The organism is Winogradskyella sp. SM1960 (assembly GCF_020179375.1).
Taxonomy (GTDB): Bacteria; Bacteroidota; Bacteroidia; order Flavobacteriales; family Flavobacteriaceae; genus Winogradskyella; species Winogradskyella marina.
Window position 1 is genome coordinate 21,766 of sequence record NZ_JAICBG010000009.1, and the last position, 57,671, is coordinate 79,436.

48 protein-coding genes are annotated in these 57,671 nt (G+C 33.5%); 24 read left to right on the forward strand and 24 right to left on the reverse strand.

Annotated elements, in window-relative coordinates; genetic code table 11:
* The first annotated feature begins 31 nt into the window (after positions 1–31).
* A complete protein-coding gene (locus tag K1X16_RS16460; protein ID WP_195871274.1) occupies positions 32–208 on the forward strand; it encodes a histone H1 in 177 nt (58 codons plus the stop codon).
* Between the two features lie 76 nt (positions 209–284).
* Here K1X16_RS16460 and K1X16_RS16465 read toward each other — a convergent pair whose 3' ends face one another.
* Positions 285–2,786: a hypothetical protein gene (locus tag K1X16_RS16465; protein ID WP_225037189.1), complete on the reverse strand. Its 2,502-nt coding sequence runs from the start codon at positions 2,784–2,786 to the stop codon at positions 285–287.
* Positions 2,787–2,865: 79 nt separating this feature from the next.
* The gene (locus tag K1X16_RS16470; RefSeq protein WP_225037190.1) at positions 2,866–5,379 is read right to left on the reverse strand and encodes a hypothetical protein; all 2,514 of its coding nucleotides are present in this window, start codon (positions 5,377–5,379) and stop codon (positions 2,866–2,868) included.
* A gap of 219 nt (positions 5,380–5,598) precedes the next feature.
* On the opposite strand from K1X16_RS16470, the gene K1X16_RS16475 reads away from it, so the two are divergent.
* From K1X16_RS16475 to K1X16_RS16520, 10 genes are all read left to right on the forward strand, one after another.
* Positions 5,599–10,602 carry a DUF4132 domain-containing protein gene (locus K1X16_RS16475; RefSeq protein ID WP_225037191.1) on the forward strand — a complete coding sequence of 1,668 codons (5,004 nt, stop codon included), beginning with the start codon at positions 5,599–5,601 and terminating at the stop codon, positions 10,600–10,602.
* A 119-nt stretch (positions 10,603–10,721) separates the two neighbouring features.
* The gene (locus K1X16_RS16480; RefSeq protein ID WP_225037192.1) at positions 10,722–11,135 is read left to right on the forward strand and encodes a hypothetical protein; all 414 of its coding nucleotides are present in this window, start codon (positions 10,722–10,724) and stop codon (positions 11,133–11,135) included.
* Positions 11,136–11,144: 9 nt separating this feature from the next.
* Positions 11,145–11,477: a hypothetical protein gene (locus K1X16_RS16485; RefSeq protein ID WP_225037193.1), complete on the forward strand. Its 333-nt coding sequence runs from the start codon at positions 11,145–11,147 to the stop codon at positions 11,475–11,477.
* A 22-nt stretch (positions 11,478–11,499) separates the two neighbouring features.
* The gene (locus K1X16_RS16490) at positions 11,500–12,231 is read left to right on the forward strand and encodes an SIMPL domain-containing protein (RefSeq protein ID WP_225037194.1); all 732 of its coding nucleotides are present in this window, start codon (positions 11,500–11,502) and stop codon (positions 12,229–12,231) included.
* A 118-nt stretch (positions 12,232–12,349) separates the two neighbouring features.
* A complete protein-coding gene (locus K1X16_RS16495; RefSeq protein ID WP_225037195.1) occupies positions 12,350–12,865 on the forward strand; it encodes a GNAT family N-acetyltransferase in 516 nt (171 codons plus the stop codon).
* Positions 12,866–12,869: 4 nt separating this feature from the next.
* The gene (locus K1X16_RS16500; protein ID WP_225037196.1) at positions 12,870–13,571 is read left to right on the forward strand and encodes a hypothetical protein; all 702 of its coding nucleotides are present in this window, start codon (positions 12,870–12,872) and stop codon (positions 13,569–13,571) included.
* 198 nt (positions 13,572–13,769) lie between these two features.
* On the forward strand, positions 13,770–14,384 hold the full coding sequence (locus K1X16_RS16505; RefSeq protein ID WP_225037197.1) for a DUF1444 family protein: 615 nt from the start codon (positions 13,770–13,772) through the stop codon (positions 14,382–14,384).
* A 76-nt stretch (positions 14,385–14,460) separates the two neighbouring features.
* Positions 14,461–14,835, forward strand: coding sequence for a hypothetical protein (locus tag K1X16_RS16510; protein WP_225037198.1), 375 nt, complete (start codon positions 14,461–14,463; stop codon positions 14,833–14,835).
* A 70-nt stretch (positions 14,836–14,905) separates the two neighbouring features.
* On the forward strand, positions 14,906–17,281 hold the full coding sequence (locus K1X16_RS16515) for a hypothetical protein (RefSeq protein ID WP_225037199.1): 2,376 nt from the start codon (positions 14,906–14,908) through the stop codon (positions 17,279–17,281).
* A 33-nt stretch (positions 17,282–17,314) separates the two neighbouring features.
* Positions 17,315–18,085, forward strand: coding sequence for a hypothetical protein (locus tag K1X16_RS16520; protein WP_225037200.1), 771 nt, complete (start codon positions 17,315–17,317; stop codon positions 18,083–18,085).
* A gap of 165 nt (positions 18,086–18,250) precedes the next feature.
* Here K1X16_RS16520 and K1X16_RS16525 read toward each other — a convergent pair whose 3' ends face one another.
* The 16 genes from K1X16_RS16525 to K1X16_RS16600 form a co-directional block, all read right to left on the reverse strand.
* On the reverse strand, positions 18,251–18,715 hold the full coding sequence (locus tag K1X16_RS16525; RefSeq protein ID WP_225037201.1) for a DUF4168 domain-containing protein: 465 nt from the start codon (positions 18,713–18,715) through the stop codon (positions 18,251–18,253).
* 322 nt (positions 18,716–19,037) lie between these two features.
* Positions 19,038–19,472 (reverse strand): hypothetical protein, encoded by a 435-nt coding sequence (locus K1X16_RS16530; RefSeq protein ID WP_225037202.1) that lies wholly within the window; start codon positions 19,470–19,472, stop codon positions 19,038–19,040.
* A 19-nt stretch (positions 19,473–19,491) separates the two neighbouring features.
* Positions 19,492–20,001, reverse strand: a complete 510-nt coding sequence (locus tag K1X16_RS16535) for an endonuclease V (protein ID WP_225037203.1) — start codon at positions 19,999–20,001, stop codon at positions 19,492–19,494.
* Between the two features lie 105 nt (positions 20,002–20,106).
* Complete coding sequence (locus K1X16_RS16540; protein WP_225037204.1) at positions 20,107–20,712, reverse strand: SMI1/KNR4 family protein; 606 nt, start codon at positions 20,710–20,712, stop codon at positions 20,107–20,109.
* Positions 20,709–21,032 carry a hypothetical protein gene (locus K1X16_RS16545; RefSeq protein WP_225037205.1) on the reverse strand — a complete coding sequence of 108 codons (324 nt, stop codon included), beginning with the start codon at positions 21,030–21,032 and terminating at the stop codon, positions 20,709–20,711. The genes K1X16_RS16540 and K1X16_RS16545 overlap by 4 nt, the downstream gene beginning before the upstream one ends.
* A gap of 110 nt (positions 21,033–21,142) precedes the next feature.
* Entirely contained in the window at positions 21,143–21,898 is a 756-nt protein-coding gene (locus tag K1X16_RS16550) for a DUF2314 domain-containing protein (protein ID WP_225037206.1), read from the reverse strand.
* A 33-nt stretch (positions 21,899–21,931) separates the two neighbouring features.
* A complete protein-coding gene (locus K1X16_RS16555; protein ID WP_225037207.1) occupies positions 21,932–22,639 on the reverse strand; it encodes a DUF1963 domain-containing protein in 708 nt (235 codons plus the stop codon).
* A gap of 12 nt (positions 22,640–22,651) precedes the next feature.
* Positions 22,652–23,077, reverse strand: a complete 426-nt coding sequence (locus K1X16_RS16560) for a DUF2262 domain-containing protein (protein WP_225037208.1) — start codon at positions 23,075–23,077, stop codon at positions 22,652–22,654.
* A 115-nt stretch (positions 23,078–23,192) separates the two neighbouring features.
* On the reverse strand, positions 23,193–24,344 hold the full coding sequence (locus tag K1X16_RS16565; protein ID WP_225037209.1) for a hypothetical protein: 1,152 nt from the start codon (positions 24,342–24,344) through the stop codon (positions 23,193–23,195).
* Positions 24,345–24,564: 220 nt separating this feature from the next.
* The gene (locus K1X16_RS16570; RefSeq protein WP_225037210.1) at positions 24,565–25,821 is read right to left on the reverse strand and encodes a hypothetical protein; all 1,257 of its coding nucleotides are present in this window, start codon (positions 25,819–25,821) and stop codon (positions 24,565–24,567) included.
* A 53-nt stretch (positions 25,822–25,874) separates the two neighbouring features.
* Complete coding sequence (locus K1X16_RS16575) at positions 25,875–26,522, reverse strand: hypothetical protein (RefSeq protein WP_225037211.1); 648 nt, start codon at positions 26,520–26,522, stop codon at positions 25,875–25,877.
* A gap of 222 nt (positions 26,523–26,744) precedes the next feature.
* Positions 26,745–27,455 (reverse strand): VWA domain-containing protein, encoded by a 711-nt coding sequence (locus K1X16_RS16580; protein ID WP_225037212.1) that lies wholly within the window; start codon positions 27,453–27,455, stop codon positions 26,745–26,747.
* Positions 27,456–27,567: 112 nt separating this feature from the next.
* Positions 27,568–28,320 (reverse strand): LytR/AlgR family response regulator transcription factor, encoded by a 753-nt coding sequence (locus K1X16_RS16585; RefSeq protein WP_225037213.1) that lies wholly within the window; start codon positions 28,318–28,320, stop codon positions 27,568–27,570.
* Positions 28,321–28,335: 15 nt separating this feature from the next.
* Positions 28,336–30,246 carry a tetratricopeptide repeat protein gene (locus K1X16_RS16590; protein ID WP_225037214.1) on the reverse strand — a complete coding sequence of 637 codons (1,911 nt, stop codon included), beginning with the start codon at positions 30,244–30,246 and terminating at the stop codon, positions 28,336–28,338.
* 85 nt (positions 30,247–30,331) lie between these two features.
* Positions 30,332–30,868 carry an HD domain-containing protein gene (locus K1X16_RS16595; RefSeq protein WP_225037215.1) on the reverse strand — a complete coding sequence of 179 codons (537 nt, stop codon included), beginning with the start codon at positions 30,866–30,868 and terminating at the stop codon, positions 30,332–30,334.
* A 15-nt stretch (positions 30,869–30,883) separates the two neighbouring features.
* On the reverse strand, positions 30,884–31,789 hold the full coding sequence (locus K1X16_RS16600; RefSeq protein ID WP_225037216.1) for a DUF6892 domain-containing protein: 906 nt from the start codon (positions 31,787–31,789) through the stop codon (positions 30,884–30,886).
* 184 nt (positions 31,790–31,973) lie between these two features.
* Here K1X16_RS16600 and K1X16_RS16605 point away from each other — a divergent pair, with 184 nt between their 5' ends.
* The 9 genes from K1X16_RS16605 to K1X16_RS16645 all read left to right on the forward strand — a co-directional run bounded on the left by K1X16_RS16605 (position 31,974) and on the right by K1X16_RS16645 (position 43,573).
* Entirely contained in the window at positions 31,974–32,324 is a 351-nt protein-coding gene (locus K1X16_RS16605; RefSeq protein WP_225037217.1) for a hypothetical protein, read from the forward strand.
* Between the two features lie 2 nt (positions 32,325–32,326).
* Positions 32,327–33,190: a hypothetical protein gene (locus tag K1X16_RS16610; RefSeq protein WP_225037218.1), complete on the forward strand. Its 864-nt coding sequence runs from the start codon at positions 32,327–32,329 to the stop codon at positions 33,188–33,190.
* Positions 33,190–34,326, forward strand: a complete 1,137-nt coding sequence (locus K1X16_RS16615; RefSeq protein WP_225037219.1) for an adenylosuccinate synthetase — start codon at positions 33,190–33,192, stop codon at positions 34,324–34,326. The genes K1X16_RS16610 and K1X16_RS16615 overlap by 1 nt, the downstream gene beginning before the upstream one ends.
* A gap of 90 nt (positions 34,327–34,416) precedes the next feature.
* On the forward strand, positions 34,417–35,460 hold the full coding sequence (locus K1X16_RS16620; RefSeq protein WP_225037220.1) for an SMI1/KNR4 family protein: 1,044 nt from the start codon (positions 34,417–34,419) through the stop codon (positions 35,458–35,460).
* A gap of 25 nt (positions 35,461–35,485) precedes the next feature.
* Entirely contained in the window at positions 35,486–38,038 is a 2,553-nt protein-coding gene (locus K1X16_RS16625; protein WP_225037221.1) for a hypothetical protein, read from the forward strand.
* Between the two features lie 4 nt (positions 38,039–38,042).
* Complete coding sequence (locus K1X16_RS16630; protein WP_225037222.1) at positions 38,043–38,702, forward strand: DUF1266 domain-containing protein; 660 nt, start codon at positions 38,043–38,045, stop codon at positions 38,700–38,702.
* Complete coding sequence (locus tag K1X16_RS16635) at positions 38,699–40,891, forward strand: hypothetical protein (protein WP_225037223.1); 2,193 nt, start codon at positions 38,699–38,701, stop codon at positions 40,889–40,891. Before K1X16_RS16630 ends, K1X16_RS16635 begins: the two co-directional genes overlap by 4 nt.
* Positions 40,892–41,023: 132 nt before the next feature.
* Positions 41,024–42,931, forward strand: a complete 1,908-nt coding sequence (locus tag K1X16_RS16640) for a tetratricopeptide repeat protein (protein ID WP_225037224.1) — start codon at positions 41,024–41,026, stop codon at positions 42,929–42,931.
* 6 nt (positions 42,932–42,937) lie between these two features.
* Positions 42,938–43,573 carry a response regulator transcription factor gene (locus tag K1X16_RS16645; RefSeq protein ID WP_195871308.1) on the forward strand — a complete coding sequence of 212 codons (636 nt, stop codon included), beginning with the start codon at positions 42,938–42,940 and terminating at the stop codon, positions 43,571–43,573.
* 12 nt (positions 43,574–43,585) lie between these two features.
* On the opposite strand, the gene K1X16_RS16650 is transcribed toward K1X16_RS16645, so the two are convergent.
* Positions 43,586–44,578, reverse strand: a complete 993-nt coding sequence (locus K1X16_RS16650; protein ID WP_225037225.1) for a hypothetical protein — start codon at positions 44,576–44,578, stop codon at positions 43,586–43,588.
* Positions 44,579–44,727: 149 nt separating this feature from the next.
* Between K1X16_RS16650 and K1X16_RS16655 the strand changes: the two genes are divergently transcribed.
* The gene (locus K1X16_RS16655; RefSeq protein ID WP_225037226.1) at positions 44,728–45,123 is read left to right on the forward strand and encodes a hypothetical protein; all 396 of its coding nucleotides are present in this window, start codon (positions 44,728–44,730) and stop codon (positions 45,121–45,123) included.
* A 152-nt stretch (positions 45,124–45,275) separates the two neighbouring features.
* Here the strand turns inward: K1X16_RS16655 and tssD are convergent, their stop codons facing one another.
* The 3 genes from tssD to K1X16_RS16670 all read right to left on the reverse strand — a co-directional run bounded on the left by tssD (position 45,276) and on the right by K1X16_RS16670 (position 48,716).
* Positions 45,276–45,668: a type VI secretion system tube protein TssD gene (gene tssD, locus K1X16_RS16660; protein ID WP_195871311.1), complete on the reverse strand. Its 393-nt coding sequence runs from the start codon at positions 45,666–45,668 to the stop codon at positions 45,276–45,278.
* 17 nt (positions 45,669–45,685) lie between these two features.
* On the reverse strand, positions 45,686–46,375 hold the full coding sequence (locus K1X16_RS16665; protein ID WP_225037227.1) for a hypothetical protein: 690 nt from the start codon (positions 46,373–46,375) through the stop codon (positions 45,686–45,688).
* Between the two features lie 289 nt (positions 46,376–46,664).
* Positions 46,665–48,716 (reverse strand): HD family phosphohydrolase, encoded by a 2,052-nt coding sequence (locus tag K1X16_RS16670; RefSeq protein ID WP_225037228.1) that lies wholly within the window; start codon positions 48,714–48,716, stop codon positions 46,665–46,667.
* 223 nt (positions 48,717–48,939) lie between these two features.
* On the opposite strand from K1X16_RS16670, the gene K1X16_RS16675 reads away from it, so the two are divergent.
* Positions 48,940–50,118, forward strand: coding sequence for an acetyl-CoA C-acyltransferase (locus K1X16_RS16675; protein ID WP_225037229.1), 1,179 nt, complete (start codon positions 48,940–48,942; stop codon positions 50,116–50,118).
* Between the two features lie 9 nt (positions 50,119–50,127).
* Entirely contained in the window at positions 50,128–50,877 is a 750-nt protein-coding gene (locus K1X16_RS16680; protein WP_225037230.1) for an NlpC/P60 family protein, read from the forward strand.
* A gap of 52 nt (positions 50,878–50,929) precedes the next feature.
* On the opposite strand, the gene K1X16_RS16685 is transcribed toward K1X16_RS16680, so the two are convergent.
* Positions 50,930–52,216 (reverse strand): tetratricopeptide repeat protein, encoded by a 1,287-nt coding sequence (locus tag K1X16_RS16685; protein WP_225037231.1) that lies wholly within the window; start codon positions 52,214–52,216, stop codon positions 50,930–50,932.
* Positions 52,217–52,242: 26 nt separating this feature from the next.
* On the reverse strand, positions 52,243–54,780 hold the full coding sequence (gene gyrA / locus K1X16_RS16690; protein ID WP_225037232.1) for a DNA gyrase subunit A: 2,538 nt from the start codon (positions 54,778–54,780) through the stop codon (positions 52,243–52,245).
* Between the two features lie 262 nt (positions 54,781–55,042).
* Here gyrA and K1X16_RS16695 point away from each other — a divergent pair, with 262 nt between their 5' ends.
* Complete coding sequence (locus tag K1X16_RS16695; RefSeq protein ID WP_195871318.1) at positions 55,043–57,592, forward strand: ATP-dependent Clp protease ATP-binding subunit; 2,550 nt, start codon at positions 55,043–55,045, stop codon at positions 57,590–57,592.
* Positions 57,593–57,671: the final 79 nt, after the last annotated feature.

Genomic DNA, 57,671 nt, shown 5'->3' on the forward strand with positions numbered 1-57,671 from the left:
GCTCTCCCCACTATAATTTAAAACAAAACTTATGAAAGAACTTATTGAAAATATCCAAAGTACTTACGAATCTTTTAACTCTGATGCAGATTCACAATTAGAAAGTGGAAATAAAGCTGCAGGTACACGAGCTAGAAAAGCTTCTTTAGCTTTAGAAAAGCTTTTAAAAGAATTCCGTAAGGTTTCTGTAGCGGAATCTAAAAAATAATTACTAAAAACTCCTCTTTAAAAATAAAGAGGAGTTTTTTTTTACAAAGTAATTACTTATTAATTTCTATTCCCGTTTATACCCTAAAAGGTACTTCACTATCTATATCATCAAAATTACGTTGAGACACTAATTTATGTTCTAAAGGTTCATAGAGTTCAGATTTCATATTGCTACCATTAAATTTAGAGGTCCAATACACTAATTTTTGTAGGTTAAGGTTTCTAAAGTCTTCGGATACCTTTTCAGAAAATTCACAACCGCTAATACTTAACACTTCAAGTTGTGTTAATGATGCTAGTTCTACCGGTAAAACAACTTGTTTAAAATTGTTTATTCCTAAAACACGTAGATTTTTTAGATTGGCAATCCAAGTTGGTATTTTTTCCTCTTTATGATGTGCTCTGATAAAAAGCGTTTCTAAATTTAACTCAGAAATCGATTCAGGGTATATAGCTCCATTTTCATCTAAGCCTTCTAACCAAAGGTGTTTTAAAGTTTTCCAACGCGATATTGCTTCAATACTTTCATCACTGATGTTATTACAATGTATCAGTTTCACTGCTTCAATAGTATCAACATTTAGATTGTCTATGGTTTTAAGCGCGACACTTTGCATTCTTATTTTTTTAAGCTTCGGTAAAGTTACCGTAGGAAAAGCATCAAAGCCTTTGGCTTCAAATATCCCTAAAAATTCAAGGTTTGGCGTGTGTGTTAATAAACGTTCTAAGGCTTCAGTAGTTCCGTTATAATCATCAATTCGTAATACTTTTAAATTGGTGTGTTTAAAAGCGGTTAATGCATTGTTATGTTCTGGATTGTCTTTCTTAAACGTAATCGTGAGCGTTTTTAAATTCACGAAGTTTTTAAGTAAACTTCCTAATTGACTCACATCACTGGTAAAATCAAACGATTCAATTTTTTCTGGATGCCTGACGGTTTCAAAATCCAACACATTATTTACATCATCATTTCTATGTCCTAAATCAAATTTAGCAGCACTAACAACCGTATAAAATTCCTGTAAATTAAGAATTGGTGTTGCTTTAATTTCCAATTGAAACACATCCAACTGTTCTGTTCCTGCTTTTATGCCTTTAATTTCAGAAATCGTTAAATTGGTAATTTGTTTAGGTAAATGGTCGGTGTCAACAACTAATGCACTCGCATTTTTAATGGTCAGGTTTTCTAACTGCGCTATTTTTGAAAACAGATTAGGAAAAATTCTAACAGCTAATTTTATATCTTTAGTATGCCACTCTTTAAATCTGTACAATACTACATTTTTTAGCTTTGTGCATTGCTCAATCCCTTCAAAAAGCCAATCTAGTTTATGTTCTAGTTTGTAATGAAGCGTTGTTAAATTTTTAAATACAGCTAATGCTGTTTTATGCGGAACTTCTGGTGCTTCACAATCTACTGTTATCGTCTTTAAATTAGGGAAAAACGACGCATTATCTAACATAAAATTAAGTAGTTTGGGCGAATCTATTTCTATAGATTCTCGCAGACTTACTTCTGTCATTGGCGCAATATTAATTTCGCTATTACCAATTTTAGTGACCAATTTAGGTTTGGACGCATCTCCAAAAAACAATGCCGCTGATATGGTATCTATCTGAGGTGCTATAAGCTCAAAATGTTCTAATTGGGGTAAATCTTCAAAACCATTTGATAATCTCATTATACTTTTAGATAGCAACATAAACCGTTTTAGTTGCTTTAAATGACTAACATCTTTAGGCAAGGCTGTTAATTCATTTAAGCCAAACAATTCTATACGTTTTAAAGATGCAGGAAACACGACTTGAGACAGGTCTTGCACGCCTACATAACGTAGTTTGAATACTTTTAATTCAGTAAGGTTTGTAAGCCAATTAAAATCGGTTAGATTCATATTAGGAATAATTTTTCCTATCCAATAATCACCTTCTATACGTACTTTTTTTAAGGCTGTTAACTGAGACATTGTGCTTGGAAACTTTTTTAAAGAAGGCGCAACAAGCTTTAGTTTTTTTAAATTTGATAAATTACCAAAATCTTCTGGTAGCTGTTCATAATCACCTTCTAGATCTATTTCTTCTAAAGACGTTAATTTTGATATCTCTTTAATAATACTATCATATTTATTGCCTTGTCGTTTTAAATGGATTTCTAAACTTTTTACGCCGTTAAATCGTCTTAATATATGTGGATGTTCTAACAAGCGATCTAAAAAATCTATCGAAGAATGAAAAAACCATAGTTTTGTTCCTCCACCAATTAGGTTATATAGTTTAAGAAGGTCTAAGTCTTCAGATAGCAATCCATATTCTAAAATAGAAATCATTCTAGCGACGCGCTTTCCTTTTTGTGTTATTTTTTTTCGACTTTTAAAAGCTAATTGCAAAGCTTTTGGGGCTTGTTTTTTTATGATGTTAGCACACTCTGTTCTATTTTTTTTATCTGAGGTTGCTTTTGCAATCACAAAAATTTCATAATAAAAATCCTCTGGAAAGTTTTTACACTTTTTAATGTCTTCATAATATTCATCCATTGTATAAAACTTGAAAACAGGTGTTTCTACTGGTTTTGTCATAGTAATCGTTAATTTTTAAAGTATAAATTTCTTTTTGAAACAGTTTTTTTGAATTGCGGTAGGTTGTGCTTTAATTTCTTTAACAGTACAGATTATATTTTTCATCTCTGTTATCAAAATCCTCTTTTAATATTTTATTTCCAGCTAATGCGTAAAATTTAGAGGATTTCATATTGTTTCCATTAAATTTTGAATACCTGTAAATTAAATCCTCTAAATTCAGATTCTTAAATTTATCAGATACTTGTTCTGTAAAATCACAGCCTCTGATACTCATTATTTTTAATTGGGTTAATTCGGCTAATTCTTCCGGTAATGGACAATAATAAAACTGTTCTATTCCTAAAACTCGTAAGGATTTCATTCTGCCTATCCATTTTGGTATTTGTCTTTTAGTTAAAAATCCATCAATAAAAAAGGTGTCTAAATTTAAGTCTGCAATGGTCTCTGGGTAGGTTTCAAGATCTTTACTAATGTGTTCTAACCAAAGAAACTTAAGCGTTTTCCAATGCGATGCCGTAACCATAGCATCGTAACCAAAATTGTCACACGATAAAACTTTAAAAAGTTCTATGTTGGGCACTGTTAAGTTTTCTATAGACTGTATATCATCGCTATAAAATAATTTCAGTGTTTTTAGTTTGTTTAAAGTAACTTTAGGTAAGTCGGCAAGTCCTACACAATCGTAAATTTCTAAAAATTCTAGATGAGGCGTATGCTCTAATAATAATTTAATAACACTAGTGTTACCATTAAAATTTTTAATGGTTAAGTTTTTTAAATTATGGTGCGTATAGGCGGTTAAACCATTGTTTTGTTCGGCATTATCTTTATTAAAATCAATGGTTAGTGATTGTAAATTACAAAGTGCTTTTAATGCCTTATCTAAGCCTTTTACATTACTATTAAATATGAAATTTTTAATGTTTTCAGGGGCTTTGAAATTATCAAAATCTAGAATCTCATTTTTAACTCTATTTTCATCGCCTAACTTCATTTTTTTAGCACGTATTACCGAGTAAAATTTTTGCAATGCGGTAATAGGTGTATCTATTACTTTTATATGATTTACCTCAAAATCTTCAACACCTGGCTCAATGACTTTTATATCTGTAATGGTAAGACTATCTGTCTTTATAGGTAAATAATCTGTATTTAAAACTAGTGCTTTTGCACGGTGCACTCTTAAGGTTTGCAAATGCTTTATTCTAGAAAATGCTTGAGGGAAATTAGCAACATCAGCATTTGTCATTTTGGCATTAGTCGCATCGTATATTCCGAGAATAAGAACGTCTTCTAGCTTTTTACATTCGTGAACACCCTCTAAAACCCATTCTAAATGATGTGCTAATCTATACTTAAGATTTTTAAGTTTTTTAAATGCAGAAAGCGTATGTGCACTTCTTCTTTTTGGTGCATCACAATTAATTTCTATCTCTTTTAAATTAGTAAAAGACAAGGCATTATCTAATACAAAACTAAGAAGCTCTGGATGAGTGAAATCGATTCTTTTTAGCTTAGTTACAGGTGTTTCACCGTAAGGCATAAACTCTGTATGGAAACCTAGTAAACGTTTAATATTTGGTCCAAAAATAAAAGATGCAGGAACTTTTTTTAATTTAGATAAATGAATAACTTCTAAAACCTCTAAGGTTTTAAATTCACTAACAGATGCAGGAAAGTGTTCTAGCTCCCTCATACCACTTAGCCTTATTTTTTTTAGTTTGGGTAAGTGACCAAGTGTTTCTGGTAAAGCGGTTAGATTTTTTAACCTAAAAAGCTCTAATTCTTTTAAACTTGCCGGAAGCTCTACACCAGAGAGGTCTTGTACTGCAAAAGAACCTATTTTTAAATGCTTTAAACTTGTCAATTCTTTAAGCCAAGTAAAGTTAACTATGTTAGGATTAGGCTCGTCATTACCAAAAGAAAAACTCCCCCTAAACTCCAACTTTTTAAGTGTTTTTAACTTGGTTATTCCTACGGGAATCCATACCAAATTAGGTGCTGCTAGTATAAACTCTTTTAAGTTAACTAACCGTTCCAGTTCTTCTGGTATGTATTTATAATCAATCTCTAGTTCAAGTTTCTCTAATGACGAAAGTTGCGTTATGTTGTTTACAACGTTACTAAAACCTTCTTTCTGTCTAGAAGTGCTAATTGTTAATTCTTTAATGCCATTAAACTGACTTAAAAGCCTTGGTGTTTCTATGAAAAGTTCAATAACTTCTTTACTTCTATATTCAAGCGAAAGCGTTAAACGTTTACAAACAAGTGTGTATAGTTTACAAAGGTCTAAGTCTTCTGAAAGTACGCCGTACTCTAATATAGCAATCAGTTTTTTATTAAAAGATTGAGAATCTTGTATTGTCGTTATTTTTTTTCGACTCTTAAAGGCGAGTTGTAAAGCTTCTGGTGCTTGTTTTTTTATGATATTGGCACATTCGGTTCTAATCTGTTTATTTTTAGTAGATTTTGCAAGTACAAAAATCTCGTAATAAAAATCTTCTGGGTAATTGTCACATCCTTTAATTTTTTCAAAAGATGTTTCGTCTTTATAAAGGTTGAAACCAAATTCGTGTTTAGCAAGTATCATAAGGCCGTTTAATTTTATGTTACAAACCTATTTTAAATGTAGCTGTGTTTTGTCACTGTATTCTGTGATATTTGAAACCTAAAAAAAAGCCTTTATAAAAATCACTAAATACCGTGAGTTTAAACAAACAGATTTCTTTTACCTTGCCAACAGTAATTCGGTTTGTTTAGAAAAAGACAAATCATTGTTAATGACCATAGTTAAAAATATTTAAGAGATATGATCCCTATAGAAGATGCTAGAAAACACTTGGAGCAACACGCAAAACCAGCCGTAGACCGGTTTGAATTTCGTGCGTATTCTGAGCCTTATCGTGTTTTAGCAAAAGTGCTCGCTGGTATAGAAAAAGAGAAACACGTCTATTATAATCAGCACGATTTTATTGCCGCCTTTGAAGATCCTTTTAATATAAATCCTTGGACCACACCAGAAGGAATGCGTTTAGGAATGCAATTATACGGTGTTATTCAAGCGCCATATTTAGCAGCAATGTGGGATTTTATAAACACCTTACCGTATCAAGATTCTTATAACAGGCAAGCCTTTAGATCGCGAGATGGCGAAGATGTTATACACAAAAAAATAGTCAGTTTTAGAGCATTTCTGAATTCCAGCAGAATGGGATTTGGTGGCTTATCTTTAGTAGAACAATTTCAATACAACACGTATTTTTCTGGTAACCAAGACCTTTTTCTAGCCATTGTTTTACACAATGCCGAAGGCGCATTTGACGCCTTACTAGATGATATTATTCAAGGAGAAGACGAGATTGGTGGCGTAAGTTCAGATATTATCAAGGCCTTGTTGTATTCTGAAGAGGAGAAACATTGGGAAATGGTTGCCAAATTACTACTTGCAGCGCAACGTCAAGAAGGTTTACGCCAAACCATAATAGAAGCTTTAGATAGCTGTAGCCTTGCTGCGTTTAAATATATGTTACAGGTTATTATAGATAATGATCTAGCCCGTTTTAGTAGTGTGAATAGAGCGGTTTGTACCTGGTTTAATTTGAATTGGGAAACGCCTAAAAAAGCGCTTATCAATCGCATATTAACCCTTGCGCAATCTTTAATTTTTAACTTAAAAGAAGTAGATACTTATTTAAAAAGTAAAGATAATATTGAAGTGCTTGTTGGGCTTTGGGCCATTGGTATTTTAGATGTAGATACAGCCAATAGAAAAGCATTAGACATTGTATTTGACAACGACGACCGAAATAAAAAGATACTCGCGTTGTATTTTATGAGTCAAACTGATAAAACAAACGATGCGCTAGTACCTTATTTTATAGAGAATATTGGAAAAGATTACGCCTTAGACCATTGGATGGCGGTAAACTTACCAGAAACGTCTTTAGATGATACTACGTTTGAAAAATTACTTACTGTCGCTAAAAATGCTTCAGATAAAGGAAAGGTTTACGAAAGTAAAATATTCTCGTGGTGGAGTTTTATCCCAAGGTCAGACTATTTCTTCAATTTTATAATGAATAGTGCTACAGAAGCACAATTAGAATTAATGGCACCTGATTTTGAAGACTTTCCTTCAGAATTTAGAGAGGCTTATTTTAGAAAGGTATTTCCTAAAAACTACAGCTATTCGTTATACTACAACAAAGAACAAATAAAGCACAAAGTAGAATTAAATTACGATAAGAATTCTTGGAAACGTGCTTTAGCAAGACGTGCCATTTACAACAGGAACGAACTGGTAATGGCTACGGGATTAAGCCTGTTCTTTAAAATGCACTTGTACGATACCGAGTTAGAGATTATTGAAGATTTATTAAGGCGAAAAAGTAAAATGTTACGGACTTCGCTAATACAGTTATTAATAAACTTACCTGTAGATACTTTACGTCATAGCACCACTAATTTAGTTCAGGCTAAAAACATAGAACAACGTATAGCCGCTTTAGAAATTTTAACGATTTTACACGATAATAACAGACAGTCTAATTTTACAGAAGAGCAAATAGCACTTTATAAACAGCGACCTAAAATCACTAAAAACGAGCAAGTTTATCTCGATAAATTTTCTGACAACACAGAAGAATATAATTACACTAACGGTTTTGGGGCTATAGATTATGATAATTTATCTCCACTTTACATCCCACAGTCACATTTTAAAACCAAGACCAATATTTTTGATAAGCTAGGAATTTCCACTTCAGAGGCTTCTGGGTTTAAATTCAAAGATTTTATTGATGTAAAGAAAATTGTGACTCAAGTCAATCAGTTAATCAATTTAGTTACAGAACATCGCAATCACGAATATCAAATGTTAGCCTACGATGGTGAAATGCGTACCACGTACCTTAACAAAGGGATTCACGATATGAAAAACTTAGGGGAAGATGCTACAGCTTTAGAACAACTGCATAGTTTACCTCTAGCCGAACTCTGGATTTCTTGGTACGAAAAAAGCGAGCTTAACGATTTTGAAATGTATTCGGTCATTCGCTACATCAATAACAGAGAAGCCCCTTTTGGAGCCTACACGATTCTTCAGCCTTATTTACAGCAATATTATCCAGATTTGTCTGGTTTAAATTTAGGAGAAACACAAAGTTATTATTCTAAATCTAAAACCTACAACAAAATTCTAAAGCGTTTGTTTAGAGCATTCGCAGATGATAAAATGGTGGGTGATTTTAAATTTAAGCTATATGAGGATATGATTGCTAATTTTCCAGAAAAATACAAACTCACCCAATATCAAGAGAAAAGTAGCTATTACAGTACCGTAACTTATAATTGGACAAGCATAGTACAAGCAAATACACCTAATTTTGGTTTAGATAATCTAGAGCAACTAACTAACGAGCAACTGTATAAATATTGGGCAATTCAAATGTATTTATCGGCTCAAAATATGGAACATCCTAGTGAGGCCACTACCATTAAAGTGCTTACCCAAGAGAATATCAATAAGAGAACGTTAAAGTTTCCAGAGGTAGAAATTACCCTAAAATTATACAAAGCCGGTTTAATTAATGATGACGATTTATTATTCCAATCGCTGAACAATCATTCTATAATGAGCATTATCGATGGTGGTTTTTATTACAGAATGAACTTTAATAAAGGATTAAAACGTAATAGCATCCCAAAACACGTTTTTCTACCTTTAAAAACCAACCTTTTAGAAACAGAATTAGAACGTGGTGATTTAGCAACACCGGCTTCAGGCTATATTAGTAGTATTCATCGTGTAGAAGGAGTAGATTATGTGTTTCGTATTTTAGAACGTTTAGGAAAAGATACGTTTGAGCGTGGTTATAGTTATTATGGCGACAGTAAAAAATCTAAATTCAGTACAATTCTTAAACGAACGGCTTTTAAAGATACAGAATCTTATGCCGATTTTGCCAAACTAGCCGATGCTTCTAAAGTAAGTAAAAAACGCTTGATAGAGTTAGCGTGTTACGCCACACAATGGGCCAATGTTGTAGGCGAATATTTAAAAATTGACAATCTAGAAAATGCCGTTTGGTGGTTTCAAGCGCACGCTTCAGAATATATGAATAGCGAAAAAGAAACCATTATCGCGCGTTATTCTAACATTCCTAAAAACGACTTTGCACTTGGTGCCATAGATATCGATTGGTTTAATAAAGTGTACAAAAACTTAGGAAAAACCAATTGGAAACTGCTTCACGATGCCGCCAAATATATTACCGATGGTAATGGGCATAGACAAGTAAAACTCTATTCTAGCGTGATGCTTGGTGAAGTTAAAATCACCGAAACACTAAAGAAAATTAAAGACAAACGTGATAAAGATTACGTTCGCGCTTTAGGTTTAATTCCGTTAAGTAAAACCGTACCAGAAAAAGATTTATTAAAACGTTACAACCTATTGCAAACCTTTTTAAAAGAAAGCAAACAATTTGGGGCGCAACGTCAAGAAAGTGAAGCTACCGCTGTAGAAATTGCATTAGACAATTTATCTCGTAATGCAGGGTATAAAGACCGCGTGCGTTTCAGTTGGGCAATGGAGGCCAAAGCCACACAAGCCATTATGGAAAACGCGGTAGTCACTATAGATGAAACAGTTATAGAACTTGGTATTACAGACTTAGGTAAAACCACAATTAAAGTGACCAAAGCCGGTAAAACTTTAAAAAACATACCAGCAAAACTGCGTAAAGACAAGCAAGTGGTAGCTTTAAAAGAAAATAAAAACTACCTATCTAAACAATACAGCAGAACGCGTTTATCCTTAGAAAACGCAATGGTTAATGAAGATGAATTTGCAGCTAAAGAAATTCACGAGTTAATGCAACACCCTATTGTAAAAGCCATGTTGCAAAACTTAGTATTGTATGTGCCAGAAAAAGAAATTTCCGGTTTTTACAACAATGGCGCCTTGGTAGATACCGATGGTAAAGTACAAGTATTGGCAGAAGACGATGTGTTGCTTATTGCACACGCCTCTCATCTACACCAATCAGTGGCTTGGGACTTGTATCAAAAATATGTGTTTGCAGAGCGCATTACCCAACCCTTTAAACAAATTTTTAGAGAGTTGTATTTAATCACTAATGATGAGCGTGAGCATAGTAACAGGTCTGAGCGTTACCAAGGACATCAAATTCAGCCTAAAAAAACGATTGCTTTATTACGTGGTCGTGGTTGGACGGTGAGTATGGAAGACGGCTTACAAAAAGTATATCATAAGCAAGGTTTTATTGCCACAATGTACGCGATGGCAGATTGGTTTTCACCATCAGACACAGAGGCTCCAACCTTAGAAGTGATTCAATTTCATTCCATAGACAGCTACAAAAACATTCCACTTACAGAGATTCCGCCAGTAATTTTTAGCGAAATTATGCGCGATATCGATTTGGTGGTTAGTGTTGCGCACGTTGGTGGTGTAGACCCAGAAGCCAGTCATAGTACAATGGAAATGCGTGGAGCGCTAGCCAAAGCTTCTGCTCAATTATTCAAGCTTCCAAATATCACGGTTAAAGAGCGTCATATTTTTATAAAAGGAACTTTAGGCGAGTATACCATTCATTTAGGTAGTGGTTTAGTGAGCAAAAACGGATTGGCATTATCCATCATTCCGGTGCACAGTCAGCATCGCGGACGTATGTTCTTGCCATTTGTGGACGAAGATCCAAAATCGGCAGAAATTATTTCTAAAATGAAATTACTTGCAGAAGACAATAAAATCCAAGATCCAACCATTTTGGCACAAATTAATAGTTAATACTAGTATTAGGGCGTTACCTCGCTTAGGCGAGGTCGGGCTTTCTGTTGCAAGTCCTCGTGCTATCGCACTGTGGGCTTTCCACGGCAATCCCTAACGCAAAAAAAATCCGGATACCAATGGAACTGACATTACAACTTAAAAGACTAGGAAAGAAAAAAGTAAAAGAAGTGCCTTTTACTTTAGAATCGCACCCTAAAAATCTAGAAGAATTATTAATTGGCTGTGTTAACCATCAAGTCGAGGCGTATAATAAAAAACGAACCGAAGTAAACGTCATCGGATTTTTAAGTCCAGCCGAAATACAAGAACAAGCCCAAAGGGGGAAAGTCGATTTTGGAGAGATTACCAATACAACGCTTGCTAATCATCAACAAGCTATAGATAATGTCTTACTCGCTTTTAAAGATGGCCTATTCGTGGTTTTTGTAGATGACGAAGAAGTCACCGATTTAAATGCACCTTTAAAATTAACATCAGAAAGTGTCATTGCATTTATAAGACTTACATTTCTAGTCGGCACCTATTGGTAAATTGTAGCTATGGAATTCCTTCAACATGACTTAGCAGAACAAATCACGAATTACCATTCGGTTTGGGCAGCATTATTAGCCACTACCAATTTGGGGAATTATGCTTCGAGCTTATGGAACGTCACTCTAAAACCAGAAGATGTTACCATAAACCGAGATGACAAAACATTCACATTTCAAAAGGCTAATTTTCAATTTGATGTCGAAGCTGGATTATCTATTGGTGATGAGCATTCCCTATACACAAAACAGGTTTCCGGATACGGCACGTTTCAATCTAAAGATTCCAAAACTATTGAACTTAAAACTTTAAATACAGATAAAATCACAACCATTAAATAAACAAATTCAAAATATAAACATCATGAAAAACTATTCAAACGCCATTATTTTCGGAATAGCCATCGTTGCATCTTCCATTTTCTTAGGAAAAGCCTATACCGACCGAAATAAAAAAGACGGTGAGATTCAAGTTACAGGCCTAGGAAAAACAGATTTCTCTTCCGATTTAATTGTTTGGGAAGGGAGTTTTGGTTCTACAAGTATAGATTTAAAACAAGCTTATATCTCTCTAGAAGAGAATAAAAGTATTATAAATACCTATTTAGAAAAGAAAGGAATTCCATCTGAAGAGATTGTCTATTCTGCTGTACAAACCCGACAAAAAACCAAGCAATTATACACTATTAATGGTGATTATGCAGGCGAGGAATTTGTAGGTTATGAATTAACCCAGTCTTTAGAAATTAAATCTGAAGACGTCGATAAAATAGAGAAAGTCTCTAGAGAGATCACCGAATTATTAAATCAAGGTGTTCAGTTCTATTCGCAAGCACCACGCTATTATTACACCAAATTAGCTGATCTTAAAATTGAAATGATTTCTAAAGCGACAGAAGACGCAAGATTACGTGCCGAAAAAATTGCAGAGTTTTCAGGAGGCGAATTGAGCGATTTAGAATCGGCTAAAATGGGAATCTTTCAAATTACAGGACAAAATTCAGGCGAAGATTATTCTTGGGGTGGTACGTTAAACACCAGTTCTAGAGAAAAAACAGCTTCTATTACTATGAAATTAGTTTACAAAGTAGACTAATCCCCTACTCGATTTATATGTTAAAAAAGGTATTCTTATCCATGAGAATACCTTTCTTTATATCTGAAATTAAATATTCAAAAAAGACCTTCAGTAGAGCGAAGTAAAACACATTACAATGGTTGAAATTATAAAAGCAAACCCCTCACATTCCGATATAATTGTGACATTAGGACAACAGACCTTTTTAGAATCTCATGGGCATAGTGCTTCTAAAGATGATATACAGAATTATATTTCTAGAACGTATAACAAAACAGCTATTTTAAAAGAGTTTGAAAACAATAATGTACATTATCATCTTATTTATAGCGATGGTAATATAGCTGGATTTTCAAAAATTGATTTAGATACTACCAACAAAAACATAACAGATCCAAATATTTCTAAGTTTGATAGGTTGTACATTTTAGAAGCGTTTCAGGGCAAACAATTAGGTGCTAAATTGTTTCAATTTACTATTGAACTATCAAAAAAACAGCATCAGAATGGCATTTGGCTTGCGGTTTGGACAGAAAACCAAAAGGCTGTAAAATTTTATCAGAACATGGGCTTTAAAATTGTAGGCGCTTTTGATTTTAAAATATCGGAGACGCATAGCAATCCTAATCATATTATGTATTTAGAATATTAAAACAATGAAAAGCGCAGGTCTTGAAACGACAACGGATAATTCTTCAAAAGAGAAAAGTGACAAAAACACCTTCTTTGTCATCAATGTTTTTGGAGCGCAACTTTACGATAAACCTGCGTTAGATTCAAAATTGATAAAACGCATAACCGTTGGAGATAAAATTGTTGCAGAGCACATTCTTGAAACCAAACAATCCATACACATTGGTGAAGGCTTTCGACTTCATGGACATTTTATTAAAGTAAAACATCAAGGCTGTTCTGGCTTTATTCACAGTTCAGACTTGACAACTTTTAGACCTCAATTAGAACAGGTATACGATAGCGTTTTTATTCCTGATTTTAAAGGAAAACTAATACATAAAACAACGGATAAAAGAATTGAAAATTTTAACAATAAGCCTTTTGAAATTGAGGAAGATATAACCACCTATGAGCATATCGTTCATACCTATACCGATTTTAATGATTGTTTTGAGAACACGTATCTATATAAAGACATGAGATTGCATGAAGTCTATCACCAATTACCTGTGCATAATCCTAAAATTGATATCACTTCAAAAGGAAATTTTATTCTCATGCCTAAGTTTATAGAAAAGAAAGACAACCAATACCTATTTAAAAGAGTAGGCATCACACGCAGTGTGGCAATAAGTAAAAATAAAGATGGCCTGTTTTTAATTTCGTCATTAGACTGTCCGTAAATATTGTCAGCACCAAACATGCTAATTGTCAGATATAATTAAGCTGTTCTTACGAATAAGAACAGCTTTTCTTTTTCAATAAATTAAATAAAAACATCCTGTTTAGATAAACCACTAAATCTCATAATGGCTGAAAACAGTGATAAAAAAAAAGAAGTGTTGCTCTAATTTTGTATGAAACAAAAAACATTCAATATTATGAGTAATACCATTCACGGACCAGAAAAAACACCTGAAGAAATAGCTAAAATAGTAGAGCAAACTGAAAATAGCGATAAAAAGATTTATCCTATTTTAAAACCTGGCGACTGGGTTGGGTTAAAAGCAGGCGCATTGAGTTCAATTTTAATTCCGTCTGAAGATGGTGCTGAAGTTGTAATTGGTTACGGTATGGATACACCTGACAACTTTGTGTTTTTAACCAAACAGCATTTAGAAACTATGGATGCTAAGCAAATTACGCAAGAAGCCTTCACCAATTTAGAAAACTGCGATCCAGGATTAGAATTTGTTGGTGCATTAGATAATAAAGCCGTTGGTGCTAACGGAAACGACTTTTCTAGTGAAGCCATTCTTTCTAGAACGCATATGCTAAAAGCACATGCCATGTTAGACGCTGAAGAATTACTAGTATCTATCCCTAGAAGAACTTGTATGACTATTATTTCTAGACAAGCAGATGAAGACACTATTAATAAGTTTGCTTTTTTGCACAACCATACTTGGCAAGATGATAGTTTTGGTAACGCACCTATTACAAATTCATTTTTTATTGTAAAAGATGGTAGTATTGTAGGGCATATTCCCCTATAATTTTTAGAATTTATTAAAACCATAATTACCGATGCACAAGCATCGGTAATTATTTTAAACCTTAAACACACAACAATTGAAAAATCTAGATTTCAGTATTAACGGTAGAGTACAAAATTTAATGGTAGATGTTTTTGAGTCGGTGAGCGCTTCTAAGGAAACCGAAGTTAAAATCAACGAACTTTTAGATACAAGAAGCATTTTTGAGCTCGTCTTCGACATTGTGAATGCATCAGGATTTTACAACCAAGATGAAAATTTCAATCTTATTAAAGCTTTAAATACAGATACCAATGGGGCAAATTTTGAAGATGCTTTGTTTGCTACCTGGGTAACTATGGGTAAAAACCTTAACACGGCTAAAACTCAAGAAGAATTTAATGCTAAATTCGCGTTGTTTGTGCCTATTATTTTAAAACGTATGGAAGCAATTAACCGTATGTCGGCTTAATATCTTTTTACATTACTTAAATTCTTTTTAACCCAAGGATAACTAACGCTTTAGATTATAACTTTACACAATGATTCTAAACCTTTCTAACCTTAACCAATATTACAAGCAACTACAGACGCAACCCAATTATCCAAAAGCTTATTTATATGAGCTTTTTGCTGTTGGTAAAACGTCTAGAGATGAAATCATTGTTGCAGAAATTACTGAAACTATAGAGCAATACGGTACAGCAGAGATTATTGCAGCTTTTAAAACCCGTAATAAATTGCCTGCAGATGGTGAAAATTCAGGAGAAATCTTAGAGACCTTACTTAAATACGGACTAAAAGACCCTTTATTTCCTATAGGTAAAATCTACAACGCCTTTCAATTTTCTTTGCTTTCTATCAGAACAAAAAATATTGCAGAAATACTAGAAAAGCAACCCGATCTTATTTCAAGGTTAAACGGTATTACCAGACTAAAAATAGCTAATGTATTTACTAACGGTTTACCAAAAGAAATTTGTGAGATTACCTCTTTAACGGCTTTAGACATTAAAGGCGATTACCAAGCATTACCCGTTTCCATAGGAAATTTACAACTGCTAGAAAGTGTGACTCTAGAATTACCAAAACTCGCTACATTTCCTGAATCGTTTTGGTCTTTAAAAAACATAAAAGAACTAGAATTAAGCGACATAGAAACAGATTTCCAAGCGTCGCTTCAGCTAGAAAAACTCACAAAACTAGAAGAATTAGGCTTCTACGTCGTCAATTTAAAAGACACTTCTCAATTACAACTTCCTACAAGTTTAAAAGAATTAGACTTTATAAGATTAGAACATTTAACAAATCTTCCTGCTAGTATTTCTTCCCTAGTAAATCTTGAAAAATTCAACTTATTTAAATGTCCAAATCTTATTGAAATCCCTAGCGGATTCAATCAATTAGAAAAGCTTTTTGTGCTTAAGTTTAAAGCAGTTCCATTAATTAAAACCATTGAAGACAATCAAATTTTTACCAAGAATAGCGAATACATCACTTTAGATGATAGTTTACAAATTGTACCAGGAAATACGGTCATTCCAAATACTGAATTATTAGTTAGAGATACTAAAACCTTAAATTACGTATTATCTCATCCTGAACGTTTTACCTCTTTAGAAAAAATAATAATTCAATATATCACAGATTTTTCTGAAGTCACACTCGGTTTCGGACAATTAACAACACTTAAAGCTATCGATATTCATCAAGGAATTCATATGGAAACCTTGTTTCAAGATATTGAAAAATGTACGCAATTACGCTATTTAAAAATGTACGGCGCCAGTATAGATAGTATTCCTGAAGGTTTAAAAGACCTAGAACATTTAGAGTATTTAAGTTTTACTAGCTGTCGTGAATTGGTATTGAATGCTGCTAATTTACCTTCAAAAATTAAAGAATTATACCTATTTGATATTAAAGCATATGTTCCTGCTGAAAAATTACTTGAAACAGAACAGGCTTATTTTGGGAATTTAGCAATTGAAGAACCTAAGGTTTTATTTAACAACTTAATAACTAAATCGCTTCATTTTTCGGGTATTAATGAATGCGAAAATACGCAAGAAGATTTAACGCAATACTTACCAAAACCGAAACTATTAACCACACTAAAAGCTTATACAAATACCGGTCATTTTAAAGATGCACTTCACTATTGCACAAACTTAGAACATTTACATTTAGATAATAATGAAGCTAGTCTGGCAACATTAACGAGCTTACCTGCTCCGAAATTAAAATATTTTAAATTAGATTTTTATAAGGGAGACAACTTAGAATCTATTATTAAAAATATGCCCAATTTAGAGGGCTTAAATATGGCACATTATGACGTTTCAACTAGGTTTCCTAAAGTAACGTTGCCGAATTTAAAAGCTTTAGATTTAAGTTATACCACTTTTGAAAGTCTTGAAACTTTAGAAGCACCTGTTTTAGAATCGATTTATATTGCTTTGAGTTATCAATTTGGAATGGAAGGCTACTCAAAATTAAATCAGTTTAAAGCCTTGAAAAAATTAAGTTTTAGAGGCATTAGTGACGAGGTAAATAGTATTCCGGAAAGTATTTCAGAATTAAAATTAACCGAGTTTTTAATCAACCATAAATTTAAAGTGTTGCCAGAATTCATTCAGCATATGACCACTTTAAAAACCTTATCCTTAGGCGGAAATAACTTTGTGGATTTACCAACTTGGATAGCCGATTTACCTCATTTAGAACGCTTAGATATTGATGGTTGTAAGTTTGAAAATGCCGTGCCAGAATACTTCCAGAAACTAAAACTGAAAGAACTAAAATATTACATCTCTGGTTTTGATGGATATAATATGAATCCAAAAAAATACAACAACTTAATAACGCCAGGTTATACGGAGTTGAAAAAAGAATTCAGTAAAGAAGCAAATGTATAATTTTTGATGCTATTTAGTATTTAAACCACAACTATGAAAATAGAAAAATTAATTAGAACTCGAGAGCCTTACCAAGAAAAATTATTTGACAGTTTTTTAATCGAAAACATAAAGTCGTACGAAGAACTTATGGACGTTTATCAAACCTATAAACAAAATCATCCTGACAAAACCATAATCCTAACGCTTGATGATTTAGGTCAAGCCGAATATACTAGCGGTCATGCTTGTGATTACAATTCTCTGCTAGATACAGACGGTTATGATTTATCTGGACTCGATGAAGCTTGTTATGATGAAGATAACGAGCATTTGGGGCATCTTTCTACACCATCAGAATATTTCATTATCAGAGAAAACTTTTTAAAACAAACAAAAGGTATTGATTTTAAAACCGTTTGTGAAAAAGGCATAGACAATTCTGATGACGATGTTTTAGATTTAGAAAACATTAACGAATCTCCATTGGCTTTTTTAGACCAACAAATTATCCTGAAAATTCTTCCTGTTGAAAAACCATACGAAGGCCTTACTGGCTTTCCGAATGGATATTTTGATGCCGACTTTAGTCCTTTTGAAAATTATGCGTTATCAAAACACCTCTTTGACACCTACAATTTTGAACTTTTTGGTATAGGCGCTTCCTTTTTAGGGTTTATTAGAAATGAACCCTTAAAAGACAATGAATTAAAAGCATTGGTAATTGACTTAGCAAAATTGTATAACACCACCCAATCAGAGTTTGAAAAATTAGCAGATATCATCAAAAATAAAAAACATTTGTTTTTAAGATATACCGAATAATTTCAGGACTAATAGAAAAGCAAATTAAAATATTCTTTATATATGTTATGATAATTTAATATTGCCTTACCTAAAAATATAAAAGCCAAGTTTCTTTCTTCTGAAGAAACTTGGCTTTTATATTATAACAAAAATTACAACTAATTTCTGTTATATTTCATAAGCTTAAGACTTATCGCCTTGACGTTTTACAATAATAGCTTGTAATCGCTGTTGAAGACCTTGATCTTGTTGAATTTTTGCTGCTAGAGACTCGTAATCATTTATAGAAATTCCTGTAGACTCTATACTCGCAATAACCTCTTTTTCAATTTCAGGTTGCATTTTTTCTAATTTACTTGTTGCATTTCCATGCTTTTCTTTTTCAGCTTCCGTAGCATCCGATTCTTTATTTGGATCCATAACCGCCTGTTGAATTTCATTAAAGCGCTCTACCTCTAGACCTTCCTCTTTAATTACGGCTATCATTTTCTGTTGGGATTTCTGATTTTGAATTTGAACCTCTGTAAAGGCATCAGCAAATTGTCCCAATTCCTTATCAGTAACGTCTTGTTCTTGAGCAAAAAGACTCATCGATCCCACAATAAAGGCGAATAGAAATAAACTTTTGTTTTTCAGTGATTTAATCATAGTAATTATTTTATAAGATTTACTCAAACTTATAAGTTATATTATATACCAACAATTAAAACGTCGGTCTTAACGTTACTTTATAATAATTTAAGGCTTTTTAAGAAACCCTTAATAGGCAAAATATTTTGTAAAAAGACTACTTCAAACTATAAGACGCATCAGGTATTTAGTATCATAAATAAAATCTCCCTTAAAGAACTATTAGGGTTTAGTAATCACACTGTTGTGAAAGCTGTTAAGTATTAATACATCAAAAAGTCCAATGACATGGCGTTATTGGACTTTCTTAAGTTGAGTAAAAGGATTTTATTCCTAAGGCTTATTCTGCTGAATAGGCTTTAATTAATTTGTGTAACGTCATTTTGGTTTTAAATAAACCTCCATCATCGTGACGAAAAATATAAAGTGTTTTACCATCGTGTCTGTCAACAAATAACAAATCCCCTTCTGAATTTTTACCAATAGTGATGCTCGCAGATAACATTAAAGTAGACCATTGTTTTCCTTTTTGGTCGTACATCGTAGATCCCATAATATCATTTAATGTAATGGCATGAGCTCTTAAGGCACGAGCTTCACTCACTTCCATACCATCGATGTTTGTTAAGGAAATCATCTTCTCAAAACTAAATAGTTTAAAATCTTCATCTTCTACGGTAACTGTTCTCGGTTTTTCTGAAATAAAATCTCTATAATTTTTTCTAAACAAGTTCTCAGCAAGATCAATGCTTTCTATAATAAAATCTGTACTCATAATTATATTTTTTTTAATATTAGTTCTTCGTATTTTCTTTTGTTTTAGTGTCTACAATCTGTAGTAATGTTGGCATTCGGTATTTACCGTGCATACGTTCTATGGCGTTGCAAACCTCATCTCTATCTGTACCAATAGAGGTCACATACAATGGTTTTTTACTTTCGCCACGACAGACTTCCTTAAATACAGACGTTTTAGATACAAACTCAGATTTCGCAATTCCAACAACCGGAATTTTATGGTCTAAAGCTTGGTACAAATAGCCACCTAAGCCTAAATGTTTTTCTTCTAGAATCACGTAACCATCAACGATAATTAATTCCACCTCATCTAAATTCACTTGCTTAAGCAGACTTAAAACACACGGCAATTCGCGCTTATAAAAGGAACCAGGTTCGTACGGTTCTACACCTTCAATAATATCAGTGTAAATTTTTATTGGTACGTCGTCTTCCCAATCGTTAAAACTTACCGCTATGGTTTTGGCTTTTCCGTCGTAATAATAAGTATCAAAAGCGAGTATCATAATTTTAGTTTAGTTTTCATTTTCCATGTCGTCATTAACTTGGAAGTTTTCAATTTGTGTGATGGCGTTTTCTAAATTCATTTTATGACTTGGTTAAAGATTATTCTATTCTAAAGAACCTTCTCGAATAAAAGAAAATTTATTATCGATTAGCATTTGTAAATAGGTTTCAAAACTATCTGCAATCACTTCAAATTCGTTTGGATCGTGAAGATACCTTACGATTTGGCCCATTTTTCCTTTATCAGAAGGACTATAGTCTATATAAAGCTGAGAGGTTCCGCCGTTATTTGTGCAATTTGCAAAATGTAGCCAATCAAGGTCTTTTGCGTGTTTTAAGAGTTTTTCATCGATGTCTACACCATCATATCCTTCATATAAATAATCTTGAAAATTATAGGGTGCATCACCTTGGTTAACTAAAATTTGCTGAGACGACAATAAATAATAATCAAGTTTAAACAGATCTGAACCCAATAAGGTTAACGCTATATCGTCATCGCCATAGGTTCTCCAATACGTGCCATCTACATACTGTAATAGATGAATTAATGCCTCAGGAATCGCAGGACAATCTGCTTTCAATTCATCTAAATTTTCTTGAGATGCACCGTGTTTTACGCTTTCAAAATGATCCCAAATGGCTTTGCCCTCAGCATTATAATAAGCGTTTTTTAATCCAGAAATGTATCTGTCTACAGTGTTATTCATTCTATTGTTTTTTCAGTTATAAATTCTAATACATCGGAATTCATTACATGATCATAAGATCCATTTTGTAGTTTTAACGTATTGATATAAAAATCTGAAGATTTTATACTATAAACTTTAATATGCCCACCATTTCCTTCTTTTACCCAGTCTTGAAAACTTTTTCTCATGGTATTCTGGTTATCCCAGACATATAATTTACCTAAAGATTTTTCGATAACCCCAAACTCATTAAAATGTGTTGCGTCTAAAGTACCCGTATTTACAGAGCGAAAAACAAGGTCGCCGTGTATAATTTTTTTATCAAAAACTAAATCCATGCTTGCATCTTCCTGACAGCTAAAAAACAACGAAGAAAATGCAAGTAGGGATAGAATCACTAATAAAATGTATGTAAATGTGGTTTTCATTTTAAAAAGAATGCGTTACATTATTTTAAAACAGGAATAATATGCTCCCAATTTAAAGCTGTTGCAAAGTCTAAAGCTGTTTTTCCTGTGTTGGTCTTTAAGTTTTTATCGGCACCTAATTCTAATAAAATGTCTACAGCTATTTTATTTCCAGCAATAGTTTCTGTGTGTAATCTCGTGACTCCATTTTTATCTGCAGCTTTTACAACATCTAGATTAGCTTCAAAATAGTCTCTAGCAGGTTGTTCCATTACTTTGCTCATTGGGTGTTCAATAAGGTTCTCTTCCTTGTCTTCCTGCTGATAAGCTACGAGAATATTGTTAGGGTCTCCAAAATCTAGTCCCCAAGCCTCATCGTGTTGCTTTCTTGCTTCCTCCGTCATATCAGAACGTAAGACTTGAATGGTATAACCGCCATACGTTTTGCGGTCTATAGCTAACATCCAATCTGATATTTCTGAAACTTTTCTGGTAACCGTATCGCCTTCTGCAACATTGGTTAATAGGTTAGGTGAATTCATTAAAACACCAGTAATATGTTCCCCATCAAAAGCTATTTCGCTAATCCACATATGTTCTACAGTAGGTTGATCTTCACCTTCAGCCATTTGTTGAAAAGGAATCTTTACCAACGCTAAATTATGTGCAGGAACCACACGTTTTGCTTCCCAATATAGTTCTCTCCAGAAATAGTTAAACGTGTCTTGTGCTTTGAGATAAGCTGCTTTCATTTTTTCGTTTTGTTTAGCAAAAACGATATTGTTGTCTTGACTCATTGTTTTATTTTTTTTAAGTTTAATTATCGTGATTTAATAAAAGTCGTAATACAAACTCCATTGGTTGGTGTCGTTATTTTTGGCGAACATTAAACTGCCTCCATCGACCACGTTGAAATTTGCCTTATAATCTGATACAATTTGAAACACAAACTGAAAGCCTTCTCCAAAACCATCAGCATCTCCTATACCAGATTGACAAAAAGAGGGATAACCACCAATTTTATGATCGTAAATATGATCTGTGATATCAAAATAATCGTCGATAACTCCTTCGTTTTCTAGCTTTAAAATTTCGGCTTCATCCTCTAGAGATAAACCGCCACCATCCCATAACGGGAAATCATTGTCGTCTAATTCTGCGTGTAACGGAAAAGCATTTATAAACGAGTCTGAATTTTCTAGGTTTTTAATTTGAATATTTTCTAAGCTGCTATATTCTCTTATTACCCAACGGTCTCCCATATCTTCAAAACATTCTGGCCATTCTGCAGAAACAAAAACGGTGATGAGTTTGGTATCCTTAAGACTTGGATGAACGTAAGGCAAATTAGGAAGGTAAAATTGCGCCAACGGAAACATTTGATCTCCGTTTTTATCTAACGGAATGTCTTCATCGTCGTGATAAGCAAAGACTTTACCAATCCAACTTTCTTCAATGGTATTTTTTGGTCTAAAGCCGCCTGTGGTAAATTTGGTAATCGGTTTAGATATTTTATTTTTTAGGTCTTCTACAGTCATTTTTTGTGTTTTTTATCCAAACATTGTGCTATCGTCAAAAGTTTTACCATCGTAAGATTGTGCAATTAAATAATGATTCCCGAACATTCCATCTTCATTATAAATGACATCTATCAAATCTTTGGCGTAAAAATGAATCGCTGTTATTGTTAACTTCTCTCTGAATTCTTGCTTGCTTAATTCAGGATATCCATTATCTTCATCTGCCCAGTTTTCATTATAATTTTTGTAAAATGCACTTACGATTTCATCTGTGGCTTTGTTCTTTTTATCTTCAAAACCTTCAAAAAATGAATTTCCTAAAGCAATCATTTCCTCTAAACTAATGTCTTCTAAATTAAGGCTGATATCAATTTTTTTCTGATCTAATTCAATTGTTGTTCTATAACAATCTTCACTTCGTGGATCTTTTTTGAGCGTATCTTCTGTTATTTTCATTTTGAATATATTAAATAACAACAGGTTTAAGTTATTGTTAAGTACACTAACAAAGATTAAACTTTCCTTGTGTTTTTAAGTAACGGATTTCAGTGATATTGTAATATGAGAAGCTTTACAAGGTTGCTTTATGCGCTTTAAGACTTTGAATGAGCGAGTCGATACTTTTTAATTTCTCTTCATATTTATTTTTAATAGCTGTTTGCGACACTTCGCTGATTTTATCAGAATCAAAATCTAAAAACTCTACACTTTCTAGAAAGTCAGGAATAGCATCTGCAATATTTGTAGATGACTTTGGTTTAAACAACAATATTGATGTCGGTTCTTCAGTTTCAAATCGCTTAGCAGAGATGGTTTTAAATGTTTCCGATTGAGTCAATGAGAAGGTCTCTTTTGAAATGGTATAATCATTTAATGCTATTTCTATATTTAACGGAGAGTTATTTCGATAAATAATACCTTCTACAGGTTCTTTGTTTAACAATTCATCTAATGACGACCGTTTAGGCTTTGTTATTTTTACTGTTACGATATCAGTTAAATCACCTTTATCTTCAAAAATATGTTCTGGAAAAATAGAATGGTATATATTATCCCCTTCAATACTAGACCAATTTCCGTCTTCATAATAGAGCTGTAACGGATCGATAACTACAGTATATCTTACCTTATACTGTTTAATATAAGGTTGAAAATCTTCATTCAGGATTTTTAATTGACTTTTATAGAATGACATAGTTTTTAAAGAGCGTTCTGCTTCTTTTTTAGATACTATTTCAGGTAATTTATTCTTTAATTCCGTGACTGCATCATACATTTTCGTTTCCAAATGAGACGTTGTAAATGACGAATAATCATGTGTTTTACTACCCTTGTTTTCAACAGACGTATTTGTTATTTTTTCTAAAGCAGCGTTTTCTGAATCTAACTCCATATCTACAAAACGTGCATCCGACAGTTGTTTCCCTTGTATTACAAATACTCTAGATGTATCAGGCACCGAAAGCTTTGTTATAACGATAGGATCTTCAATCGTAATTTTTGTTGGTTGCACCTTTAAGACTCTGTTCACGTCTCCTTTTTGATACCTTGGCTCATTTAGTGTATAAATAATTTCAAATTTTAATAGGTTTTTGGGTAAATAGTACTTCGTGTCATTTGGTTCTAAAACCAAATTATCCTGATATAATGCTGAATACGTTTTTTTACTGCAAGAAGAACATAGGACTAAGATTAGCACTATATAAAGTAAAGAGTTTTTCATATTGAATGTGTTTATTTAACAATTCAAAATTAGAATTTACACCACTCTATTTTATCCCTGAAACTAGTGAATTTGATACATACTGAATTCAGGTTAATCTATTAAAAAGACTGTCTAAAACAAAAAAAACACATTTTTACAAACGTGCTTTTCTTGCTACATATTACCATAAAGTGTCATTACTTTTATGACAAACATTCGATTCATCTTTATTATAGATCTACCATTTTATAACGGGTTCATCTTTCCAGAAAATCATACGGAAGTCTTCGTAATGATTTGCGGTCCCAATGGTATGATTATCTCTAAGACCTTTGTTTAATTGTAATTTATGAAGCATGCCTGAAGCAGCACCAATCCACAACGTATTCTCATCATCAGAAATGGTCATTCCGGTAATTGTAGATCCTAAAAAGTGTTTCCAAATGGAATTCCCTTTGGTATCAACGGCTTTTATATAACCAAAAGCGTCTCCTAGTATATAGAATTCTGAGGTTGAAACACCACAGTAAACGCGCATTCCATCTTCAATAGTGATACAATCTTCACCGCCTTCATAAGCCGGAATATTAATATTTTCAAAATCGGACGTCGCAACACCAATAGTGATCCCGTTATAAAAATGACACGAATTGGTAATTAACTGTTTATCATCTTTAGAGAACATACAGAAATCTGGATACGCAGATTGGGTCCCTATTTCTGTAATTTCTTTACCATTATGATCTAAAACTCTATGGTCATACGCTTGGTCGCCAACTACAATGTACTTATTGTCATTAGAAAGCGTTGCATTTTCCATGTCCATATAAGGTTCCCACTCGTCATCTTCAGGATCTGGTAAGGGGTGAATCATATTTTCATTATCGTTAGAGATAATATAAATTCCGTCAGAGGATACCAAGAGCACTTTAAGTCCGTCGTTAAAAGGAATCAATTCTGTAATTCCAATATCTTTTGCTTTATCTAAACGGAATGTTGCAATAATATCTCCTTCCCAACCCTGTGTGGTACTAATCGTATTATTTGTTGCAATTGCAAATACATTATTTTGTTTCGATTTTCCAACAGCATTAATAGAAGCATCAAGCTCTAAAATATCCTTATTATTAAGAATGTAAGTCTGTCGTTGCTCATAGGCTGTTCCTGTTACAAATATAATTTTCTGTTCATCTATAAATTGTAACTGCATAATACTTTGCCCTTTCTCTTTCATTAATTCAACTAAAGGCGTGTGCGCAGGCGGAAAATCTTCTCTGAATTGAGTCACTGTATTATTCTCATTGGCCGCTTTTAACCCTTGAAAAATCGCTTCGCCTAAATGTCCTCTATCATCCTTAGGTTCTTCGCCTTTCCAGTTTTCCCAACCTTTAGTTTCACCAAATTCAACCATGGCATTGACATCAGTAGCATATTTACGCCCCTGTCGATTCCATTCGTCTTTAATCTGTTGCATATCTTTATTTGTCCTTTCCATGTGTTATGATGTTGAAATAGTGAAACTAATGTGGCTTTATGTTAATTGTGGGCTTAGTGAAATAAGATGGCTGTTTTGTTGATAAGGCTAAATTTAGCAGCATCTAAAAGTGTAGCACAAACCAAGGTTTCCACCCAAAAATCGCCTTTATCTTGTATTTTTTGATTGATTTCCGATAAATTAGAGATGATATCGTCTTCGTTTAACTGAATATCTAAGTACTTGGTTAAGCTTTTTAATTCTCTCAACAAATCATAAGAAGACCCAATCATCGCTCCAGGAACAGGATGCTCGTCATTATCAAAAAGAACCTCAGGTAATTCTACAGGAAGATAAAAACCTTCTGCATCAGAGTGTGTTAAAAGGTGACTAGACATATACGAATAGTGCTCCTCTAAAATAGGATCTTCTCCAGGTTCATCATCGATAGGAAATGGTGTTGGCGTCCAATCCCAATTTTCATTATCTCTGTTTTCCCATACGTGTGCAGCAAAACGTTTTAAAAAATGTAAAAACAGATAAGGAAAACCTCCTGAATGTAAAGGTGCTCGATCTAAAGTTTCTGGCTCGTGGTGTGGTTCTACATTATTTTTAGCTAAGATGCTATTGATATTTTCAAAAATCACCTTATAAGCTTGGTAACCTTCTGGTTCGTTTTCTATAAAGTCTGCTAAAATGCCGCTCGTAATTGCTAATCCCATAATATTGCTTGTTTTATTTTTACATGACAAAATTAGAGTTCAACTGGACTTTTTTTATCACTGAAAGCAGTGATAATTATAAATCGCGACTGTTTAGTTAAAAGATTAAACTCTATAAAAGTAAAAAAACACGCTAAAAAACAGCGTGTTTTTAAAATTAAACTAGTAAAGTTCAGCATTAGAAATCCCTAATTTTCTATGCCAATTAATCCCCGTTATTCCTTACATTTTAGACGTAATAAACGTACCATTATTATCTTCAGCCAAAGTTTGCATAAAATTTAAGTCTGCATCTTCCCCGAAAGCAATGGTATGAATAATAACATCATTTGTATTTCTTTTTTTAACTTCCTCTAATACCGTATTTGGATTGTCATTAGGTAAGCCATCACTCATTAAAACAATTTCCTGAACGTCTTCCGTAGCTATAGCCTGTAGCAAACCTTGTAAGGTATCAGTCCCGCCTTGAGCCGTTAAGTTCTTCACAAATAAATTAGCTGATGTTCGCGCCATATTATCTGCAACCTTAAACGCATTAGATTGTTTTGTAACTGAATTATTAAACGCAAAAACTAGAAATTTTTTCCCATCTGGTAAGCCTTTTATTGCCGGTATTAAATTACGCTTAACAGCCCCTAACTTGGTAGCCTCTTTAGTCACTTGCTTCCCTAATATGCTGCCTATTTTTCCACCAATAGCTTTACTAACTTTGTTTCCTGCTGTATTTCCAACTTCTCTCATCACCTGATCTTCAACTGAACCTTCATCAATACCTTCCATACTTCCTGAAATATCAATGAGGTATAGCGTATTTAACTCTGAAGTTTTAATGTCGTAAAATTCATCGGATGTTTTCACAGCATAGCACGAATGTAATAAAACACACAAGGTTATTAATGTGACAGCTTTGGTTATGGTTTTGAAATCAATCATCAATTAAATTTATTTTAGAGCACAAATTTAACCCTATATCGTATTCGTATAGGCTTGCATAAGAATTTGACGGTAAGTATTTAGGAAATGCCCTACTTGAGAGAGAATTCAACTAGACTAAAGCATCGATATATTCCAACAAACTTTTTTTTCGACTTTGAGACACCGGAATCGCATGGTTTCCATCTAAAACAACTTCTTCTCGACGCTTATGGTAAGATGAAATGAAATTTAAGTTAATAAGAAAACTCTGATGGACACGAAAGAAATGATCGTTCTTTAATTTTTCATCAAAAGACTTAAGTGGTTTAGAAACTAAAATTCGACTTTCATCTTTGAGTAAAAATGAGGTATAGTTGTTGTCGGATTGGGCAAATAAAATATCCTTAAGCTCTACGATATGAATGGCTTCAGAAGTTTTTAAAACCAACTTTTTTGAAGTCGTTTTTTCAGAAACATTATGCATTAACGCTTTTAGCTGACGTTGGTAATTAGTTTTAGTTAAGGCTTTAAAAACTTTATCGATAGCTGTTATTAAGGTTGTTTCGTCATAAGGTTTCAACAGATAATCTATTGCGCTAAACTTAAACGCCTCAATCGCGAATTTGGCATAAGAGGTGGTAAAAATAATTTTAAAATCAATGGTCTTAAAAAGGGCGAGGAATTCAAAAGCATTGCCATCGTCTAGAAACACATCTAAAATTATAAAATCGGGCTGTTTTAATTGTATTGCACTAGCCGCCTCTACAATAGTTTTGGCGTTTCCGATGACATTAATATTGTCATATGCCTCTAAAATGGTTGAAGCATAAGCCAAAGCTTGTGGATCGTCTTCTACTATAAAACAAGAAATTTGTTGTTGCATAAGACGACAAAGATACTACATTTCAATGGTCTTAAAACTTAAAACCACCTTTGTTCCTTGCGTGTCTGATGTGACCGAAATAGCCCCTTTAAAACCCTTTGAGCTTCGATTAAGATTTTTTAATTGCTCACGTATGATGGTCATACTCATGGATTTATGTAAGCGTTTCGCCTCATCTTCTTTTACCTCAAACCCTTTACCATTATCTGAAATAGACACATATAAAACACTTTCCTTTTTATAGTAAGCTACCGCAATATGCCCTTCATGATTAGCGTTTAAACCGTGTAAAATGGCATTCTCAACAAAAGGTTGTGTTATTAATGTAGGCAGCAAATCAAAATCCTCGGTAACGGAGTCCGCAACATCAATGCCATAAGTAAAGGCCTTATTGTAATTAAGTAATTGTAAATTAAGGTAAGATTCTAAAGCTATTTTATCATCTTCAACACTAATAAAATCCTCATCTGATTTTTCTAAAACAAGCCGAATTAATTTTGCATAACTCGTAAGATAGGTTTTAGATTTTTCTTTATCATTTTGTTGAATAAAATTTTGAATACTTTGCAAGGCATTAAATAGAAAATGGGGATTTAACTGTGTTTTTCTTAAGCGTTGCTGTAACAAAACTTTATCCAGCTGTTGTTTCATTTTGTAATTTTTAAACCCAAAATAGCCCAATACAGCAATCAATATCGCAAATAGTCCTAATGCTAATAGTAGATTATGTTGTTGCGCAATGGTCAGTGCTTGCAATTTGTTTTCTGTGTCTAATACGGTAATACGCTGCGCTTTTTTTTCAGATTCATATTTTTCTGTGAGTTCCGCTACCTTTTCCTTTTGATGGGCCTCTACAATAGAATCCTTTATCTCGTCTTTTAAATCGGCATAATACAAGGCCTTTTCATTCTGCTGCAAACCTTGATACGAAGCTTTTAAACTATTATAGATATGAGGCTTTAAATTAATTTCCGCTCCTACAAGCGCACTATCTAAATATCGTATCGCCGTTGAAAATTCTTTTTTCTTTAAATAGGCATAACCAATATTATTATAGGTTTTACTTAGCGTATTAATCTTGTTGGATGCTTTTTTTAAGCTGAGCGCTTTTTCACCATAATATATAGCCTTGACATAATCCTTAACTTCTGTAGAATAGTATAAGGACAAATTGGTATAAATGGTTGCTAACACTTTAGTCGCCTGAAGTTCTAAGGCCAATTCTTCGGCTTCAAATAGGTGTTTTAAGTATTTTGAATATTCCTTCTTACTGTAATAAACACTCGATAAATTCACCAATACTTGAAGCTTTATACCAGTATTAAAGTCACTTAACTCTAAGGCTCTTTCAAAATAAATCTGAGCATTTTTAAAATTTTTTAAGGTTGCATTTATGGTCCCGATATTAGAGTAAGTACTCACTAATTTCTGAGGATTTGCCGTTTGCTCTAAAAGTTCTGCAGCTTGCATAAACAAACTTAACGCAGCTTCAAAATTTTGTTCGTAATACTGAATCGTTGCTAAGTTATGCAACGCTAAACCTTTAAAACGGTTAGACAAAGGACCTGCTATCATATTATGAAGAAGAGCTTCCGATTTTGAAAAGTCGTTTTTCAATATATAAAGTCCACTTTTTTGTAAACGTCCTTGGGCTAATAAGGTGTCGTTTTCTAAAGTTGCTGCAATTTTCAAAGCCTTATCGACATACAGAAAGGAACTGTCAATTTGTGTTTGTGCCAACGTTTTAGAGCGCTCTAAAAGTTTAGCAATATCTTTAGGATTGTTTTGTGCATACCCATGAAATTTACCGCAAAGGACTACAAACAGTAGCAGGCAAAAGCACCTCATCCTATCTAAAGTCACTTTATTTTTATAAGTCGTATGTTTAAAATGAATACTATCTTTTTTGACTTCCCCTTGGGTCATAACCTAATTAATTTATACAATACTATACCCGTGAACTTCGATTTTTATCCCTATCAATTACACCAGCTTAAAAAAAAGATAATCCTTATTTAACGTATTTTTTATAAGTTTCTATTTTTTTTAGAAGTCTATTATGTAGGTATTCATTTTTACCACGAAGTGTTTCTGCTATTAACACCGTCTCTTCAGCATAGGCTTTTATTTTATCCGGTTTCCAAGTACTTGGTGGCTGTTGAAGATTTGTTATTCTATCGGCTAATTTAACCAAACCAACTTCTTTTTCTAAGGTATTTATCCGCCTTAAGCTATCCTGCATACGCTCTCTTTTTGTAGCAAGCGTTTCATCTTTAGTCAGTGCCTGAACACCTTTAGCGATAGCTAAACCAAATTCATTTGTAAGAACTTCAAAAGTTGTGTCGGTATCTTCTAAAGTGTCGTGCAGCAATGCTAATTGTATAGCAAAAACCAAATCGAAATTTGGCTTGTTCTGGTAAGCTACTAAAACCTCCATAGCAACATTAGAGAGATGTAAAAGATAATTCGCTTCGCTTCCTGGTACATTTTGCTTACTGTGTTTTTCTCCTGCGAATTTTATGGCTTTTTGATAGTGTTCTTGAATCATACCGTAAATATTAGGTTACAGCCACTCCGCTTCAATCCCCATCTGCTCAAACTCCTTATAAGCTTCATCGGTAGCATAACACAAAGTTACTTTTTTTAAGTTAGGAAATTGCTTGGCATCTATAGCGGTTTTAATATCCCAATACTCAACATCACCACCAGAAAACGGAGATAAATTCATATAAATATCGTTTCCGCCATCTTGGTAAAAATCGGTAATTTCGGAAGCTAAGCGTTTTGGTATCGGTAGGTCTTTAAAATATTGGGTGACTTCCGCAATGGTTTCGTAACCTTCTTCATCAATATCAATCTCACGACCTTGATACCAATCTGCAAATTCATACAGATCAAATACAGGTTTTATAAGGTCTTTCATATACATCAGCTCTTCAATTATAGATAATTTAAACCCAAAATCTACAAACGTCAGGACTTCTTCATCTAAAGGTTTTATGCTGTATTTATCTTTAGGAATTCCAGCACCACGTACATAAGGCGTGTATTCACTAATTTCAATAGCCTCAGTTTTTTCGCTTCTTACAGAAAACCAAGCACTAATGTCATTGACTACCAATGCCCCGCTTCTATCACCTTTAAATAATTTAACGTGCTGCTGTTTATGCGACTTATAATACCGTACAATATCCTGATTGTTAAAATAAAATATACCACCAAAAATTTGCTTCGGACTAAATTCATAGTCCTCCAATTTTAAAGCCACAGTGATCGATTCAGCCATTTCTCCATCTTTAGAATAGGCTAAAATTCCTAAATCATCCCAAGTAAAAACCGTAGTATTTTTTCCTTCAGTAGTTCTGTAATTTTCATTCAAACACGCTTTTAACTGTGTTAACGGCACTGGAAATGTGATGGTTTCTGAATTAATTTGAAACCCTTTTGACGATAAATGTAATGCAATCATAAGCTTGTTTTTAAGAGTTTCAAAAGTAAGTTGCTTCTTGAAATAAGTAATGCCTGTATTCCGTGATTTTTTCGTGGTGAAAAAGACTAACTCAATTAAATAGTTTCCATCTGAAATTAAATATCACAGTTTTCAGGGATAAAAACCAAGAGTACATAATTTAACTTTGTGGAAAACCTTTTTTATGGAAGATAATACCAAAACGGCTGCGTTTTTAGAATCTTTAAAACGCAACAACGATAAAATAAGAGACGATCGTGCCAATGCTATTGCAGAAGATGCACAATTAATGTACAAACGTGAAACCGAAGATTTAGCTTTGTCTTTAAAACGTTTAAAACGTGAGCAAGAAAATATGCTAGATATGAGCCCGACAGATGCCAACAGTTTGGTTCTGGCGTCTGATTTTGATGCGAGAGATTATGTGGCAAAAGACTTAGAAATGTCGGTTAAAATAAGAAACTTAGAAATTAAATTAGAATTAGCCAAAAAGCGTTATGCGCATTTATTTGGAGGCACAATAAACGAATTATAATTATGGGAGGAGGAAGATTTAGTAACGATGCTTACAAACGATTAAGAAAAATAAAAGATTACGGCAATAAGTCTAGAGAAGAGATTTTTACCTCTAGAGAAATAGATCCAGAAATGGATCCAAAAAAAGCCATAATTAGAGAGTCTAGAGACTCTGAAGAACATCCAGAAACCGTATCTATTATTGTAGCCTTAGATGTTACTGGTAGTATGGGCTTTGTACCAGAACATATTGTTAAAGAAGCTTTACCAGACCTTATTGGTTCTTTAATGGAAGCCGGAATTGAAGATCCGCAAGTCTTATTTTTAGGGATTGGCGATTTTATATATGATCATGCGCCGTTGCAAGTAGGGCAATTTGAATCGTCTGCAGAATTGCTTGACCGCTGGTTGACGCGCGTTTATTTAGAAGGCGGTGGCGGCGGAAACAATCAAGAAGGGTATAACTTGGCACATTTATTTGCAGCGAGACATACCTCAATCGATTGTTGGGAAAAAAGACAACAAAAAGGCTTTTTATTTACTATTGGAGACGAGCCTGTTTTCCCTACTATTCCTGCTGAAATTATTAAAAGATATACAACCGTAGACGAAGCAGAAACGATAACTACAGAAGCTATTATTGCAGAAGCTCAAGAAAAATATAATGTATTTCATATGCATTTGGAGCATAACGAATGGGCAAAACAAGAAAGTCGTAAAGGCAACTGGAAAGCACTTTTAGGTGATCATTTTATCGAGATCCCAGACTTTAAAACCGTTGCTAAACGTATTGCTAATGTGGTAATTGAAAACCATAAACCTTATAATGCTTCAGCAGATACCAACACCGCTTCTGATAGTACAGAAGTAGAAAACATGTTGTAATGCCAAAGTGTAGTTTAGTTATAGATTTAGGATTTGGAGATGCTGGAAAAGGCTTAACAACCGATTTTCTGGCATCGCAACATCCTGAAGAAAATCTTGTCGTTCGGTTTTCGGGAGGACATCAAATTGGGCATACTGTAAGTACAGAGGCACTAACGCATACTTTTAGCAATTTTGGATCAGCGACTTTATTAGGCGTACCAACCTATTATTCTGAACATACTACCATCTTCCCTCCTGCTGTTTTAGGCGAAGGGGAATTTTTAAAAAGTTACCAGCCCAAATTATATTTCCATCCGTTAACGATGGTCACTACATTTTACGATATTGCTTTTAATAGAGCGATTGAAAAGCAACAGCATCACGGCTCTTGTGGCTTAGGTTTCGGAACGACCATTGCAAGAAACAAAGCTGAAATTTTCTTTTACGCCAACGACTTACAGTTTGATTGGGTGGTAAAACAACGTTTAGAAAGTATCAAAAATTACTATGAAACCTGTTTAGAAAGTCAACCAAAAGCTGTACAAGACTATTATAAAAACGAACTCAAAGACTATAATGAAGCCTATTTTATTGAGAGTTGTTTAGGGTTTCAAAAATTCTACAGCATCGCCTCATTATCTGATTTAGCAGACCAGTTCGAGCATTTTATTTTTGAAGGTAGTCAAGGCGTTTTACTAGATACCCAGCACGGTTTTCATCCGCATACCACGTGGAGTTATACCACCTCTAAAAATGCGATTCAGCTTATCAAATCACATTTAAAAACGATTTCAGAAATTGATATTTATTACGTGACCCGCTGTTACCAAACGCGTCACGGCAACGGCCCAATGGCAGAAACCGAAGCTGTAATCCTTCAGAATAATGAAAATGAAGCGAATGTGACTAACGAATTTCAAGGCGGATTTAGAACACAAGCTTTAGATGCCGAATTACTGAATTACGCCTTAACTTGCGATGCCATTCATCATCAAGATTTAAACCATAAAAAATATCTTGTTATAAGCTGTTTGGACCAATTGCCTCAGTTTTCTTATGCTAATTTGCTTCAAAAATTAGATGTTAAATTCAACACGGTGTATGGAAGTTATGGACCAAAACGTCAAGATATTAAGAGAATTTCTCTAAAATAATTTGTTTTCATTTTTTTCAAAATCACTAGTTTCAGTGATAAAAACAATAATGTTCCAAAGTACCTTAGCATTCTAAATTTACAAGCGCAAATGGCCAATCACATATCATATTCAGACGAGTTTAAGGATTTACAATGGACAGATTTTAATTTTGAGACCATTCAAATAGACACCTTTCCCATACTTGAAAATCCAGAACATTATAGTAATTCTTTTACGTTTAGAGATTCACTTTTAAAAGCTGTTGAAAAAGCGTCTGGAAAGAAATTATTAAGCCTCATTTTTATTACACCAGATCATGAAACCATTCATAATTTCTATGGTGTTGCGTATTTAGAAGACAAAACTGTTTTCACTGTTGAAATAGAAAATACTACAGCATTTGAAGCGTGGTTTACTGTTATTCATGATGAACAGCACAAAAGTGCTACAGTCTATAATTTTAGTGATAATGGCTATAATTCGCAACCCACTTCAAACTTAAAAGACATTACGTTTTCAGAACATACAGGGGCTTTTATAAATAATTTTATTCCGAATGCATTTATAGCGGAACAATTGGCAAAAGAGAAATCAGATTTTCTAGCACTATATATTCAACTTGATGCAAAAATAGATATGAAAGCCTTGGTCGCCTCTTTTATCGGTTTAATTTCAGAAAAAAGATTAACGCTTCATCCACCTACAAATAACGAGGCTATTTATGAAGCATTTGAAAAGGAAGCCGGATATCCGTTTCCACAGATAATTAAAGACTATTTAAGCCTTCATAACGGCATTGATCGTTGTGCTATAATGAGTGCTCAAGACATTTATAAAGAATGGAAACAGTGGAAAGATATTTACGACGATTGGACGCAAGAAGAGTTGTTAGACACCTATTCTACCAATGAAGGAAAAACATTATTAATGTATACTATACCGTATTGGATTCCGTTTTTTGATTTAGAAAATGGTAATTTTTTAGCTTTTGATTTTGCACCAAATACCAAAGGAAAAGCAGGACAAATTATTCGTTTTGGTGCCGATCAAGAAATTGGGTATATCGAAGCCGATGATCTTGTTTCCTTTTTTGAAAGTTTAAGAGGAACTGAAAGCGAAATTGAAGATCACGAATGGTTTTATATCGCTTGATAACATTCGTATAAATATATAATTTTTGAATACCACACAGCAAATGTCTGCCATTTTTAAAACACATATTATCCCTAACCTAAAGCGCGATGCTTTAGATGCTTCAGAAACAAAAGCCATACATCAGGTTTTAGAACTATTGGAAGCTACAGATACGGATGCTTATAAAAACATACAAAGCAATAGCGATTTCAGCGGAATTACTGCTAATTTCACAACGCAAGTCGCGCAACACATTTACTTTCATCCTAAACGCTATACCGACACCACTGAAGGTATTGCTTTTGTAACCGCTTGGTTGCCTTTGTTAAAAGAAGGCTATTATCCAGATGAAAAAAGCACAAACAAATTAGTCGAATTTTTGACTTTTAATTTGGGCTATTTTCAGTCAGAAGCCTTTTCTGAAGCAACAGAACAGCAACTCCTTCAAGTTATAAAGATTTTGGTAGAAAGTACCTCAGAAGCCGCATTGCCTATCGCTCAGTTTTTAATACTACGTATTTTTGATATTCGAGATGTGTTGAGTTCTGAGTATTTAATTCAGAATTGCTTAAAACACGATTTGTTATCCGGTACTTATGCCGTAAAACAAGACGACGAGACTATAAGCACGTTTCCTTTCACCATAGATTCCAACTTTATAAATTGTTTTTTTGAAGGGAATTGGGAACTGTTTATTCATAAATTTCATCAATTATTACCGGTTGGTCGTATGTATGAGAAATCAGCATACGATATTATGATTTCTTGGTTCAGTAGCGATTTGGCCGCTTTTTACGAAGCCAATCCAAATAGTGCTTTGACAGCAATTGAAGCTTTAAAGGAACGTTTAATTTGGGCAGATGCTCAAAGTGACGCCCTGTTACACTTAACAACTGCTGAAGGCAACTACCCATTAATGCAAGCATTGGCGAACAAAAAATGGGATTCTGGAGATGTGTTATTATTCAATGTACGAGATACAAGCCTTCCGAAGCCAGAACAAGATGCAGGCTATATTAATTTTCTAGACTGGTTAATTGCCGATAGTGGTGCCAATTTAAACTCGGAAGCTTTTAAAGATTACGGGATTAAAATTTTAAGTGAAAATACCGCCAACAATTTACCTATAGAATGCATTCCGTTTTGGTTTCAAATAGCGCATCCGCAAACAGGTTTTAAAAACCATTCTGAAACCTTCAACACTCTTTTTTCTAAACTGTTCTTAGAAGATGATAGTTTCGGCTTACTACCCACAATGCGGTTAAAAGGTGAAGATGTTCAAGTTACAGGACCGTTTGTAATTCGCACCATAGCACAATCGCATTCAGACGTTATGCTTTGGTTAGACCCTTTAAAAAAGGAAGGTCTAAAAAACCCTTTAAATCAGTTTTTAATTAGAGCCTTTTGTGATGCAGGCGAAGCATTATTAGAATTATTCCCTGCAGAGGAGCAAGAAAAATTACAACGCTTTTTATTAACTTTAGCTTATTCATCTCGGGATGCAAGCGCTGTTGTTAGAGCAAAAAATATTCCGCTTATAGCAGAAGCCTTAGGGTTTTTATGTGTGGAAGCAGGAAACTTTACACGTGTTAATGAAATTTGGGCGCTTAAAGATTTAGATGTCAATGCTGTTGAGGTTTGTAACCAATTTGCACGCAAGCACTATATCAACGAAAACCGTCCGCTAACCCTAAATATTATTCAAGCTTGGTTTAATTATTTAGGCGATTATTATTACAGTGTAACCAAAGAAGCTGTTTGGGTTCCCGAAGCTTTAACCACTCAAGGTGAGCGTGTGGCGCAATACTTTAACCTTCAGAATGAAGATGTAGGTTTCTTTTTAGACCGCTTGGTAAACCGCATACTTAGTTTTCATAAACGATGTAAAAGTAAAGAAGCAACCAATCCTATTTTTAAAGCTATTTCTGCGGATATTGAAGTCTTTTTAGTCGATTTCTTAGGCAAGTTAAAAAATGAAAAACTTCATCTAAACACCATCACACATCTATACGAATATAGTAATAGTGACGATTCTCGTTTCAGTAGTAATGATACTTTATACGACCAAATTGAAAGCTATAGTCAGTTTGTTTTAGAAACCGAAGAGGCTGAATTAGAAGAAGCCACAGAACAAGACGCTGAGGAAACTCAAGAATCAGAATCCGCAGAGGAATTCGTAAATACTGTTCCTTCTTCAACGATTGATATAAATGCTATTGAAGTGAATCACCATTATGTGGAGACGCTACTCACCAATTTAGAAACCTATAAAACGGCAGGTTGCGAAACCGAACTGTTAGATTTTTTCAACACGCGTATCGCAGATTTAAAAACGTGGTTAAGTAATGATGATACTGGTTTAGAAATGCGATTTGGTCAAACCCTATATATGACTTTATTAGATACCGACTTGGCACCAGGAACCCCATTAGAAACTTACGGTAACCTTAGCAAAAACATATTTGTACACTTGGTAAAAGGCAGCAATTTAGCGAACTCTTACGCTATGGGATTAAAAGCGATTTCAAAGTCTGGAGCATATTCAGACCCACTAGCCAATGCATTATTGCAAGTGGCGGATCAATTAAATGCTTAACATAATGACACAAGATATCACACCGGAAATTCAAGACCAATTAAATTTATCGGCCTTGATTTTAAAGAAAAATCATAAGCAAGCTAACTTAAGCAGTTGGTCCGGCTTTAACTTAGAAGATAAAATGCACGTAAAGCAAGCCGAAAGATTATTAACCATTTTAGGTATAAAATCAGGCTTACATTTGCGCAATAGTTTACAGCATTACGAAAGTGGATTAATGGTTTCTCAAGCTTTTGAGAAACTAGCAGCTGAGTTTAGAAACGACACCACAGAAACTTTTGAAGCCAAATACCGAGCTTTAAATAGCCCTCAAACACAAAACACCTATAAAACGGTGTGGAAATATCGTTTTAGTTTAAAAAACCAAAAACTAAGGGGATATGAAATAGCAATGTATATTTTTCAAATGCGATTAGGTTTAGTTTTAGGTTTTATCACTACCGAAGAAATGATTTTACGTTTAGAAGAAGTAAATACCACCATAAAATCTACCTTTTCAAGCTGGGGAGAATTTCATAGAAATGTATGCATAGGAGATGAATATGTATTAGGAGTTACAGAACAGGACGTTAGTACATTTCCTAATATGAGTACCTTATGGGATCACTATCAACGCTTACACATAGAACACGCCGATTGGTTTAAAAACTGGAACAAATGATTATATCATCAAAAGACATCATCACCTACATAGAACAAGCAGAAGCGTATTATAAAAATAACCAGTACCAGGCTTTACAGACGGTAGTTGGTAAAATTCAAGAATATGTAACTTTATTGAGTGAACCCGAAGATTTCGCCAGGTTTTATCGCATTTACATGCTCTATCTAGGCGTTTATGAAGAAATGAATATGCCTGTTTTAAAGTCGTATTTACAAGCTTTAATAGATTGTGGTCAAGTACAAGCATCAGATTTTGAATACGTCTGTAGCTTTTACCAAGACTGTGAGCAAAGCGTTTACGAGGATGCTTTAGTGCGTTATCCGTATAACGACACCTTACAATTACATTATGCTTTTAAATTGCAAAATGAAAAACGTTACCAAGAAGCCATTTTGGTTTTAAAATATCTTCTAGAGTGCTATCCAGCCTTAACAGAAGCTCGTTTTTTACTTTGGGATATCCAAGCCGCACAATTAGAACATATCTGTGATGCTGATGAAGAGGCAGATTGTAATGAGTTATTAGATTTAGCTTCGGCAACGCATAACAAAACCGTTTTAAAAGGCTTACAATTAGATGAGCGTTTAGACCTACCTAGCCAAACTTTAGCCAATATGCAAGTGTCTATGTGGGAAAACAAATCTATAGACAATAAAGCCTTGTGGAATTCAGAATGGAAACATTTAGAGATAACTGATAAAACCCGTATGCTATTGGTAGATTATTTCCAATCGTTTATGAGGTATGATATGGTGTCTCAAATTATAAAAGACCCTGGCGAGCCACAGTTACCAGAAGAAGACTATAGTAATTTTGAAGCGTTTAAAATCTATATGCAAGATTTTGCAAACTCGGGATGGCAATTAGCGCAGCATTATTACCTACGCTATGGCGATTCGGCTTACTATCATACCAAAGACAGAAATGTTTTAAATCAATGTGTACAACAGGGGTTAACCTTGAATCCTAAAAACCCGAACCTATTCGTTTTAAAAGCACGTGCTTTTTTCTTTGTTAAAAATTACAAGCAAACCGGAGAAGCTTATCACGAAGCCTTTAGAAACGGCCTTAGAATGAGCGAGTACCTATTTTATCTGTTGGAAGTGAATGGACGCATAGAAAGTTGGCAAGGGATTTTAGATATTGTGGAACAATTTCATAGAAGACAGCCTGCAACGCTTAAAACCTTATTTTTTAAAGCACGTGCTTTGGTGAAATTGTCGCGTTTTGATGAAGCGTTGGTTGTTTTGAATGAGGCCTTAGAAGATTTCCCGTTACCGTCACATTCTTATGCACCTTGGTTGTATAATTTAAGGATGATTATTCATATGAATAATCAAAACTACACTGCGTTTTTTGAAGATATGCAATCTGAAATCAATTATTATAAGATTGGCGATACAGATTACTGCAGCACTATGAATTTGTGTGTGGAAGCCCTTTTTGAAATGAGCGATTATAAAGAATGCCATAAATATGCCATTTATAATCACGAACAAGGACAATTAGCACCAGAATTGTATCCTATTTTTAAGTGGATTTGTTATTATGATTATTTACCATTACCCGAAGATTTAGCACCAGCCTCTGAAGCCGATTTGGTTGAAATGCCAACTACGTTTATAGAGTTTAGAAACAATGGTTTAATCCACTGGATTTTAAAGAATTTTGATGCCGCCATCGGTAATCTTAGTCAAGCCGCACATATGGCCAATAACAAAGCCTTTTACCTTAAGATGGTTGCGAGTTGTGCAGAAGATAGTTTTGATAGTGCGGAAGCCTTATCCGCTTACAAAACCGCAAAAGAGCAGGCCCCAGAAGCAAGCGATTACAAAACGTTTTTTAAGTTATATAATTTTTATAATGAAGAAAATGAGCCAAAAAAAGCCTTAGAAACACTTCAGCATTCTATACAAAGTTATCCCGATTACACCTTTTTTGATTTCCCGAGGGACGAATATAATATGATGTTGAGAAGTCATAAATTACTAGCTCAACAATTAGACGATGTAGACGGATTTACCAAATACAGCGCTATGTTTTTAAGTAAAGATAAACCATCAGTTCAGGCCTTATATGATCAATTAACGCATGTAAAAACCCATTTCGCATCGGATGACTTTTTACTACATAATATATTAGAAGAACTTTCACAACACGATGAAGATTTTCAAAATGAAGAATAAGAACTGTTAAAAAAGACCAAATCTAAAATTAGGGATCTACATTTCAACTAAAAGGTGTTAAGTTTACACCATTTCATGAAATTGTTTCCTATACACTTTTTTGTTTCTGTTTGCCTTATGCTAGGCATAAGCTTGTCGATCTCTGCTCAAACTACAGAAGACAAACTATTAGACTCGTTGTCTGGTGCTTATTCCAGAAATTTACATACAAAACCTCAAGCCGCTAAAGAAGTAGCACTGCAGTGGCTTAAGGAAAGTAGACGATTAAATAAAAACCTTCAAGAAGCACAAGCGCTTTATGCTTTGGGGAATTTGGCTAATATTATGGGCGATTATAAAAGCACCATAAAGTATACCAACAAAACCATTACATTATTAAAAGAATCAAACATAGAGAAAGGTTTAGCGGCCTGTTACAACATTCTAGCCACTGCTTATAAAGGTTTAGGTAAATACCCTAAATCTATTGATAACTTTATGGAGTGTTTGCGATATGCAAGACTAACGAATAATCAAGTGCAAGAGGCTAATGTCTATCAAAATATTGCCACATTATATTTACTTCAAAAAGACTATAAAAAATCTGCAGAAAATTTAGATCGTGCAGCGGAATTGTATCGCATAAAAGGAGATGTAGACGGAGAGTTCACTACCCTATTTAATTTTGCAAATATCTATAAAGAACAAGGTAAATTCGAGCAAGCACGAAAACATTACCAAACTGTTTTAGAGTACAGAGTAAAAGAAGGAAACAATGCAGTTGTGGCTTATATAAATATTAATCTCTCACAGATGTTAGTGCTCGAAGGTAAATGTAGAGAGGCCATAATTGCATTAAAAAAAACCTTAGTATTATTAGAAGAACTCAATTTTCACTCTGACATTGTTATTGTATTAAACGATTTAGGGCTATGCGAAAGCAAACTAGGACATACAAAATCTGCCATCAATTATTTTCAACGTGCCTTAGCCATTGGAGAGAAACAATCCTTATTTCAATATAAATCTGACATTTATAAAAACTTAGCGCAACTTTATGAAAAAGAAAATAATTACAGAAAAGCATTAGAGTTTTATAAAAAGGGAGTTGCAAGCGTAGCTGAACAGAACTCTTTAGATAAGGAAAAATACGTCGTAGAAATTCAAGAGCGTTATGAGACAGAGTTAAAAGAAGCCAAAATTCAACTTTTAGAAAAAGAGCAGAAATTAAGCGATGCCGAATTGCAAAAAGCAGAATTAACTGTAAAGCGTCAGCATGTTTTAAGAAATGCCTTAATTGCCGGTTTTATTTTGGTCTTAATTAGTCTTGTCATTTTAAGATTATCGTATGTGAAGCGCTTACGTATTCAAAAAGAATTGAGTGTTCAGCAAGAGAAATACGCTAAGCAGAAACTTTCTGAAATGATGAAAGATCACAAACTATCAGTGATTGAACGTTATCAAGAAGGACAAGACGAAGAACGATCGCGCTTAGCACGCGAGATTCATGATGGTATTGGAAGTGATTTGGCAAGTATAAAAATTGCCTTTGAGCATTATACAGAACAGCAAGATGAAGACCTAAAATCGAAACGCATTGCAACCGCTATAAGTAACGCCTGTATTGATTTACGTAGCTTATCGCATCAATTACATCCCCTACCCTTTTCAAAAATAGGTTTTACAAGTTTCTTAAGTGATTTCATTGATCAGGTTATTAAAAAATCTGATCTTAATATACAAACGTATTTATTTCCGAGAGAAGACATTGATTTATTACCAGACGAACTTTTGGCAGATGTTTATCGCATTGTTCAAGAACTAATTAATAATATCATAAAACACGCGGAAGCCTCGCATGCAGATGTGCAACTCACCAAACATAAAGATCATTTAAATATTGTGGTTAATGATAATGGAAAAGGGTTTCAAAAAAGTAAAAAACAAGGCATAGGGCTCCGAAATATTAAGGAACGATTGCAAAAGATAAAAGGGACTTTAGATATTGATAGTAATTCAGGACATGGCACCTCTATAACTATAGACATTCCTATAAATTAATATATTTTGAAAAAAGCAAATATAATATTAGCAGACGATCACTTAATGTTTCTAGAAGGTATAAACACCATTTTAAGCGATATGCAAGAAATAGGTGACGTCCATTTAGCAACTGAAGGCAAACAAGTATTAAGATTGTTGAATCAATTTGAAATTGATTTAATTATTAGCGATATCAGTATGCCAAAAATGGATGGTATAGAGCTACTTACAGAGCTTAAGAAAAAGCATGATAGTGTAAAAATTATTATGTTGAGCATGCTAGACAATCACAGAACGGTACATAAAGTGATTCAAAAAGGAGCCGATGGATTTATCCCTAAATTTACGAGCAAAGAGGAGTTACAAACAGCTGTCAGAACTGTTTTGGATAATGAACACTATTTTTCTGAAATTATTAAACAACGCTATATGGAAAGTGTCTTTGAACGTAAAAAATATAAAAACATAGAATTGTCCCCACGTGAAAAAGAAGTTTTAAGTCTTTTGGGAGATGAATTGACGTCAAAGGAAATTTCAGAGAAACTATTTATTTCGGTTAATACAGTAGAAACGCATCGTAAAAATATACTCTTAAAAACGGGGTCTAAAACGACTACAGGTGCTGTAAAATATGCTATAGAATCTGGCCTATTTGATTAACAAAATAATTTATTATTTTGTTCTAATACCTTCAGCCTCTATGGTGCTTATTATTTGTCTTAGTTCTTCTGAGTAAGACGTAGTATCATTTTCTTCAGTTAATAACTCGCCACGATAGATAAATTTAGTATCGAAATCAAAATATACCACATAAAGACCTGTTTGTGGATTTCTCCATTTTCCTTTTCCGTTATTTACAATTCGTTTATCCTCTAAATACTGTAACCAGGCGCCTCTAGATAGAGACGATTTATCCATATAAATTTTGCTATTTTCAGTGGCTATATAATGAGGGTATGGGATTTCTAATTTACTTTGTATGTTTTTTAGAACCATTGTTTTTAGACGTTCAAATCCCGCTGCTTTTTTAGACAACACCATCGACTTTGCTTGCCACTTATCATCGTCCACCTCTAATGGAATCGTTATAAATCCATTAGGGTGTGTCGCTGTTTTAACTAGTAAACTAAATTGAAAAGCGGTATCTATCTCTTTAAACGATTTATTTAATCTATCAATGAAACGCATTATTACATCATCTAATTCCTGTGGTTCTATATCTCGTTTAAAATTTAAATCAATAGTTTCTGTAGAAAAGGTTATTTCTGGAATATCATTTTTAAAATCGGTAACCACAGCTTGTCTAGCTTCGTAACGGGCAATTGCATCTTTGTATAAATCGTCTACCGTTATTCTGTCTGCTGCAGCATACATAGACAAGGTGTCGTTTTCTAATATGTTCTTCAGATTAAGATGGGTGTAAAATGCAATTTCAGGAATATCTTTATCATATATAAGTACACCGTACATATTAGGATCCATGGTTGCGGCATTAAAAAACAGACTTAAATCACTATAACCGAGTTTTCCTTTGTATTTGTTTTGTAAATATTCTTCTAAATTACGTGCTGCCTTCTTTTTAGGAATTCCGATATACTTGGAGCATCCAGCTAGAACAAGGACTAATATTAGAAAACAAACTATAGATATAATTGTAATTTTCATGGTTTTTAAATTAAAAAATAAATGTAGCGTAATCTATAAGCAAAGCACTCACGGAATTCAGTGAGTTTCTTTATTCCCTTATTAAGGGTGTTTTTAAACCTATGACTTCCTATACCTTTGAAGTATTAATTAAATTAAAATAACGAATTATGGGATTACAAGAAAAAAGAGCAGCAAAATCTATAGAGGATCAATATTTAGCGGATTATCAAAAAGAAATTAATGAGATTGTCGATAAAGAATTGCCAATTCATATTAATTGGGACACTTTTGAATTAGATTTTATAAAGTTTGTGCCAAGTGTATGTTTACAACGTCTTACGGACGGTATAAAATTGGTTTGTAAAGACGATATGGGAAAAGAGGCAATGGCAGAGAGTGTAAATTCGATTGAAGTATACTGCATCCCAAATGAAGGGGCTGAAGCTAAAAAAGAATTAAAATTAGAGGATGGAGTATTTTCTTTAACAGCATGTTGGGGTGGTCATCACAGTGGTTATTTTATAGATTTAACAATCCGTGAATATCTAGAAAATAATTTATAGTCTCAACACTATAATTAAAAACAAGGAGAAGCCAAGATTGTGTTTCTCCTTTTTTTTATGAAATAATAAAGGGTTCATAGTAGCATAGAGAAAAGCCTTTAAGTTAATTCCTTAAAGGCTTTTTTTTATAATTGTTTATGGAAAACTTTGTACTAACTTAGTTTCACATTATTAAAGGACACCCCTTTCATAATTACGTTAAAGTATGCATCACTGTGGGCATTATATTCAGAAAAAGACTGACTAAAACTGACTACGGTGGCCTTTTCAAATGCTATAGTTACAGAAGCTGATTCTTGATCTCTATGATAAACCTTAGCACTACCAGACCATTCGCCAGGTTGATTAGAAATCCATTCCATAAACAAAGGATCATTAATCATTTTTATTGTCCCTGAAAAACTGACCTCTATCGGTTTTTTTTCCTCTGTATAATAATCATTACTAAAGCTATAATCACAATGACTTAAGACAAAAGATTTCGTTGTATTGTTATCTTTTCTTATTAATAATTCTATTCGACTTACTACATTAGAATCTTGCATATTGATTTATTTAAAGGTTATAAAAATTTTTCGATTTGATCTTGTAATTGTTTCGCCTTAAAGAAACTCTTTAAGCCTTTAGAGGTATCTATTGTAATTGTAACAACCTCTTTATCTCGTTTTAAGCTATTTTCGCTTCCTAAACAAAAATTAATAGTAGAAAAAGCCTCTGTAAAAGCAGCTTTTGCCAAGTGATCTGTTGCTATTTTAGAAAGCGTTTCTTTTAATAACGGTACAACTTTTGAAGCATAAAACTTATCCAAATCTTCAGGAGTTCCGTCGTGCACATATACAATAGACATTTCTTTTTCTAAAGCGTCTTTAGTTTCTAATTCTAAGTTTTTAATATCTTTCTTAAGCTGAAGTACTGTTGGTATATCATCTGCATCTGGAGTAAAAGGAATATTTCCATCAGATAAAAGGTAAGTATGCTTATTTATGTTACTCAAAGAAATCGATGAAATAGAGCGTACTTCTATATATTGAAATTGCGCATCGCGATCATAAATATCACATAATAAAACTACTTTTTTCTCTGCATCATAGTTGACAAAAAATCCAGAAGCAGTGTCAGAATGTGTAGAGATTGCAACCTTAGGCATACGCGGTCTTTCTTCTTTTCTTTCTATATCTGCTATTTCTTGTACTATTGCTAAAACCTCATTAGTATCTAATACCGGTAATTGTAACATTGTTTTAAAATCCATATTTGTAAGTTTTTGTTCCTTACAAAATTGAACATTTAAACACATACTTTTCTAACCGTATTCAGGGATATTGTAACATTACTAATTTTAGTTTACAACAACTGTATGCTTCCTAAAAAGCACTGTATTGAATATAAAGGCTTTAAATACAAGGGGTATAATACTTAGATAACCATCTTTATTGCAGTGTCCTAAAAACTTAATTGCACAAGAATAGTATCCGTTTTTAGGTTTCAGATAAGTCTCTTTTTAATTCAGAATTGAACATAATAAATGAGGTAATTTTATTTTACTCAGGATACTCAATCCTTAAATGGTAAATATTTGCCAATTTAGATTTTAGAACTTTTTTAAGTGACTGAATCTCTTTAAATGTAATATTCGCATTTAAAAACTGACCACTTTCCATTTGTTTGTTAATAATGTTTTCTACAAAATCATTAATTTTAGTAGTTGTAGGTTCTTTTAAACTCTTTGAAGCCGCCTCTACACTATCGCACATCATTAGAATTGCAGTTTCCTTACTAAATGGTATTGGTCCAGGATATCTAAAATCTTTAATATCTACAGATTCATTTGCTGCCTTTTCTTTCATGTAGAAATAATAAACTAAACTGGTGCCATGATGCGTTCTTATAAAATCTATAACACGATCTGGTAAATTATTTTTTTTAGCGATTTCAATGCCGTTTATCACATGATCTATAATAATTTTCGCACTTTCTTTATTCGACAATTCATCGTGAGGGTTAATTCCGGTACTCTGATTTTCCGTAAAATACGTTGGGTTGTTCATCTTACCAATATCATGATATAATGCCCCTACCCTAACTAACATCGCATTTGCACCGATTTCATTCGCTGAAGCTTCTGCTAAATTGGCTACATTTAACGAATGATGAAAGGTTCCTGGTGCTTTGTTAGATAATTCTTTTAATAATTTAGTATTGGTATCCGAAAGCTCTAATAATGAAACATCAGAGACTAATCCAAAGATTTTTTCGTAGATATAAATTAAGGGTTGCACAAATAACGTCGCTAAACCACAAAGAATAAACATTCCAAAAACTTCAATTTTTAAACCTGTTAATTGTCCTTCGTGAATAACAAAAAATGCAAAGTAAGCTATAATATAAATAAATGTTATTTGACCTACTGAAATAAAAAGGTTGGCACGTTTATACAATTCTGAAACCGTTAAAATAGTCACCATACCAGCTATAATTTGTAGAAACATATACTCATAACTATTTGGCACTATAAAACCTAAGAGTAAAACGGTGAGTACATGTGTAAACAAGCCTAACCTAGCATCAAAAAACGCTTTTAAAACTAAGGGTAAAATACACAAAGGCACTACATATATAAACTGAGAATTAAAATTGATAACCAAGGTGCTCAACAATATCATTAAGGCAATATTGAAAAATATAAAGGTCACCTTTGTATTATTTAAAAAGACTTCCTTTCTGTACTTACTTAGAAATAATAGCAGCATTAAAAGTGCTAATGCCACTAACAACGTATACGCAATTAACACCCAATTGTAATTAGCAGAATTCCAAACCTGAGACTCATATTCAGACTTTAAGGATCTTAAAATTTCATACTGAGCATCTTCAATAACTTGCCCTTTTGAAATAATAAGTTGATCTTTTTCTACGCGACCTCTAGTCAGCGATATTCTGGATAGCTCTTCCTCAAGTGCTTTTTCTGTTAAACTACTATTTAATTTAGTATTCGGTTTTATAACGTCGAAAAAAACAGAAATTAATTGTTTTTTTAATTCTATAGGTATTGAATTACCTAAGTCAGCCTCAATGTGTTGGCGTAGATTACTAAGCTCCAGTAAGCTTCCGTACTTAATTTCCTTTTCAACTTTATTTGCGGTTGCTAGTTTTACTGGTCTGTCATCAGCGTAGTTATAATCTAAATCTAATATACCCGAACTGTATAAGTTTGTAATAATTGATTTTCCTTTATTATATAAATCAGAGTTCGGATTACTAAAATTACTAGAGTCTTTAAATACCTGATTAAATCTCATTAAATAATCAGATAAGACGTCATCTTCTACACCTCTATTAATTTCAAAATAAACTAGACTACTGTTTTTAATTTCATTCTGTTCAGATTCAATTTCAGCATTAGACTTTTTAATAGCAAAATTAAATGGCGAATATAAATTTTCAGATTGCCATGGTTTTCCTTTCTCAAATGAATACCTAAACTTTCCTGTTTTGGGAAACAGGTAAACGATAAATAAAGTTGTTACAATGAACAACAAAATCTTATAGACTAAAGCGTGATTCTTATACCACTTATTGTAGAACACATTCATATGTTTAATCTCATCGTTTTTTAACGGTCACACCAGACTGCCGGCTGGCAGGTGGAATATCCATATAATTATACCTTTAGGAAATAAAATTTAATTCCTAATGTTTCATATACAATCAAATGTAATAAATATTAGAATTTTAGACGGCTAATATCATTAATACATTCTCAAATCTCTTAAAAAATGTTTAATTTCGCATCAAATAACATCAAACATAATCACAATGAATAAGGACGTCGTTATAGTTTCAGCAGTAAGAACACCAATCGGTAGTTTTTTAGGAGGTTTATCTACAGTGCCAGCACCACGTTTGGGAGCTACAGCAATTAAAGGAGCTTTACATAAAATTAACTTAAAACCTGAATTGGTAGATGAAGTTATTATGGGAAATGTAGTACAAGCTGGTACAGGACAAGCACCTGCAAGACAGGCGGCTATTTATGCAGGATTACCAAATACTATTCCTTGTACAACAATTAATAAAGTGTGTGCCTCTGGAATGAAAGCTGTAATGCAAGCTGCGCAAGCTATTCAACTAGGAGATGCAAACATTGTGGTTGCTGGTGGTATGGAAAACATGAGTTTAATTCCACATTATTACCACGCCAGAAGCGCTACTAAATTTGGACCTGCTACTTTAGAAGATGGTATGCAAAAAGATGGTTTGGTAGATGCTTATGATAATAATGCCATGGGAGTTTGTGCAGATGCCTGTGCTACAGAATACAAATTCTCAAGAGAAGATCAAGATGCTTATGCTATTCAATCTTACGAACGCTCTAAAGCAGCTTGGGAAGCAGGTAAGTTTAAAGAAGAAGTGGTTTCTGTTGAAGTCCCTCAACGTCGCGGCGAACCTGTTATCGTTGATAAAGATGAAGAATTCGCGAATGTGAGAATGGATAAAATTCCGGCATTACGACCTGCATTTTCTAAAGACGGAACAGTAACAGCGGCAAATGCTTCTACGATTAATGATGGTGCTGCTGCATTAGTATTAATGAGTAGAGAAAAAGCTGAAGAATTAGGTTTACAACCCATTGCCATAGTAAAAGGATATGCAGATGCAGCACATGAGCCAGAATGGTTCACAACTGCACCTGCTAAAGCATTACCAAAAGCACTAGCAAAAGCGAATATTGATATAAAAGATGTTGACTTTTTTGAGTTTAACGAAGCTTTTTCTATTGTTGGGTTAGCAAATATGAAAATTTTAGGATTAGAAGATAGTAACGTTAATGTTAATGGTGGAGCTGTATCATTAGGACATCCATTAGGTTGTTCTGGTGCTAGAATTCTAGTAACGTTAATCAACGTTTTACACCAAAATGATGCAAAACTTGGAGCAGCTGCTATTTGTAATGGTGGTGGTGGAGCATCAGCATTTGTAATAGAACGCGCTTAACTAAACCTTATGCAATACGGCATTTGCAATCTTGGAATTGTACCGATACGACTAGAACCTAGCGATACCAGTGAAATGGTAACGCAAGCTTTGTATGGTGATTATTTTAAGGTCTTAGAACAACGCAAAAAATGGAGTCGTATTCGTTTTGCTTTCGATAAGTATGAAGGTTGGATAGATAATAAACAATATCTCGAAATAGATGAATCTAATTATAACGATTTAAATACATCTGATATACATTTATCTAATGATTTAATTGAATTTGTTTCAGATGATTCTAATAACTTATATCCTATTCCGGTTGGATCTGACCTAAATGGCTTATCGCTATTTAAGCATCAATTTGATGGTGTTGCACTAACTTCAAAAAGTCCGAAAGAAAATATTGTAAAATCAGCATTTTTATTTCTGAATTCGCCCTATTTATGGGGAGGAAAAACACCTTTTGGCATTGACTGTTCTGGCTTTACCCAAATGGTTTATAAACTTAATGGATATAAACTATTAAGAGATGCCTCAGACCAAGCAACCCAAGGTGAAGCTTTAAGTTTTATTGAAGAAAGCGAACCAGGTGATTTAGCTTTTTTCGATAATGTAGAAGGTGATATTACACATGTTGGCATTATAATGAAAGATAATTACGTTATTCATGCACATGGAAAGGTAAGAATTGATCGTTTAGACCATAGTGGTATTTATAATATTGAAAAGAACACACATACCCACAAACTAAGGGTCATTAAAAAAATAGTATAAAAAAAAGCGACTTTTTTAAGAGTCGCTTTTTTTTTACACTAAGTAGTTGTTTTTAATTACCATTTGCAGAAGCCTGCATAGATTCAACTTTAGCTTTCATAGCTTTAAATTTATCCATTTCACCTATAGCACTATAAATATTCATTAAAGTTCTAGCAGCATCAATGTTTGTGTTTTTTAATTCCAAAGCTTTCTCTAAATAAGGAATTGCACTATGATAAACTTCAATACGCTTTTCTTTTAATTCATCGTACTTAATGTTATCAGCCTTACTAGTTCCTAAGCCATTCATTTCTTCAACGATTTTAGCTTCACCCTCTAAAATAACCACTGCAATATTAGTATAAGCATCTACATAGTTAGGATTAATAGCAACTGCATTCTCATAATACTTTATTGCTGCTTCAGAGTTTCCTCCTTCTGCTGCTAATACACCTAAGTTATATTGTAATTCTGCATTGTTTGGGTCTTTTTCAGTGGCTTCTTCCATCAACTCTCTAAATTTCTCTCTGTTACCCATTTTAAGATATACATTGGCTTCAGATAGTAATAATCCTATATCATCTGGATTTTCTTTTCTAGCATCTGCCATGGCACCTAAGGCTTTTTCATTATCACCTTGAGACACATAAATTAAAGCAATATTTTTTACAATTTCAGCCGTTTTAGACGGACTTCTTTGATCTCTTGGAGACTTATGTAACTTAGCCTTTACTGATAAATCTCTAGATGTTTTGTCTGCAAAATTTTCTTCTTCACCAGTTTCAACATTTGTAGCGTAATAATTCATTTCTGAACCATTATAACCCATGTTTTTAAGTTGAATATAATAATCTAAAGCTGTTTCATAATCTGGCTCTGTAACTGCTGACGAAGCCGCGTAATATAAATATAAGGTGTCTTTTGGAGACATTCTATATACTTTCTCAAAGCGTTTTGCTGCTGCACTATAATTTTTATTGGTAAAAGCATCATTAGCTTTGGTTAAAAACGAATTAACCATATTTGTCGTCATTTCATTAGCTTCTTGGGTATATTTTAATTTCCCCATTTTAGATTCTAAATCTTTCAAGTTATCTAAACTTGTAATAGCGTCATCTATTTCAGCATTTGTACCTGCACCATTGGCGTATAATGCTTGTGCTTTTAATAAGTAAAACTTAGCTTTAGACTTATCATCCATGCTTCCAATCAACGCTTCAGCTGAAGAAGCCGCTGCTTTAGCATCAGCAAAATTTGAATCTTTAAGTGCTTTTTCAATTTCTCTTATCTCTTTTTTTTGTGCATAAGACAATGAAATAATTGCAAAAACTAGCATTATTGTCAGTAATTTTTTCATCTTGTATTAAATCGTTTTATTGTTAATTATTCGCTTTCTGTGTTATTATTATCAATAGCCGTGCCATCCACATTTAAATCCTCATTGTCACGAACCTCAGCATCTATATCTATTTCCTCTTCTTCATCTTTCATTACTTTAGCTACAGCTGCTATAGAGTCATTTCCTTTTAAGTTAATTAGCTTAACACCTTGTGTTGCTCTTCCCATAACTCGTAAATCGGATACTGCCATTCTAATTGCAATTCCAGATTTATTTATAATCATTAGATCATCTTCATCTGTTACATTCTTAATAGACACTAAGTTACCTGTTTTTTCTGTAATAGAAATAGTTTTTACACCTTTTCCTCCTCTATTAGTAACTCTGTAATCTTCTAAACTAGAACGTTTTCCATAACCGTTTTCCGATACCACAAGAATATTGCTTTCCATATCATCTACGGCAACCATTCCTATAACTTCATCGGTTTTTTCATCTTGAAGTCTTATACCACGTACACCAGATGCATTTCTACCCATTGGTCTTGTCTTGGCTTCTTCGAATCGGATGGCTTTACCAGATTTTAAAGCTAACATCACTTGGCTTTCACCTGTTGTTAGTTTTGCTTCTAATAAAACATCATCATCCTTAATTGTTATGGCATTAATTCCGTTAGAACGCGGTCTAGAATATTGTTCTAAAGCCGTTTTCTTAACCTGACCTTTCTTAGTTGCCATTATGACATAATGACTATTTATGTAATCTTCATCCTTTAAATCTTGTGTACAGATGAAAGCCATTACCTTATCATCTTGCTCAATATTTATTAAATTCTGAATTGCTCTACCTTTTGACGTTTTAGAACCTTCTGGTATTTCATAAACACGCATCCAGAAACATTTACCTTTTTGTGTAAAGAACAACATATATTGGTGGTTTGTTCCTACAAATAAATCTTCTAAGAAATCTTCGTTACGCGTAGTTGATGCTTTTTGTCCCACTCCACCTCTATGCTGTGTTTTATACTCTGATAACGGAGTACGTTTAATATAACCAGCATGAGAAATGGTAATTACAACCTGTGCATCTGGAATCATATCTTCGATACTCAAGTCTCCTCCTGCATACTCAATTAAAGAACGACGATCATCTCCATACTTATCTCTTACAACTTCCAATTCTTCCTTAATAATATCCATACGACGTTCTTTTCTGTCTAAGATATCTTTAAGGTCTATAATTGTTTTCATGATGTCTTCGTACTCTGCACGTAACTTGTCTTGCTCTAAACCTGTAAGCTGACGCAAACGCATCTCTACAATAGCTTTAGCCTGTATTTCTGACAATTTAAAACGTTCAATCAAATTGTTTCGAGCTTCTTCTGCATTTGAAGAGGCACGAATAATTTTAATAACTTCATCAATATTATCTGAAGCTATAATTAAACCTTCTAAAATATGAGCACGTTCTTCTGCCTTTCTTAATTCATACTTCGTACGTCTTACAACAACCTCATGTCTGTGTTCTACAAAATAATGGATTAAATCCTTTAAGTTTAATAACTCTGGACGTCCATTTACTAAGGCAATATTGTTAACACTAAAAGACGTTTGAAGTGCTGTGTACTTATATAATTTATTAAGAACGATATTAGGAATAGCATCTCGCTTTAAAACGTAAACAATTCGCATACCATTTCTATCCGATTCATCACGAATAGATGCAATACCATCCATTTTTTTATCGTTAACCAAGTCTGCAGTCTTTTTAATCATGTCTGCTTTATTAACTTGGTAAGGAATTTCAGTAACAATGATACACTCTCTACCTTGTACTTCTTCAATAATCGTTTTACCACGCATTACGATACGTCCACGACCTGTATGAAAAGCTTCCTTTACACCATCGTAACCATAGATTGTTCCACCTGTAGGGAAATCTGGTGCTTTTATATGCTGCATTAATTCATCCACTTCTATATCGTTATTATCGATATAGGCAATGGTTCCGTTAACGACTTCTGTTAAGTTATGTGGTGGCATATTGGTAGCCATACCAACGGCAATACCAGAGGCTCCATTTACTAAAAGACCTGGAATACGCGTTGGTAAGACCGTTGGTTCTTCAAGCGTATCGTCAAAATTTAATTTATGATCTACAGTTTCTTTATCAATATCGGCTAACATATCTTCAGATATCTTACGCATTCTTGCCTCTGTATAACGCATTGCTGCCGGACTATCACCATCTACAGACCCAAAGTTACCCTGACCATCTACTAACATGTAACGTAAACTCCATTCTTGAGCCATACGTACCATAGCATCATAAACTGAGGTATCTCCATGAGGGTGATACTTACCTAAAACTTCACCAACTATTCTTGCTGATTTTTTATGTGCCGAATTGGCCCTAATTCCTAGTTCATGCATACCATAAAGTACACGTCTATGAACTGGTTTTAAACCATCTCTTACATCTGGTAATGCACGTGACACAATGACCGACATTGAATAATCAATGTAAGCCGATTTCATTTCATCTTCAATGTTAATTGGAATGAGCTTCTCTCCTTCTGACATATATAAATTTAATTAGTTTTTTCGTACGTTTTCGTAACGCGCTAAGATAACCAAAATACTACTGTTTGTAAACAAAATCCATTCAATTTTTGGGAATTTTTATTAACAATATTTGATATCTTTTTAGTTGATAAGTATCTGTTTATTTCCTTTGATTTAAAACACTTTTTTAGTCTCTTCGTTTACAACATATAATTAAGGTATAGTTTTTGCCTTATACTCAATATGTTTTTATTATTTTTAAAGCAGAAAGGAATTTAATATGGATGATAATTTTTCCCCAAGAGTTAAAGATGTTATTGCTTACAGCAAAGAGGAGGCTTTGCGTTTAGGTCATGATTTTATTGGAACTGAGCATTTAATGCTTGGTCTATTAAGAGATGGCAATGGCAAGGCTATAGATATATTAAGCGCATTAGACGTAGATCTCAATCACCTAAGACGTAAGGTAGAGATCTTAAGTCCGGCGAATCCTAATATCGTAACCAAATCGAACGAAAAAAAGAACTTGCACCTAACAAGGCAAGCCGAACGTGCGTTAAAAACAACCTTTTTAGAGGCAAAACTGTTTCAAAGCACTTCCATTAATACGGCACATTTACTATTATGTATTTTAAGAAATGAAAATGACCCTACATCTAAGCTTTTAAATAAGCTTAAAGTAGATTATGATAACGTTAAAGAAGAATTTAAATCTATGATTACTAGCGAAGATGATTATTTAGACACTCCAAAAGCAGAATCGTTTTCTGATGACAATATGAATGATGAAGAAGAGGCTAAGCAAAATCCATTTGGTGGACAAGCTAACAAAGCGAATAAGAAATCAAAAACCCCTGTTTTAGATAATTTTGGAAGAGACTTAACGGCTCTTGCAGAAGAAAACAAACTAGATCCTGTCGTAGGACGAGAAAAGGAAATACAACGTGTTTCTCAAATTTTAAGTCGACGAAAGAAAAACAACCCGTTACTTATAGGAGAACCTGGAGTTGGTAAATCTGCCATTGCCGAAGGTCTCGCCTTACGCATTGTAAAACGAAAAGTATCTCGTACCTTATTTAATAAACGTGTCGTTACTTTAGATTTAGCAAGTTTAGTAGCAGGCACCAAATATAGGGGTCAGTTTGAAGAACGTATGAAAGCCGTAATGAACGAGCTAGAAAAGAATGATGACATCATTCTATTTATTGACGAAATACACACTATCGTTGGTGCTGGTGGAGCTACAGGAAGCTTAGACGCTTCTAACATGTTTAAACCTGCTTTAGCAAGAGGCGAAATACAGTGTATTGGCGCAACGACTTTAGATGAATACAGACAGTATATTGAAAAAGATGGTGCTTTAGAGCGTCGTTTTCAAAAGGTTATTGTTGAACCAACTTCTGTTGAAGAAACGGTTGAAATTCTAAACAATATTAAAGGTAAATACGAAGAACATCACAATGTTAATTATACAGATGAAGCCATTGAAGCGTGTGTAAAATTAACGAACCGTTATATGACCGAACGTTTTTTACCAGACAAAGCTATTGATGCTTTGGATGAAGCTGGTTCTCGTGTTCACATTACAAATATCGATGTACCAAAACAAATTCTTGAATTAGAAAAGGAACTCGAAGAAGTTAAAGAAACCAAGAATAGCGTCGTTAAGAAGCAAAAATATGAAGAAGCTGCAAAATTAAGAGATGACGAAAAGCGTATTGAGAAAGAGCTATCTGCAGCACAAGAAAAATGGGAAGAAGAAACCAAACAACACAGAGAAATTGTAACAGAAGATAATGTTGCCGATGTCGTTTCTATGATGACCGGAATTCCTGTAAATAAAATTGCACAGACAGAAATCAATAAATTGTCTAAATTACCAGAACTAATTAAAGGTAAAGTTATTGGTCAAGATAATGCTGTTGCAAAAGTTGTTAAAGCTATTCAACGAAATAGAGCTGGACTTAAAGATCCAAATAAACCTATTGGGTCATTTATATTTTTAGGACAAACAGGTGTTGGTAAAACTCAATTGGCCAAAGTTTTAGCACGCGAGTTATTTGATAGTGACGATTCTTTAGTGAGAATTGACATGAGTGAATATATGGAGAAATTCGCAATTTCTCGTTTAATTGGCGCACCTCCTGGTTATGTAGGTTACGAAGAAGGCGGGCAATTAACAGAAAAAATAAGACGTAAGCCATATGCTGTTGTCTTATTAGATGAGATAGAAAAAGCACATCCAGATGTCTTTAACATGTTACTTCAAGTATTAGACGATGGGTATTTAACAGATAGTTTAGGTCGTAAAATTGATTTTAGAAATACAATCATTATAATGACGTCTAACATTGGAGCGCGTAAACTAAAAGATTTTGGGTCTGGCGTAGGATTTGGTACAGCAGCAGCTGTAGCTCAAGAGTCTGACCATGCAAAAGCGGTAATTGAAAATGCACTTAAAAAAGCATTCGCACCAGAATTCTTAAATAGAATAGATGATGTTATTGTCTTTAACGCCTTAGAGAAAGACGATATTACTAAGATTATTGATATTGAATTGGCTAAACTTATCGATAGAATTAAAGATTTAGGGTATCATCTTAAACTAACAAGTAAAGCCAAAGGTTATATTGCTGAAAAAGGATTCGACAAACAATATGGCGCAAGACCGCTTAATAGAGCAATTCAAAAGTATGTTGAGGATGCACTTGCCGAAGAAATCATTAATTCTAAAATTCACGAAGGTGATACCATTTCAATGGATTTAGATGAAAAAAATGATGTTTTAAGTATTAAAATTAAGTCTCCCAGTAAAACAACAGAGTCCTAGTTGATCTCAAATTGTTTAAAAAACTCTTTCTAATCGAAAGAGTTTTTTTTATCTTATACGTTTGAAATCAACAATAAAC

Excerpts from the sequence above, each read along its gene's own strand:
- K1X16_RS16555 (WP_225037207.1), bottom strand. The coding sequence starts at position 22,639 with ATGACTGTAGAAGACCTAAAAAATAAAATATCTAAACCGATTACCAAA.
- K1X16_RS16480 (WP_225037192.1), top strand. The coding sequence starts at position 10,722 with ATGGAACTGACATTACAACTTAAAAGACTAGGAAAGAAAAAAGTAAAA.
- K1X16_RS16630 (WP_225037222.1), top strand. The coding sequence starts at position 38,043 with ATGACACAAGATATCACACCGGAAATTCAAGACCAATTAAATTTATCG.
- gyrA (WP_225037232.1), bottom strand. The coding sequence starts at position 54,780 with ATGTCAGAAGGAGAGAAGCTCATTCCAATTAACATTGAAGATGAAATG.
- K1X16_RS16560 (WP_225037208.1), bottom strand. The coding sequence starts at position 23,077 with ATGAAAATAACAGAAGATACGCTCAAAAAAGATCCACGAAGTGAAGAT.
- tssD (WP_195871311.1), bottom strand. The coding sequence starts at position 45,668 with ATGCAAGATTCTAATGTAGTAAGTCGAATAGAATTATTAATAAGAAAA.
- K1X16_RS16590 (WP_225037214.1), bottom strand. The coding sequence starts at position 30,246 with ATGACCCAAGGGGAAGTCAAAAAAGATAGTATTCATTTTAAACATACG.
- K1X16_RS16675 (WP_225037229.1), top strand. The coding sequence starts at position 48,940 with ATGAATAAGGACGTCGTTATAGTTTCAGCAGTAAGAACACCAATCGGT.
- K1X16_RS16635 (WP_225037223.1), top strand. The coding sequence starts at position 38,699 with ATGATTATATCATCAAAAGACATCATCACCTACATAGAACAAGCAGAA.
- K1X16_RS16615 (WP_225037219.1), top strand. The coding sequence starts at position 33,190 with ATGCCAAAGTGTAGTTTAGTTATAGATTTAGGATTTGGAGATGCTGGA.
- K1X16_RS16500 (WP_225037196.1), top strand. The coding sequence starts at position 12,870 with ATGAAAAGCGCAGGTCTTGAAACGACAACGGATAATTCTTCAAAAGAG.
- K1X16_RS16665 (WP_225037227.1), bottom strand. The coding sequence starts at position 46,375 with ATGGATTTTAAAACAATGTTACAATTACCGGTATTAGATACTAATGAG.
- K1X16_RS16520 (WP_225037200.1), top strand. The coding sequence starts at position 17,315 with ATGAAAATAGAAAAATTAATTAGAACTCGAGAGCCTTACCAAGAAAAA.
- K1X16_RS16485 (WP_225037193.1), top strand. The coding sequence starts at position 11,145 with ATGGAATTCCTTCAACATGACTTAGCAGAACAAATCACGAATTACCAT.
- K1X16_RS16680 (WP_225037230.1), top strand. The coding sequence starts at position 50,128 with ATGCAATACGGCATTTGCAATCTTGGAATTGTACCGATACGACTAGAA.
- K1X16_RS16655 (WP_225037226.1), top strand. The coding sequence starts at position 44,728 with ATGGGATTACAAGAAAAAAGAGCAGCAAAATCTATAGAGGATCAATAT.
- K1X16_RS16585 (WP_225037213.1), bottom strand. The coding sequence starts at position 28,320 with ATGCAACAACAAATTTCTTGTTTTATAGTAGAAGACGATCCACAAGCT.
- K1X16_RS16495 (WP_225037195.1), top strand. The coding sequence starts at position 12,350 with ATGGTTGAAATTATAAAAGCAAACCCCTCACATTCCGATATAATTGTG.
- K1X16_RS16550 (WP_225037206.1), bottom strand. The coding sequence starts at position 21,898 with ATGAGTCAAGACAACAATATCGTTTTTGCTAAACAAAACGAAAAAATG.
- K1X16_RS16650 (WP_225037225.1), bottom strand. The coding sequence starts at position 44,578 with ATGAAAATTACAATTATATCTATAGTTTGTTTTCTAATATTAGTCCTT.
- K1X16_RS16515 (WP_225037199.1), top strand. The coding sequence starts at position 14,906 with ATGATTCTAAACCTTTCTAACCTTAACCAATATTACAAGCAACTACAG.
- K1X16_RS16605 (WP_225037217.1), top strand. The coding sequence starts at position 31,974 with ATGGAAGATAATACCAAAACGGCTGCGTTTTTAGAATCTTTAAAACGC.
- K1X16_RS16575 (WP_225037211.1), bottom strand. The coding sequence starts at position 26,522 with ATGGGATTAGCAATTACGAGCGGCATTTTAGCAGACTTTATAGAAAAC.
- K1X16_RS16525 (WP_225037201.1), bottom strand. The coding sequence starts at position 18,715 with ATGATTAAATCACTGAAAAACAAAAGTTTATTTCTATTCGCCTTTATT.
- K1X16_RS16595 (WP_225037215.1), bottom strand. The coding sequence starts at position 30,868 with ATGATTCAAGAACACTATCAAAAAGCCATAAAATTCGCAGGAGAAAAA.
- K1X16_RS16545 (WP_225037205.1), bottom strand. The coding sequence starts at position 21,032 with ATGGATTTAGTTTTTGATAAAAAAATTATACACGGCGACCTTGTTTTT.
- K1X16_RS16475 (WP_225037191.1), top strand. The coding sequence starts at position 5,599 with ATGATCCCTATAGAAGATGCTAGAAAACACTTGGAGCAACACGCAAAA.
- K1X16_RS16530 (WP_225037202.1), bottom strand. The coding sequence starts at position 19,472 with ATGAGTACAGATTTTATTATAGAAAGCATTGATCTTGCTGAGAACTTG.
- K1X16_RS16535 (WP_225037203.1), bottom strand. The coding sequence starts at position 20,001 with ATGATACTCGCTTTTGATACTTATTATTACGACGGAAAAGCCAAAACC.
- K1X16_RS16580 (WP_225037212.1), bottom strand. The coding sequence starts at position 27,455 with ATGATTGATTTCAAAACCATAACCAAAGCTGTCACATTAATAACCTTG.
- K1X16_RS16565 (WP_225037209.1), bottom strand. The coding sequence starts at position 24,344 with ATGAAAAACTCTTTACTTTATATAGTGCTAATCTTAGTCCTATGTTCT.
- K1X16_RS16505 (WP_225037197.1), top strand. The coding sequence starts at position 13,770 with ATGAGTAATACCATTCACGGACCAGAAAAAACACCTGAAGAAATAGCT.
- K1X16_RS16490 (WP_225037194.1), top strand. The coding sequence starts at position 11,500 with ATGAAAAACTATTCAAACGCCATTATTTTCGGAATAGCCATCGTTGCA.
- K1X16_RS16465 (WP_225037189.1), bottom strand. The coding sequence starts at position 2,786 with ATGACAAAACCAGTAGAAACACCTGTTTTCAAGTTTTATACAATGGAT.
- K1X16_RS16695 (WP_195871318.1), top strand. The coding sequence starts at position 55,043 with ATGGATGATAATTTTTCCCCAAGAGTTAAAGATGTTATTGCTTACAGC.
- K1X16_RS16570 (WP_225037210.1), bottom strand. The coding sequence starts at position 25,821 with ATGGAAAGGACAAATAAAGATATGCAACAGATTAAAGACGAATGGAAT.
- K1X16_RS16470 (WP_225037190.1), bottom strand. The coding sequence starts at position 5,379 with ATGATACTTGCTAAACACGAATTTGGTTTCAACCTTTATAAAGACGAA.
- K1X16_RS16540 (WP_225037204.1), bottom strand. The coding sequence starts at position 20,712 with ATGAATAACACTGTAGACAGATACATTTCTGGATTAAAAAACGCTTAT.
- K1X16_RS16685 (WP_225037231.1), bottom strand. The coding sequence starts at position 52,216 with ATGAAAAAATTACTGACAATAATGCTAGTTTTTGCAATTATTTCATTG.
- K1X16_RS16600 (WP_225037216.1), bottom strand. The coding sequence starts at position 31,789 with ATGATTGCATTACATTTATCGTCAAAAGGGTTTCAAATTAATTCAGAA.
- K1X16_RS16620 (WP_225037220.1), top strand. The coding sequence starts at position 34,417 with ATGGCCAATCACATATCATATTCAGACGAGTTTAAGGATTTACAATGG.
- K1X16_RS16610 (WP_225037218.1), top strand. The coding sequence starts at position 32,327 with ATGGGAGGAGGAAGATTTAGTAACGATGCTTACAAACGATTAAGAAAA.
- K1X16_RS16670 (WP_225037228.1), bottom strand. The coding sequence starts at position 48,716 with ATGAATGTGTTCTACAATAAGTGGTATAAGAATCACGCTTTAGTCTAT.
- K1X16_RS16460 (WP_195871274.1), top strand. The coding sequence starts at position 32 with ATGAAAGAACTTATTGAAAATATCCAAAGTACTTACGAATCTTTTAAC.